Origin of the sequence: Brotocaccenecus cirricatena (assembly GCF_020687045.1) — a bacterium.
Classification (GTDB): Bacteria; Bacillota; Clostridia; order Oscillospirales; family Oscillospiraceae; genus Vescimonas; species Vescimonas cirricatena.
Genome location: NZ_JAJEPW010000010.1, coordinates 1 through 55,104, shown reverse-complemented (window position 1 = coordinate 55,104; position 55,104 = coordinate 1). Strand labels below are relative to the sequence as shown.

The 55,104-nt window shown below is 64.3% G+C and carries 60 protein-coding genes and 2 tRNA genes (1 of these 62 only partly in view); 43 read left to right on the top strand and 19 right to left on the bottom strand.

Translation table 11 applies throughout. The annotated features are described in order from the left end of the window. The 14 genes from mbhE to LKD37_RS05160 form a co-directional block, all read left to right on the top strand. Positions 1-604: the 3' portion of a hydrogen gas-evolving membrane-bound hydrogenase subunit E gene (gene mbhE / locus LKD37_RS05225; RefSeq protein WP_302928222.1), read on the top strand. It extends 296 nt beyond the left edge of the window; the window shows 604 of its 900 coding nt (coding positions 297-900); its start codon lies off the left edge, out of view; the stop codon is at positions 602-604. Further along, positions 604-999 (top strand): sodium:proton antiporter, encoded by a 396-nt coding sequence (locus LKD37_RS05220; RefSeq protein ID WP_302928220.1) that lies wholly within the window; start codon positions 604-606, stop codon positions 997-999. Before mbhE ends, LKD37_RS05220 begins: the two co-directional genes overlap by 1 nt. Continuing rightward, positions 996-2,480, top strand: a complete 1,485-nt coding sequence (locus tag LKD37_RS05215; RefSeq protein ID WP_302928219.1) for a complex I subunit 5 family protein — start codon at positions 996-998, stop codon at positions 2,478-2,480. Before LKD37_RS05220 ends, LKD37_RS05215 begins: the two co-directional genes overlap by 4 nt. 16 nt (positions 2,481-2,496) lie before the next feature. Further along, a complete protein-coding gene (locus LKD37_RS05210) occupies positions 2,497-3,924 on the top strand; it encodes a complex I subunit 5 family protein (RefSeq protein ID WP_302928218.1) in 1,428 nt (475 codons plus the stop codon). A 13-nt stretch (positions 3,925-3,937) separates the two neighbouring features. Beyond that, a complete protein-coding gene (locus tag LKD37_RS05205) occupies positions 3,938-5,398 on the top strand; it encodes a complex I subunit 5 family protein (protein WP_302928217.1) in 1,461 nt (486 codons plus the stop codon). Then, entirely contained in the window at positions 5,398-7,356 is a 1,959-nt protein-coding gene (locus LKD37_RS05200) for a complex I subunit 5 family protein (RefSeq protein ID WP_302928251.1), read from the top strand. The genes LKD37_RS05205 and LKD37_RS05200 overlap by 1 nt, the downstream gene beginning before the upstream one ends. Positions 7,357-7,501: 145 nt before the next feature. Continuing rightward, on the top strand, positions 7,502-8,563 hold the full coding sequence (locus tag LKD37_RS05195) for a D-alanine--D-alanine ligase family protein (protein WP_302928216.1): 1,062 nt from the start codon (positions 7,502-7,504) through the stop codon (positions 8,561-8,563). After that, on the top strand, positions 8,560-9,915 hold the full coding sequence (locus tag LKD37_RS05190) for a UDP-N-acetylmuramoyl-tripeptide--D-alanyl-D-alanine ligase (RefSeq protein ID WP_302928215.1): 1,356 nt from the start codon (positions 8,560-8,562) through the stop codon (positions 9,913-9,915). Before LKD37_RS05195 ends, LKD37_RS05190 begins: the two co-directional genes overlap by 4 nt. Before the next feature lie 12 nt (positions 9,916-9,927). Next, entirely contained in the window at positions 9,928-11,820 is a 1,893-nt protein-coding gene (locus tag LKD37_RS05185; protein WP_302928214.1) for an ABC-F family ATP-binding cassette domain-containing protein, read from the top strand. 14 nt (positions 11,821-11,834) lie between these two features. Continuing rightward, positions 11,835-12,323, top strand: a complete 489-nt coding sequence (locus LKD37_RS05180; protein WP_302928213.1) for a flavodoxin family protein — start codon at positions 11,835-11,837, stop codon at positions 12,321-12,323. Between the two features lie 9 nt (positions 12,324-12,332). Then, entirely contained in the window at positions 12,333-13,409 is a 1,077-nt protein-coding gene (gene prfA / locus LKD37_RS05175; RefSeq protein ID WP_302928212.1) for a peptide chain release factor 1, read from the top strand. Positions 13,410-13,412: 3 nt separating this feature from the next. Next, entirely contained in the window at positions 13,413-14,051 is a 639-nt protein-coding gene (locus LKD37_RS05170; protein WP_302928211.1) for a lactate utilization protein, read from the top strand. An 18-nt stretch (positions 14,052-14,069) separates the two neighbouring features. Continuing rightward, complete coding sequence (locus LKD37_RS05165) at positions 14,070-15,692, top strand: L-threonylcarbamoyladenylate synthase (protein WP_302928210.1); 1,623 nt, start codon at positions 14,070-14,072, stop codon at positions 15,690-15,692. A gap of 15 nt (positions 15,693-15,707) precedes the next feature. Next, positions 15,708-17,099 carry an aminopeptidase gene (locus LKD37_RS05160; protein ID WP_302928209.1) on the top strand — a complete coding sequence of 464 codons (1,392 nt, stop codon included), beginning with the start codon at positions 15,708-15,710 and terminating at the stop codon, positions 17,097-17,099. A 247-nt stretch (positions 17,100-17,346) separates the two neighbouring features. Here the strand turns inward: LKD37_RS05160 and LKD37_RS05155 are convergent, their stop codons facing one another. From LKD37_RS05155 to LKD37_RS05145, 3 genes are read right to left on the bottom strand one after another with little or no spacing between them, the layout of a single operon-like run. Next, positions 17,347-17,670, bottom strand: coding sequence for a hypothetical protein (locus tag LKD37_RS05155; protein ID WP_302928208.1), 324 nt, complete (start codon positions 17,668-17,670; stop codon positions 17,347-17,349). 2 nt (positions 17,671-17,672) lie between these two features. Next, positions 17,673-18,035 (bottom strand): hypothetical protein, encoded by a 363-nt coding sequence (locus LKD37_RS05150; protein ID WP_302928207.1) that lies wholly within the window; start codon positions 18,033-18,035, stop codon positions 17,673-17,675. A gap of 15 nt (positions 18,036-18,050) precedes the next feature. Further along, complete coding sequence (locus tag LKD37_RS05145) at positions 18,051-18,302, bottom strand: hypothetical protein (protein WP_302928206.1); 252 nt, start codon at positions 18,300-18,302, stop codon at positions 18,051-18,053. Between the two features lie 142 nt (positions 18,303-18,444). Between LKD37_RS05145 and LKD37_RS05140 the strand changes: the two genes are divergently transcribed. The 5 genes from LKD37_RS05140 to LKD37_RS05120 all read left to right on the top strand — a co-directional run bounded on the left by LKD37_RS05140 (position 18,445) and on the right by LKD37_RS05120 (position 19,985). Next, positions 18,445-18,530 (top strand) — tRNA-Leu (locus LKD37_RS05140). 19 nt (positions 18,531-18,549) lie between these two features. Continuing rightward, a tRNA-Met gene (locus LKD37_RS05135) sits at positions 18,550-18,625 on the top strand. 110 nt (positions 18,626-18,735) lie between these two features. Further along, on the top strand, positions 18,736-19,251 hold the full coding sequence (locus LKD37_RS05130; protein WP_302928205.1) for a hypothetical protein: 516 nt from the start codon (positions 18,736-18,738) through the stop codon (positions 19,249-19,251). A gap of 27 nt (positions 19,252-19,278) precedes the next feature. Further along, entirely contained in the window at positions 19,279-19,776 is a 498-nt protein-coding gene (locus LKD37_RS05125) for a hypothetical protein (protein WP_349048749.1), read from the top strand. 44 nt (positions 19,777-19,820) lie between these two features. Then, complete coding sequence (locus LKD37_RS05120; RefSeq protein WP_302928204.1) at positions 19,821-19,985, top strand: hypothetical protein; 165 nt, start codon at positions 19,821-19,823, stop codon at positions 19,983-19,985. Between the two features lie 189 nt (positions 19,986-20,174). Here LKD37_RS05120 and LKD37_RS05115 read toward each other — a convergent pair whose 3' ends face one another. Further along, positions 20,175-21,236: a G5 and 3D domain-containing protein gene (locus LKD37_RS05115; protein WP_302928203.1), complete on the bottom strand. Its 1,062-nt coding sequence runs from the start codon at positions 21,234-21,236 to the stop codon at positions 20,175-20,177. Between the two features lie 293 nt (positions 21,237-21,529). Between LKD37_RS05115 and rimM the strand changes: the two genes are divergently transcribed. From rimM to ftsZ, 19 genes are all read left to right on the top strand, one after another. Next, positions 21,530-22,036 (top strand): ribosome maturation factor RimM, encoded by a 507-nt coding sequence (rimM, locus tag LKD37_RS05110; protein ID WP_302928202.1) that lies wholly within the window; start codon positions 21,530-21,532, stop codon positions 22,034-22,036. Continuing rightward, on the top strand, positions 22,026-22,799 hold the full coding sequence (trmD, locus tag LKD37_RS05105) for a tRNA (guanosine(37)-N1)-methyltransferase TrmD (RefSeq protein ID WP_302928201.1): 774 nt from the start codon (positions 22,026-22,028) through the stop codon (positions 22,797-22,799). The genes rimM and trmD overlap by 11 nt, the downstream gene beginning before the upstream one ends. A gap of 68 nt (positions 22,800-22,867) precedes the next feature. Further along, on the top strand, positions 22,868-23,665 hold the full coding sequence (locus LKD37_RS05100; RefSeq protein ID WP_302928200.1) for an HAD-IIA family hydrolase: 798 nt from the start codon (positions 22,868-22,870) through the stop codon (positions 23,663-23,665). After that, positions 23,662-25,221, top strand: a complete 1,560-nt coding sequence (locus LKD37_RS05095; RefSeq protein WP_302928199.1) for an MFS transporter — start codon at positions 23,662-23,664, stop codon at positions 25,219-25,221. The genes LKD37_RS05100 and LKD37_RS05095 overlap by 4 nt, the downstream gene beginning before the upstream one ends. Before the next feature lie 6 nt (positions 25,222-25,227). Continuing rightward, complete coding sequence (locus LKD37_RS05090) at positions 25,228-26,055, top strand: glycerophosphodiester phosphodiesterase family protein (protein ID WP_302928198.1); 828 nt, start codon at positions 25,228-25,230, stop codon at positions 26,053-26,055. 4 nt (positions 26,056-26,059) lie between these two features. Next, entirely contained in the window at positions 26,060-26,611 is a 552-nt protein-coding gene (gene rsmD, locus LKD37_RS05085; RefSeq protein WP_302928197.1) for a 16S rRNA (guanine(966)-N(2))-methyltransferase RsmD, read from the top strand. 4 nt (positions 26,612-26,615) lie between these two features. After that, positions 26,616-27,089, top strand: coding sequence for a pantetheine-phosphate adenylyltransferase (gene coaD, locus LKD37_RS05080; protein WP_302928196.1), 474 nt, complete (start codon positions 26,616-26,618; stop codon positions 27,087-27,089). Next, complete coding sequence (locus LKD37_RS05075) at positions 27,090-27,680, top strand: hypothetical protein (protein WP_302928195.1); 591 nt, start codon at positions 27,090-27,092, stop codon at positions 27,678-27,680. It abuts the gene before it with no gap. 359 nt (positions 27,681-28,039) lie between these two features. Then, positions 28,040-28,456, top strand: coding sequence for a division/cell wall cluster transcriptional repressor MraZ (gene mraZ, locus LKD37_RS05070; protein ID WP_302928194.1), 417 nt, complete (start codon positions 28,040-28,042; stop codon positions 28,454-28,456). A gap of 3 nt (positions 28,457-28,459) precedes the next feature. Then, complete coding sequence (rsmH, locus tag LKD37_RS05065; RefSeq protein WP_302928193.1) at positions 28,460-29,425, top strand: 16S rRNA (cytosine(1402)-N(4))-methyltransferase RsmH; 966 nt, start codon at positions 28,460-28,462, stop codon at positions 29,423-29,425. A gap of 51 nt (positions 29,426-29,476) precedes the next feature. Beyond that, positions 29,477-30,049 carry a hypothetical protein gene (locus LKD37_RS05060; protein WP_302928192.1) on the top strand — a complete coding sequence of 191 codons (573 nt, stop codon included), beginning with the start codon at positions 29,477-29,479 and terminating at the stop codon, positions 30,047-30,049. Positions 30,050-30,135: 86 nt separating this feature from the next. Beyond that, positions 30,136-32,466 (top strand): penicillin-binding transpeptidase domain-containing protein, encoded by a 2,331-nt coding sequence (locus LKD37_RS05055; protein ID WP_302928191.1) that lies wholly within the window; start codon positions 30,136-30,138, stop codon positions 32,464-32,466. A 21-nt stretch (positions 32,467-32,487) separates the two neighbouring features. Continuing rightward, on the top strand, positions 32,488-33,915 hold the full coding sequence (locus LKD37_RS05050) for a UDP-N-acetylmuramoyl-L-alanyl-D-glutamate--2,6-diaminopimelate ligase (protein WP_302928190.1): 1,428 nt from the start codon (positions 32,488-32,490) through the stop codon (positions 33,913-33,915). A 33-nt stretch (positions 33,916-33,948) separates the two neighbouring features. Continuing rightward, entirely contained in the window at positions 33,949-34,941 is a 993-nt protein-coding gene (gene mraY, locus LKD37_RS05045; RefSeq protein ID WP_302928189.1) for a phospho-N-acetylmuramoyl-pentapeptide-transferase, read from the top strand. 30 nt (positions 34,942-34,971) lie between these two features. Beyond that, positions 34,972-36,198: an FtsW/RodA/SpoVE family cell cycle protein gene (locus tag LKD37_RS05040; RefSeq protein ID WP_302928188.1), complete on the top strand. Its 1,227-nt coding sequence runs from the start codon at positions 34,972-34,974 to the stop codon at positions 36,196-36,198. Positions 36,199-36,209: 11 nt separating this feature from the next. Continuing rightward, a complete protein-coding gene (gene murG, locus LKD37_RS05035) occupies positions 36,210-37,328 on the top strand; it encodes an undecaprenyldiphospho-muramoylpentapeptide beta-N-acetylglucosaminyltransferase (RefSeq protein WP_302928187.1) in 1,119 nt (372 codons plus the stop codon). Between the two features lie 58 nt (positions 37,329-37,386). Then, complete coding sequence (murA, locus tag LKD37_RS05030; RefSeq protein ID WP_302928186.1) at positions 37,387-38,724, top strand: UDP-N-acetylglucosamine 1-carboxyvinyltransferase; 1,338 nt, start codon at positions 37,387-37,389, stop codon at positions 38,722-38,724. Beyond that, entirely contained in the window at positions 38,657-39,415 is a 759-nt protein-coding gene (locus tag LKD37_RS05025) for a cell division protein FtsQ/DivIB (RefSeq protein WP_302928185.1), read from the top strand. Before murA ends, LKD37_RS05025 begins: the two co-directional genes overlap by 68 nt. Positions 39,416-39,541: 126 nt before the next feature. Next, complete coding sequence (ftsZ, locus tag LKD37_RS05020; protein WP_302928184.1) at positions 39,542-40,696, top strand: cell division protein FtsZ; 1,155 nt, start codon at positions 39,542-39,544, stop codon at positions 40,694-40,696. 48 nt (positions 40,697-40,744) lie between these two features. Here the strand turns inward: ftsZ and LKD37_RS05015 are convergent, their stop codons facing one another. Beyond that, on the bottom strand, positions 40,745-41,803 hold the full coding sequence (locus LKD37_RS05015; protein ID WP_302928183.1) for a DUF2804 domain-containing protein: 1,059 nt from the start codon (positions 41,801-41,803) through the stop codon (positions 40,745-40,747). Between the two features lie 261 nt (positions 41,804-42,064). On the opposite strand from LKD37_RS05015, the gene LKD37_RS05010 reads away from it, so the two are divergent. The 4 genes from LKD37_RS05010 to LKD37_RS04995 all read left to right on the top strand — a co-directional run bounded on the left by LKD37_RS05010 (position 42,065) and on the right by LKD37_RS04995 (position 45,300). Further along, positions 42,065-42,286: a DUF1653 domain-containing protein gene (locus LKD37_RS05010; protein WP_302928182.1), complete on the top strand. Its 222-nt coding sequence runs from the start codon at positions 42,065-42,067 to the stop codon at positions 42,284-42,286. A 3-nt stretch (positions 42,287-42,289) separates the two neighbouring features. Then, positions 42,290-42,835 (top strand): M48 family metallopeptidase, encoded by a 546-nt coding sequence (locus LKD37_RS05005; protein WP_302928181.1) that lies wholly within the window; start codon positions 42,290-42,292, stop codon positions 42,833-42,835. A 72-nt stretch (positions 42,836-42,907) separates the two neighbouring features. Next, positions 42,908-44,665, top strand: coding sequence for a M3 family oligoendopeptidase (locus tag LKD37_RS05000; protein ID WP_302928180.1), 1,758 nt, complete (start codon positions 42,908-42,910; stop codon positions 44,663-44,665). 53 nt (positions 44,666-44,718) lie between these two features. Next, positions 44,719-45,300, top strand: a complete 582-nt coding sequence (locus LKD37_RS04995; protein ID WP_431833230.1) for a choice-of-anchor I domain-containing protein — start codon at positions 44,719-44,721, stop codon at positions 45,298-45,300. Between the two features lie 79 nt (positions 45,301-45,379). On the opposite strand, the gene LKD37_RS04990 is transcribed toward LKD37_RS04995, so the two are convergent. The 14 genes from LKD37_RS04990 to LKD37_RS04925 all read right to left on the bottom strand — a co-directional run bounded on the left by LKD37_RS04990 (position 45,380) and on the right by LKD37_RS04925 (position 53,575). Beyond that, the gene (locus LKD37_RS04990) at positions 45,380-46,249 is read right to left on the bottom strand and encodes a polyprenyl synthetase family protein (protein ID WP_302928178.1); all 870 of its coding nucleotides are present in this window, start codon (positions 46,247-46,249) and stop codon (positions 45,380-45,382) included. A gap of 2 nt (positions 46,250-46,251) precedes the next feature. Beyond that, entirely contained in the window at positions 46,252-46,479 is a 228-nt protein-coding gene (gene xseB / locus LKD37_RS04985) for an exodeoxyribonuclease VII small subunit (protein WP_302928177.1), read from the bottom strand. Beyond that, entirely contained in the window at positions 46,460-47,686 is a 1,227-nt protein-coding gene (gene xseA / locus LKD37_RS04980; RefSeq protein WP_302928176.1) for an exodeoxyribonuclease VII large subunit, read from the bottom strand. The genes xseB and xseA overlap by 20 nt, the downstream gene beginning before the upstream one ends. Before the next feature lie 68 nt (positions 47,687-47,754). Beyond that, a complete protein-coding gene (gene nusB, locus LKD37_RS04975; RefSeq protein ID WP_302928175.1) occupies positions 47,755-48,204 on the bottom strand; it encodes a transcription antitermination factor NusB in 450 nt (149 codons plus the stop codon). 38 nt (positions 48,205-48,242) lie between these two features. Continuing rightward, positions 48,243-48,602, bottom strand: coding sequence for an Asp23/Gls24 family envelope stress response protein (locus LKD37_RS04970; protein ID WP_302928174.1), 360 nt, complete (start codon positions 48,600-48,602; stop codon positions 48,243-48,245). 83 nt (positions 48,603-48,685) lie between these two features. Further along, complete coding sequence (locus LKD37_RS04965; RefSeq protein WP_302928173.1) at positions 48,686-49,228, bottom strand: SpoIIIAH-like family protein; 543 nt, start codon at positions 49,226-49,228, stop codon at positions 48,686-48,688. A 14-nt stretch (positions 49,229-49,242) separates the two neighbouring features. Beyond that, positions 49,243-49,734, bottom strand: coding sequence for a SpoIIIAG-related protein (locus tag LKD37_RS04960; RefSeq protein WP_302928172.1), 492 nt, complete (start codon positions 49,732-49,734; stop codon positions 49,243-49,245). Positions 49,735-49,741: 7 nt separating this feature from the next. After that, on the bottom strand, positions 49,742-50,209 hold the full coding sequence (locus tag LKD37_RS04955) for a hypothetical protein (RefSeq protein WP_302928171.1): 468 nt from the start codon (positions 50,207-50,209) through the stop codon (positions 49,742-49,744). Beyond that, complete coding sequence (locus LKD37_RS04950) at positions 50,206-51,258, bottom strand: stage III sporulation protein AE (protein WP_302928170.1); 1,053 nt, start codon at positions 51,256-51,258, stop codon at positions 50,206-50,208. Before LKD37_RS04950 ends, LKD37_RS04955 begins: the two co-directional genes overlap by 4 nt. A gap of 8 nt (positions 51,259-51,266) precedes the next feature. Beyond that, positions 51,267-51,653, bottom strand: a complete 387-nt coding sequence (locus LKD37_RS04945; protein ID WP_302928169.1) for a SpoIIIAC/SpoIIIAD family protein — start codon at positions 51,651-51,653, stop codon at positions 51,267-51,269. A 2-nt stretch (positions 51,654-51,655) separates the two neighbouring features. Beyond that, positions 51,656-51,850, bottom strand: a complete 195-nt coding sequence (gene spoIIIAC, locus LKD37_RS04940) for a stage III sporulation protein AC (RefSeq protein ID WP_022177936.1) — start codon at positions 51,848-51,850, stop codon at positions 51,656-51,658. Between the two features lie 10 nt (positions 51,851-51,860). Beyond that, on the bottom strand, positions 51,861-52,346 hold the full coding sequence (spoIIIAB, locus tag LKD37_RS04935) for a stage III sporulation protein SpoIIIAB (protein ID WP_302928168.1): 486 nt from the start codon (positions 52,344-52,346) through the stop codon (positions 51,861-51,863). Then, positions 52,340-53,266 carry an AAA ATPase domain-containing protein gene (locus LKD37_RS04930; RefSeq protein WP_302928167.1) on the bottom strand — a complete coding sequence of 309 codons (927 nt, stop codon included), beginning with the start codon at positions 53,264-53,266 and terminating at the stop codon, positions 52,340-52,342. Before LKD37_RS04930 ends, spoIIIAB begins: the two co-directional genes overlap by 7 nt. A 108-nt stretch (positions 53,267-53,374) precedes the next feature. Then, complete coding sequence (locus tag LKD37_RS04925; RefSeq protein ID WP_302928249.1) at positions 53,375-53,575, bottom strand: DUF378 domain-containing protein; 201 nt, start codon at positions 53,573-53,575, stop codon at positions 53,375-53,377. Positions 53,576-53,780: 205 nt separating this feature from the next. Here LKD37_RS04925 and LKD37_RS04920 point away from each other — a divergent pair, with 205 nt between their 5' ends. After that, positions 53,781-55,064: a DUF1015 domain-containing protein gene (locus tag LKD37_RS04920; RefSeq protein ID WP_302928166.1), complete on the top strand. Its 1,284-nt coding sequence runs from the start codon at positions 53,781-53,783 to the stop codon at positions 55,062-55,064. Positions 55,065-55,104: the final 40 nt, after the last annotated feature.

The following is a 55,104-nucleotide window of genomic DNA, read 5'->3' as shown; positions in this document are numbered from 1 at the left end:
CTATGTGGAGCAGGGCACGGAGGAGACCGGCGCGGTGAACACCGTGGCGGGCATGATCCTGGACTACCGTGCCTTCGATACCCTGGGCGAATCCTTTGTGCTGTTCACCGCCATGTGCGCCGTGACCATCCTGCTCAACCGCTCCGGCAAAAAGCGCTGGCTCCGGCAGCCCGACGTGGTGGACTATGCCTCGGACCCCATTGTGGCCCCCATGTGCAGGTTCCTGATCCCGGTGATCCTGGTGTTCGGCATTTACATCCTGCTCAACGGCCACCTGTCCCCCGGCGGCGGCTTCTCCGGCGGCTCCATTCTGGCGGCCGGACTGATGCTGTTTGCCATGGTGTGGGGCGACGGTGCGGCCTCCGCCGTGCTGCGGCCCCGGCGGCTCCAGACGGTGGTGCTGTGCTCCCTGGGCTTTTACTGCCTGGCCAAGAGCTACTCCTTCTATACCGGCGCCAACCACCTGCACTCCATCATCTCCCCCGGCACCCCCGGGCGCATCCTGTCCGCCGGACTGATCCTGCCCCTGAATGTGGCCGTGGGCTTCGTGGTGTGCTGCACCATGTATAGCTTCTATATGTATTTCAGAAGGGGGGAGCTGTGATGCTGAAGGCCCTCGCTTCCAACTATGAGCTGGTGGTGGCCATTCTGGTGTTCGTCATCGGCTTCTGCATGCTGCTGTTCGACCGGAATCTGCTGAAAAAGGTCATCGGCCTGGACATTATGGATTCCGGCGTGTTCCTGCTGCTGGCGGACCGGGGCTATATCACCGGCCGCACCGTTCCCATCATCGTGGACGGCGTCACCTCTATGGAGCACTACGTCAACCCCATCCCCGCGGGCCTGGTGCTGACGGGCATCGTGGTGTCCGTCAGTGTGTCGGCTGTGATGCTGTCCCTGACCGTCCGCATTTACCAGACCTACCGCACCCTGGACATGGACAAGCTGTATATGATGATGTCCCACAAAAAGCGGCAGAAGGAGGACGGCGAGCAATGAGCTTTGTGCAGAATTTTCCCTTCTTCTCCATCATTCTGTCCCTGGTGTGCGCCGTGGTGTCCTTTGCCGCCAACGCCCGGTGGGCCCGGCGGCTGAGCATCTTCCTGCTGTCTGCCAGCGTGGTGCTCCAGGGCTCCCTCCTGGTCTACTGCACCGTTCACCACGTTCGCTACTCCTATATGATGGGTCACTACCCCGCCCCCTGGGGCAACGAGCTGACGGCAGGGATCCTGGAGTCCTTCCTGGCCATGCTGTTTGCCGGGGTCATGCTGCTGAGCGTGCTGGGCGGTATGCGCCGCATCCTGCAGGACGTTCCAGCCGACAAGCAGAAGCTCTATTGGGTCATGGTGGACCTGGCCCATGTGGCGCTGGTGGCCCTGTGCTACACCAACGACATTTTCACCGGCTATGTGTTCATCGAGGTGCTGACCATCGCCTCCTGCGCCCTGCTGTCGGTGCGCCGGGGCGGGCGCGCCCTGATCGCCTCCGCCCGGTACATGATCTTCGCCCTGATGGGCTCCGGCCTGTTCCTGATCGGCGTCATCTTCACCTATTCCGTCACCGGCCACCTGCTGTTCCCCCAGCTGCACACCGCCATCGCGGACCTATGGGCCTCCGGCGGGCACCGGTTCTCCGTGACCATGTCCCTGGGCCTGATAACGGCGGGACTGGCCATCAAAAGCGGCCTGTTCCCCTTCCACCTGTGGATGCCGGATACCTACGGCCAGGCCACCCCGGCCTCCTCTGGCATCCTGTCCGGCGTGGTGTCCAAGGGGTATATCGTGTTTCTCATCAAGGTCATCTACCAGGTCATCGGCATTGACGTGTTCGCCGCCTCCGGCATCCAGACGGTGCTGCTGCTGTTCGGCATCGGCGGCATGATCGCCGGGTCCGTCTCCGCCATTTTCGCCCGGCGGCTCACCACCATGATTGCCTTCTCCTCCGCCGCCCAGATCGGCTACATCTACATGGGCCTGGGCATGGGAACGGAGGCCGCCCTGGGGGCGGTGCTGTTCCAGATCGTGTCCCATGCCCTGACCAAGCCCATGCTGTTTCTGTCCGGTGCGAACCTGATGGCCGTCTCCGGCGGGCATCAGGACTTCAACAGCCTCCGGGGTGCCGCCCACCGGGACCCCGCTGCCGGCTGCGTATTCACCGTGGGAGCCCTGTCCATGGTGGGCATTCCCATCTTCGCGGGCTTCATCCCCAAGCTGTACTTTGCCGCCGCGGCCTTCCATATGGGCTGGCGGACCTGGGCGGTGCTGCTGGCGCTGGCCCTGTCCACCCTGCTGAACGTGCTGTATTTCCTGTACACCACGCTGCTGCTCTGGGTGCCGGAGGCCGGAGAAAAGCGGGACCGCCGCCTGAAATGGGCCGCCGTGCCGGGCCTGGTGTTTGCGGCCCTGAACATCGCTGTTGGCCTGCGGTCCTACGGGCTCATGGACCTGTTCCGCCAGGGCATGGACCTGTTCTGTCAGTGAAAGGGAGGAGACGAATATGTTATATCTGATTCTCCTGCTGCCGCTGGCTATGGCGGCCCTGAGCCTGATCCGGAACGACCGGGTCCGCACGGTGATCCTATCCGTGGGCCAGGCCCTGCTGCTCGCGCTGCTGATTGCTGCCTGCACCCTGGGCGACACGGCCACACCGGTGTGGCACATGACCGCCGACCTGACGTTTTCCCTGCGGCTGGACGGCCTGGGCCGGTTCTTCTGTCTGCTGACCGCCGTGTGCTGGCTGCTGACCATCCCCTACGCCTCCGTCTACATGACCCACGAGGGGCACCATCCCCGTTTCTACGCATTTCTGATGCTGACGGAGGCGGCGGTGCTGGGCGCGGCCCTGGCGGCGGATCTGGTAACTCTGTACCTGTTTTATGAGCTCACCACCCTGCTGTCCTTCCCCCTGGTGCTGCACACCCAGCGGCCCAAGGCCCTGCTGGGCGCGGTAAAATACCTGTACTACTCCGTCTGCGGCGGCTTCATCGCCCTGTTCGGCGTGGTGCTGCTGGCCCAGCAATCCTCCCTGGCCTTTCTCCGTGGCGGCTATTTCCAGACGCTCTCTCCTACCCTGCTGGCTGCGTCGTTTCTGATGCTGCTGGGCTTCGGGGCCAAGGCGGGTCTGTACCCCCTGCACAACTGGCTGCCCTCGGCCCATCCCGTGGCCCCGGCTCCGGCCCATGCTCTGCTCTCCGGCATCATCGCCAAGGTGGGGGCCATCGCCGCCATCCGGGTCATTTACTTCACCGTGGGCGCGGAGGCCCTGCGGGGCACCTGGGTCCAGACCGTGTGCATCGTTCTGACCCTGGTGACCATTTTCATGGGCTCGTTTATGGGCTGCACGGAAAACGGCCTGAAAAAGCGTCTGGCCTATTCCAGCATTTCCCAGATCTCCTACGTGCTGCTGGGCGTATTCCTTATGACTCCGGTGGGTCTGCTGGGGGGGCTTTTGCAGCTGCTGTTCCACGCCCTGGCCAAGATCGGCGTGTTCCAGTCCGCCGGCTCCATCATTTTCCTGACGGGCACGGAAACCATCGACGGCTTCCCGGGTCTGGGCCGCCGGATCCCCGTCACCATGGGCTGCTTCGCCGCCCTGGCTCTGTCCCTGGTGGGCATCCCCCCCTTCGGCGGCTTCTTCAGCAAATGGTATCTGGCTCTGGGAGCCCTGGACGGCATGTCCGCCCCCCTGTGCTATATCATTCCGGCGGTGCTGCTGATCTCGGCGCTTTTGACGGCAGCCTATCTGTTTCCGCCGCTGTGCCGCGCCTTCTTTCCGGGGCAGGATTTCCCGGCCCAGAGCCGGGTCCGGGAGCCGCTGCTGCTGGTGCTGTCCCTGGCACTGTTCGCCGCAGCCAGCCTGATCCTGGGCCTGCTGTCCGGCATCACTGTCCCCGTGATGGAGCACATCACCGGGTCCATTCTGTAAGGAGGTGCGCCATATGAACGGAATCCTTCTCCTGCTGCCGGTGTTTCTGCCGCTGGTGCTGGGTCTGCTGTCCTATTTCCTGCCCATCCGCAGCGAGAGCTGCCGCCGCCTGGTATACAGCCTCCTGATCCTGGGCACCACGGCCTTGGCCTGGGCGGCCATCCTCCTGTGCGATGACGGCACCTTCACCCTGCTGCACTTTTCCCACCGGCTGACCATCGCCTTCCGCATGGACGGCGCGGCCCGGCTGTTTGCCGGACTGTCGGCCACCCTCTGGCCCTTCACCATGCTCTATGGCTTTGACTACATGCGCCACGAGAAGCATCTGCATATGTTCTGGGCTTTCTTCACGGCCTCCTTCGGCGTGACCCTGGGCATCGCCTTCTCCGCCAATATGATGACCATGTACCTGTTCTATGAGCTGCTGACCCTGGCCACCCTGCCGCTGGTGATGCAGCCCATGACCAGGGCCGCCAAAAAGGCCGGCATCAAGTACCTAGTCTACTCCATCTCCGGCGCGGCCCTGGCGTTTATCGGCCTGGTGTTCCTGGCCATCCACGATGCGGTGGACTTCACCCTGGGCGGCCATCTGGCAGGCTATGACGGAGATCTGTCCATGCTGCTGGCGGTGTTTGCCCTGTCCTTTGTGGGCTTCGGCGTCAAGGCCGCCATCTGGCCGCTGCACGGCTGGCTCCCCTCGGCGGCGGTGGCCCCCACCCCCGTCACGGCCCTGCTCCACGCGGTGGCGGTGGTAAAGGCCGGTGCCTTCGCCTGCATCCGCCTGATCTATTACAGCTTCGGCCCGGACATTCTGTCCGGTACCTGGGCCCAGCAGCTGGCGCTGCTGCTGCCCATCATCACCATTGTATACGGCTCCTGTATGTCCCTGAAGCAGCGGCACTTCAAGCTGCGGCTGGCCTATTCCACGGTGTCGAACCTGTCGTACATCCTGTTCGCCGCCGCCCTGATGACCACCCAGGCCCTGGCCGCCTCGTTCCTGCACCTGATCGTCCACTCGGTGGTGAAGATCATGGCCTTCTTCACCGCCGGTGCGGTGCTGCACTACGCCCACCGGGAGTATGTGCCCCAGCTGGAGGGCCTGGGCCGGTATATGCCGGTGACCTTCGCCTGCTTCACGGCGGCGGCCTGCGCCCTGACGGGGATCCCCCCCTTCAACGGCTTTGTCAGCAAGTGGTACATCGCCCAGGCGGCGGTGGACACCGGCGCGGCGCTGCCGCTGGTGGGCTTCGCAGCTCTGCTGGTGTCGGCCCTGCTGACGGCGGTGTATATGTTCCAGGTGGTGCTGAAAGCCTGGTTCCCCCGGACGGAGGCCCCGGCCATTCCGGAGGGCTCCGCTCATGAGGCGGGCTGGATGATGACCGTCCCCACCGCCATCCTGGCGGCAGCCTGCCTGCTGATGGGCCTGTTCCCCCAGTGGCTGCTGGACGTGATCGGAAAGGCGGTGGGCCTGTGATGCTGCTTCTTCTGATCCTGCTGCCCCTGGCGGGGGCCCTTCCCCTGCTGCTGACCCGCAGCGAAAGCGAATCCGGGCTGGGTCGCTGGTCCTGCGCCGTCACGGGGCTGACGCTTCTTGTGATGGTGCTGGCTGTATGCACCCGGTTCGGCGAATCCCTGGATATCCCCCTGTGCGGCATCCGCTTCACCCTGGACGGCTTCCGGTGCATCTATGGGCTGGTGGTGAGCTTCATGTGGTTCGTGTCAGCCCTGCTGACGCCCCAGTATTTCCGGGGCCATCACCATCTGCGGCGCTACCACTTCTTCTTCCTGCTGTGCCTGAGCTTCACCATGGGCGTGTTCCTGTCGGCGGACCTGTACACCACCTTCCTGTTCTTCGAGCTGATGAGCCTCAGCTCCTATGCCTGGGTGGTGCAGGAGGAGTCCCCCGACGCCCTGGACGCGGGAAAGACCTATCTGACCATTGCGGTGCTGGGCGGCCTTGTGACCCTGATGGGCCTGTTCCTGCTGTACCGCCTTACCGGCACCCTGGTCATTGCCGACCTGCCCGGCCTCTGCGCCGGGGTGGCGGACCGCTCCCAGCTGTGGGCGGCGGCGCTGTGCATCCTCTTCGGCTTTGCGGCCAAGGCGGGCGTGTTCCCGCTGCACATCTGGCTGCCCAAGGCCCACCCGGTGGCCCCAGCCCCGGCCAGCGCCCTGCTGTCCGGCGTCCTCACCAAGGCGGGCATCTTCGGTGCCCTGATCATCACGGCGGACCTTCTCCCCGGCGAGCACCGGTGGGGCGTCCTGCTGCTGGCGCTGGGGGCGGTGACCATGGTGCTGGGCGCGGCCATCGCCGTGTTCTCCAACAACCTCAAGTATATTCTGGCCTGCTCCTCCCTGTCCCAAATCGGCTTTATCCTGGTGGGCACGGCGGCGCTGGCCCTGCTGGGGCAGCACAACGCCCTGGCCGCCCACGGCACGGTGCTGTATATGATGAACCACTCCCTGGTGAAGCTGACCCTGTTTCTGCTGGCCGGCGTGGTGTACTGCAACACCCACGCCCTGGACCTGAACCAGATCCGGGGCTTCGGCCGGGGCAAGCCCCTGCTGCATATCCTGTTTCTGTGCGGGGCCTGCTCCCTGGCGGGTATCCCGGGCTTCCTGGGGTATATCAGTAAGACCCTGGTCCACGAATCCCTGGTGGAGCTGGCCGCCGAAAGCGGCAGTCTGGGCGTTACGGCGGTGGAGTGGCTGTTTCTGTTCTCCGGCGGCCTGACGGCGGCGTATCTGACCAAAATCTACGCGGCGCTGTTCTGGCAGAAGCCCGCCGCCTCCACCGGCAGGACCTGGGGCACCCCCGCCACCACGGCGGCGCTGATCCTGGCGGCGCTGCCTCTGCCGGTGCTGGGACTGCTGCCCCATGTACTGGCGGAGCCGGTGGCCGCCCTGGCCCTGCCCTTCGTGGGCGGACACCCCTTCGGCCACGCCGTTCACTACCTGGCCTGGGAAAATCTCAAGGGCGTGGCCATCTCCCTGACCATCGGCATGGCGGTGTACTTCCTGTTCATCCGCCTGGTGCTTATGGACCGCCGGGAGGGCCAGGTGGTGTACCTGGAGCGCTGGCCCCGCTGGCTGAGCCTGGAGGACCGGGTATACCGCCCGGCTATCCGGGGCCTGTACCGGGTGCTGAACGTGGTGATGCGGGCGGTATGCGACGCGCTGGACTTCCTGGTGCTGGTGGCCCGGCGGACCTTCCTGCGGGACTCCCGTCCCCGCCGCCGGAAATCCCCCCGCAGCGCCGTGCTCCACGCCATGACCCACGGCGGACAGCGCACGGAGCAGGAGGCCGCCGACCGGCTGGGCACCATCCTGGACACCATCCGCCGGATGGAGGGCAGCCTGTCCTATGCCCTGCTGATGGCCTGCCTGGGATTGTGCGTCGTCCTGGTGTGCATCCTGCTGTACGTTTTCTGATTGCAAAAGAGCTGCCGCAGCCTCGCGGCAGCTCTTTTGTTTGCGCAGGAAACAGTTGTATTTGCCCGGTTGGTGTGATATACTGCTATATTGATATGATAGCATTCCGGGGGCGTGTACCCCCGTGAGAAATGAGGGATTGTATATGAAAATCGTAGTGTTGGCCGGCGGCCTCAGCACCGAGCGGCAGGTATCTCTGACCAGCGGCACCGGCGTGTGCCGCGCCCTGCGGGAGCGGGGCCACCAGGCCATCCTGGTGGATATGTTCCTGGGGCTGGAGGATTACAACGGCAGCCTGGCGGATATCTTCGACGCGCCGGACGGCCTGTGCGGCGACAACCGGGTCCACTCCACCGAGCCGGACCTGGAGGCCGTGCGCCGCAGTCGCCGGGATCAGGGCCCTTCCATGCTGGGCAAGGACGTTCTGACGGTGTGCGCCATGGCAGACCTGGTGTTCCTGGCCCTGCACGGCGCCTGCGGCGAGGACGGACGGATTCAGGCCACCCTGGACCTGCTGGGCGTGCCCTATACCGGCAGCGGCTATCTGGGCAGCGGCATGGCCATGGACAAATCCGTCACCAAGCGCATCATGGACGCCGCCGGTGTACCCACCGCCCCCTGGCACGACGTGCGCTATACCCGGGAGGACATTCCCCGTCTGGCCCGGGAGCTGCCGGTGCCCTGCGCCGTGAAGATCATCAACGGCGGCAGCTCCATCGGCGTGGAGCTGCCGGACACCCGGGAGGAGCTGGCCCAGACCCTGGAGCGGATGCTGGCCTACGGAAACCACGTCATCGTGGAGAAGAAGATCAAGGGCCGGGAGATCCAGGTGGCCGTTCTGGGCGACACCTATCTCCCCGCCGTGGAGATCATCCCCCGGGGGGCCTATTTCGACTATTTCTGCAAGTATCAGAAGGACGGCGCCCAGGAGATCTGCCCCGCCCCCATCACCCAGGAGCAGTGGCGCACCGTGGGCGAGCTGGCCCTGCGCCTGCACCGGGCCCTGGACCTGGGCGTCTATTCCCGGGCGGACTTCATTCTGGATGAGGAGGGGAACTTCTGGTGCCTGGAGATCAACACCCTGCCCGGCATGACCCCCACCAGCCTGGTGCCCCAGGAGGCGGCCCAGGTGGGCCTGAGCTACGGCGACCTGTGCCAGCGCATTGTAGACGAGTCCCTGGCCCTGCGCAAGGGAGGCCGGGCATGAGGCCCCTGCCGGCGGCGGACATCTGCCGTGCCGTAGGCGGGACCTTCCTTCAGACCGGCGGCGGCACCGTCACCGGCATCACCAGCGACAGCCGCCAGATCGCCTCCGGCGACCTGTTCATCCCCCTGGTGGGAGCCCGGTTCGACGGGCATGACTACATCGACACGGCCCTGTCCTCCGGAGCGGTCGGCTGCCTGTGCAGCCGGCAGCCGGAGACCCTGCTGCCCGGCAAGTTTTATATTCAGGTCCAGGATACCACGCTGGCTCTGGGCGCTCTGGCAGCCTGGTACCGGGGGCTGTATGACATCCCCGTGGTACAGGTCACCGGCTCCGCCGGAAAGACCACCACCAAGGAGATGATCGCCTCGGTGCTATCCCGGCATTTCCGGGCCCTGAAAACCCAGGCCAATCTCAACAACCACATCGGCACGCCCCAGACCCTGCTGCGGCTGGAGCCCTGCCATCAGGCGGCGGTTATCGAAACGGGCATGGACCACTTCGGCCAGATCCGCTATATGGGCAGCTTAGTGCAGCCCACCATCGCCGTGATCACCAACGTCGGCGACGCCCACATTGAAAACCTGGGCGGCACCCGTCAGGGGACCCTGCGGGCCAAGTGCGAGATTTTCGACCACCTGCGCCCCGGCGGCCTGGCAGTGCTGTGCGGCGACGATGCATTGCTCAACGGCCTGGACCTGCCCTTTGAGACCCTCCGCTGCGGCAGGAGCGAACACTGCAATGTCCGGGTCACGGACATCGTCCGCCGGGGCATCGACGGCCTGGACTGCACCGTCACCACCCCCCGCCGCAGCTACCGGCTGTCCATCCCCTCCCCCGGGGACTACATGATCTACTCCGCCTCCATGGCCGTGGCCATCGGCGAATATCTGGGCCTGTCGGAGCAGGAGATCGTCGAGGGCGTGGCCGGGTATGTGTCCACCGGCTCCCGTATGCGGCGCATCCGCCTGCCGGAGGACCGGCTCATCATCGACGACTGCTACAACGCCAATCCCCAGGCCATGGAAGCGGCGCTGGAAATCCTGGCGGACACCGCCTGCCGCCGCCGGGTGGCGGTGCTGGGCGACATGGGGGAGCTGGGCCCCATCAGCCGGGACGCCCACCTGCAGGTGGGCCGCACCACCGCCCGGCTGGGGCTGGACGCGGTGATCGCCATCGGCCCCAAGGCCGCCGCCATCGCCCAGACTGCCGGTCCCCGGGCGCAGCATTTCGCCGCCATTGAGGAGGCCCTTCCGGCCCTGCGCCGGGAATTCACCCCCGGCACCGCCGTGCTGGTGAAGGCGTCCCACGCCATGGAATTCGGCAAAATTGTCAGTGAATTGGAAAAAATGTAACGAATCGGCCATATGATAGATATCAGCGTAACCGACCTGGTCAAGTCCTTTGACCTGGAAAAGAAAATACTGGACGGTGTGTCCTTCCAGATCGACACCGGTGAGCGAGTGGGCCTGCTGGGCAAAAACGGCGCGGGGAAATCCACGCTGTTCAACATCCTCACCGGGGAGCTGGACTATGACTCCGGCCAGGTGCTCATTGCACCGGGCCGCCGGGTGGGCCTGATCTCCCAGATCCCGGTGTATCCCGCGGGATACACCGTGGAGGACGTTCTGCGCTCCGCCTTTCAGCGCACCACCGCCCTGAAGGAGGAGATGGACCGCCTGACCCGGCAGATGGAGCAGGGGGACAGCGATCCCCAGACCCTGCGGCGCTACGGCGAGCTCACCGCCCGGTTCGAGGGCCTGGGCGGCTATGACACCGACACCGCCGTCAACAAGGTCTCCAACGGCCTGTCCATCGACGGCGATATGCGGCGGAGACTGTTCGACCAGCTGTCCGGCGGGGAGAAAACCCGGGTGAACCTGGGCCGTCTGATCCTGGAGGACACGGACATCCTCCTGCTGGACGAGCCCACCAACCATCTGGACCTGCAGGCCACCGAGTGGCTGGAGGACTATATCCGCTCCTTCCGGGGCACCGTGGTCACCATCTCCCACGACCGCTATTTCCTGGACCGCACCGTCACCCGCATCATTGAAATTCTGGACGGCAAGGCGGAGTTTTACAGCGGGAACTACAGCTTTTATGCCATTGAAAAGGAGCGCCGCTATCAGGAGCGCATGAAGCAGTATCTGAAGGAGCAGGCCAAGATCCAACAGCTGGAGAAGGCGGCGGAGCAGATGCACCTGTGGGCCTTTATGGGCAACGACGCCCTGCACAAGCGGGCCTTTTCCATGGAAAAGCGCATTGAGCGCATGCGCACCGTGTCCAAGCCCACCCGGGCCAAGAAGATGGACGCCCGCTTCGCCAGCCGGGAGTTCCGGGGCGACGAAGTACTGCAGCTGAAGGGCGTGTCCAAGTCCTTCGGTGACCGCACCCTGTTTTCCGACGTGTACCTGCGGGTGGAGGGCGGCGAGCGCATCGCCTTTCTGGGAGAAAACGGCGCAGGGAAAACCACCCTGCTGAACATGATCACCGGGGCCGAGCCCGTGGACAGCGGCATCATCCGCATGGGGCCCGCCATCCGGGCGGCCTATCTGCCTCAGATCATCCACTTTGAGCACCCGGAGCGCTCCTTGCTTGACACCATGCTCTATGAAAAGAAGGGCATGACGCCCCAGACCGCCCGCAACCGCCTGGCGGCCTATCAGTTCCAGGGGGAGGACGTGTTCAAAAGCGTGTCGGTCCTCTCCGGCGGCGAGCTCAGCCGCCTGCGGCTGTGCATGCTCATGGACGAGGAGATCAACTTCCTGATCCTGGACGAGCCCACCAACCACCTGGATATCGCCTCCCGGGAGTGGATCGAGGAGGCGGTGGAGGCCTTCGACGGCACCCTGCTGTTCGTGTCCCACGACCGGTATTTCATCAACCGCTTCGCCACACGGGTCTGGGAGCTGGCGGAGGGTACCATCAACGACTATCCCATGGGCTTTGCCCAGTACCGGGCTGCCAAGGCGGAGGAGAAAAAGCCCGCCCCCGCCCCGGTCCAGAAGAAAAAGCAGGACACCCGGCCCCCTCGGGCCGGACGGGAAAAGCAGGCCGCCCGCCGCCAGCTGACCATCTGCGAAACCGGCATCTCCAAGCTGGAGGAGCGCTGCCGCCAGCTGGACGCCGAAATGGAACAGAACGCCTGCGACGTGGAAAAGCTCCAGGAGCTGTATCGGGAAAAGCAGAATGTGGAGGCTCAGCTGGAGCAAGAGATGGCCCGCTGGGAGGAGCTGTCTCTGCAATTGGAGGAATAATCAGGAGGACCATTATGCGTGATATTTTGTGTATGTACTACTCCCGCACCGGCGCCACCCGCCAGGCCATGACGGAGATCGCCCAGGCCCTGGATGCGGAGCTGGTGGAGCTTACCGACGGTGTGGACCGCCAGGGCGCCCGGGGCTATCTCCGCTCCGGCATGGACGCCATGCGCCGGGCCACCCTGCCGCTGGCCCCCTATGAAACGGAGCGCCCCCTGTCCGAATACCGGCTGGTGATCCTGGGCACCCCCGTGTGGGCGGGCCGCTGCGCCTCCCCGGTCCGGGCGCTGCTGAAGCGCCGGGGTCTGGAGCTGGAAAGGGTAGCCTATGTGCTGACCCGGAAAAGCTCCCGGAAGTATGAGGAGATTTATGAGCAGATGGACCAGTACACCGCCCGGCCCCACCTGCTGGAGGTATCCCTGCGGCCGGGAGCCGTGGGATATGAGTTCTGGCGGGACAAGCTGGTGGGCGAGGTGCGCCGCTATCTGGACGCCCAGTAAGGAGTCCGTATGCTGGAGAAATTACAAGCCATCGCCCGGCGGCTGGACCAGGTGGAGCGCCAGCTGTCCGACCCGGCGATATACGCCGACCGGGAGATGCTCACCCGCCTGAGCCGGGAGCAGAAGGAGCTGACCCCCATTGCAGCCGCCTTCCGGGCCTGGCAGCAGGCGGAAGACGACTGTGCCCAGGCCCAGGAGCTGCTGACGGACCCCGAGATGCGGGAGCTGGCCCAGGAGGAGCTGCGCCGGGCACGCCAGGAGCGGGACCGCCTGTCGGAGGAGCTCAAGCGCCTGCTGCTGCCCCGGGACCCCAACGACGACCGGAACGTCATCCTGGAGGTCCGGGCCGGCATCGGCGGCGAGGAGGGGGCCCTGTTTGCGGCGGACCTGCTGCGGATGTACGCCCTGTATGCCGAGCGCCGGGGCTGGAACATGGAACTGGTGTATGAAAACACCACGGAGCTGGGCGGCGTCAAGGAGGCCAGCGCCACCATCGAGGGACAGGGGGCCTGGTCCCGCCTGAAATTCGAGGCCGGGACCCACCGGGTCCAGCGGGTGCCGGAAACCGAGTCCTCCGGCCGCATCCAGACCTCCGCCGCCACCGTGGCCGTGATGCCTGAGGCGGAGGAGGTGGAGTTCACCATCGACCCCAAGGACCTGCAGATCGACACCTTCCGCTCCTCCGGCGCAGGCGGGCAGCACGTCAACAAGACCGAGTCTGCCATCCGCATCACCCACCTGCCCACCGGCACGGTGGTGGAGTGCCAGGACGAGCGCAGCCAGTATAAAAACAAGGACCGGGCCATGAAAATCCTGCGCTCCAAGCTCTACGAGGCCCAACAGGAGAAGCAGAACGCCGCCATTGCCGCCCAGCGGAAAAGCCAGGTGGGCACCGGCGACCGGTCCGGCAAGATCCGCACCTATAACTTCCCCCAGAACCGGGTCACCGACCACCGGCTTACCGGGGACGTGAAAAATTTCAACATTGCCGCCGTTATCAACGGCGACCTGGACCCCCTTGTGGATGCGCTGACCCTGGCCGACCAGGCCAGGCGCCTGCAGGAGGGCGCAGAGAAAGGAGAATGAACCATGGAAGCTCCCATCAAAACCCGTTATGACAAGGCCGGTCCCCAGGTGGCCGAGGCCCTGCGCCGCCGCCGGTTTGAGGCCCACTATGTCTCCACCGCCCAGGAGGCCCTGGAGCTGGCCTTGACCCTGATCCCCAAGGACCGCACCGTGTCCTGGGGCGGCACCGCCACCGCCGCCCAGATCGGCCTGATGGACCGCCTGCACCAGGGGGACTATCAGCTCATCGACCGGGACACCGGCAAGACCCCCGAAGAAAAGCAGGCCCTGATGCGCCAGGCCCTGACCTGCGGCACCTTCATCATGAGCAGCAACGCCATCTCCGCCGACGGCCAGCTGGTGAACATTGACGGCAACGCCAACCGGGTGGCCGCCCTGTGCTTTGGGCCAGAAAGCGTCCTGGTCATCGCCGGGATGAACAAGGTCATGGGCGATCTGGACAGCGCCATTGCCCGGGCCCGCCAGGTGGCGGCCCCCGCCAACGCCCAGCGCTTCGATATCAAGACCCCCTGCGCCGTCACCGGCAGCTGCGGCGACTGCACCAGTTCCGACTGCATCTGCTGCCAGATGGTCATCACCCGGGCCTGTCGTCCCGCCGGCCGCATCAAGGTCATTCTGGTGGGCGAGGATCTGGGCTTTTAAGGCAAAAGAGGGATCCACTTGAACACCATTGTTTTTCACCCGGAATCGGACCCGGCCGCCATACAGGAGGCCGCGGCCATTCTGCGCCGGGGGGGCCTGGTAGGCATCCCAACGGAAACCGTATACGGCCTGGGGGCCGACGCCCTGAACGAGGACGCCGTGGTCCGGACCTTCCTGGCCAAGGGGCGGCCCCAGGACAATCCCCTGATCATCCATGTGCCGGACGCCTCCTGGCTGGAGCAATACTGCCGGGACGTGCCGCCGGAGGCCTATCGCCTGGCGGAGCGGTTCTGGCCTGGCCCCCTGACCATGATCCTGCCCCGGCGGGATATCGTTCCCCTGCAAACCACCGGCGGCCTGGAGACGGTGGGCGTCCGCTGCCCGGACCACCCGGTGACCCTGGCCATCATCCGGGCCGCCGGGGTGCCCATTGCCGCCCCCAGCGGCAACACCTCCGGCCGTCCCAGTCCCACCACCGCCGCCCACATGATCGAGGACATGGACGGCAAAATCGACGGCATCGTGGACGGCGGCCCCTGCACCGTGGGGGTGGAGTCCACCATCATCGACCTGACGGTGACGCCGCCCCGGCTGCTGCGGCCCGGCGGTCTGCCTCTGGAGGCCCTGGAGGAGGTGCTGGGGGAGGTATCCGTGGACAAGGCCGTCACCGGCCTGCTGGCCGCCGGAGAGCATCCCAGGGCCCCGGGGATGAAATACCGGCACTATGCCCCCCACGCGCCGGTCACTGTGGCTACCGGCACGCCGGACCGCAGCGCCCGCCGCATCCTGGGCCTGCTGTCGGACCAGGCGGGGGTCATCTGCTTCGACGAGTATGCCCCGCTGTATGCCGGGCACATCATCCATCGTCTGGGTCCGGCGGCGGACAAATCCGCCCAGGCCCGGCACGTTTTCGACGCCCTGCGCACCTTCGACGGCACGGACGTCACGGAAATTTTCGCCCAGTGCCCCGATGACGGGGGCCTGGGTCTGGCGGTGGCCAACCGCCTGAAAAAGGCGGCAGGCTTCCACCTGGTGGACGCCGACCGGCCCATTCTCATCGGCCTCACCGGCGGCACCGGCGCGGGAAAAACCAGCGCTCTGGCGGCCCTGGAGGACCTGGGCGGCACGGTGCTGGACTGCGACGCCGTGTATCACGAGATGCTCCGCACAGACCCCGCCCTGCGGGGGGCCATCGAAGGGGCCTTCGGCCCGGTGTTCGGCCCCGACGGGACCCTGGACCGGCAGAAGCTGGGGAACATCGTGTTCTCCGACCCCGCCGCCCTGGGGCGGCTCAACGCCATCGTGTACGAATACCTGCCGCCGGAGCTGATGCGCCGGGCGGCGGGACAGTCCCTGGTGGGGCTGGACGCCATCAACCTGGTGGAAAGCGGCCTGGACCGGCTGTGCGCCTGCACCGTGGCGGTGCTGGCTCCGGCGGAGGACCGGGTCCGCCGCATCATGGCCCGGGACGGCATCAGCCGGGACTATGCCCGGCTGCGGATCTCCGCCCAGCCGTCCGACGGCTTTTACCGGGAGCACTGCTCCCATATCCTGGAAAACACCTGCGCCGGTCCGGCGCAGTTCCGGGATCAGGCACGGATTTTCTTCCGGAAAATACTCCGGGAAATCGAACATATTTGAGGAGGAATCAGAACCATGACAGACGAAATGAAGGCCAAGCGCGAAAAGCTGTTCTCCAGCCCCAAAAACGGCTATGACCTGGTGGACCAGGCAGCCCTGGAGGCCATGGAGGCCTATTGCGAGACCTACAAGCAGTACCTGGACAACGGTAAGACCGAGCGGGAGTGCACCGACTACACCATCCAGCTGGCCCAGGCCCAGGGCTATGTCCCCTATCAGCGGGGCATGAGCCTGAAGCCCGGCGACAAGGTGTACCGCGTGAACCGGGGCAAGAGCGTGATGCTGGCCAAGATCGGCCGCCAGGACCTGTCCCACGGCGCGCAGATCGTGGCCTGCCACATTGACTCCCCCCGTCTGGACTTCAAGCCCCATCCCCTGTATGAGGACAGCGACTTTGCCTATGGCAAGACTCACTATTACGGCGGCATCCGCAAGTATCAGTGGGTGGCCATCCCCCTGGAGCTGCGGGGCGTGGTGGTCCTGCGGGACGGCACCGTGGTGAAGGTGGTCCTGGGCCAGGGCAGCGAGCCCAAGTTCGTCATCACCGACCTGCTGCCCCACCTGGGCGCGGAGCAGGGCAAGAAGCCCCTTAACGAGGCCATTCCCGGCGAAAATCTGAACATTCTCATGGGCAGCCGCCCCCTGGGCCAGGAGGGCGACAGCGACCGCGTGAAGCTGCGGGTCATGGACCTGCTCCACGAGAAGTACGGCATCTGCGAGGATGACTTCACCTCCGCCGAGCTGGAGGTGGTCCCCGCCTTCAACGCCACGGATCTGGGCCTGGACCGCAGCCTCATCGGCGCATACGGCCACGACGACCGGGTGTGCGGCTACGCCGCCCTGAAGGGCCTGTTCGACATCGACGTGCCCGAAAAGACTGCCGTGTGCATGCTGGCCGACAAGGAAGAGGTTGGCTCCATGGGCGTCACCGGTATGCAGTCCGCCTTCTTCGACACCTTCATGGAGGACCTGTGCCAGAGCCAGGGCGTCAGCCTGCGGGTGTGCTATGAAAGCTCCTTCTGCCTGTCCTCCGACGTCACCGCCGCCTATGACCCCAATTTTGCCGAGGTGTATGAGAAGCGCAACGAGTCCCGGGTGAACTATGGTCTGGGCATCTGCAAGTATACCGGTGCCCGGGGTAAGGGCGGCTCCTCCGACGCCGACGCCGAAACCGTGGCCTATGTCCGCCGCGTGCTGGACAACGCCGGTGTGGTGTGGCAGATCGGCGAGATGGGCAAGATCGACGCCGGCGGCGGCGGCACCGTGGCCCAGTATATGGCCAACCGCAACATCACCACCATCGACGCCGGTGTGCCGGTTCTGAGCATGCACTCCCCCTTTGAAACCGTGGGCAAGCTGGATTGCTACATGAACTATCTGGGCTGCATGGCCGTCTATAACGCGTAAAACGCCCCATAAAAAACTGCGCTGCCTTACGGCAGCGCAGTTTTTTAGTGCTAAAAAAGCCTCGCAGAGTTTGCTTCCCGCAGGCGGTAAAGCAAATGGGATCATTTTCGGCCAGGGCGTGTACCTGACCGAAAATACTTCTCAGGCTGCAAGTGTGGAATTGGTTCGCCATCAGCGAACCAATTATGCGCGCAGCAGGCTGCAAGCCTTTTCTCCCAAAAGGACTTTGCCCTTTTGGGACAGTCTCTTACAGAATCAGCAGCAGGCCGATGGCGATGAGGACCTCCTCGTCCGCCTTCTGATAGAACAGGAAAAACAGGATCAGGAGAAGCAGCAGATCCCCGGCGTCCATGTCCCCCAGGTGCAGCTTCGCCAGCAAGCGGTTCAGAAACTGCCGCTCCGGGGCCGGAGGCGGGGGAGGAGCCGGTTCCGGCCCGGGCGGAGGAGGCCCCGGCCTGGGCGGCGGGGGCGGCGGCTGTGTCCGGGGTTCGGGACGGGGCGGCGGGGCCGTCTCCTGCTGGGGCACCCGGTCATATACCCCGTTGTCGTTGCGGATATAGCGGTTATACATGGCTACCCCTCCCAATCCGCCAGCAGCTTTTTCCCCACATGGATCAGCCGCGCCAGCCGGGCCGCCCGCTCGATCTTCCCTTGCTTTTCTTCCTTCAGGAACGGGCGCAGGGCCTGGAGCAGCTGCAAAGCGGCGCTGTTCTCCGTCCCCAGCTCGCCGACCAGGGGCAGCAGCTTCCCCAGGAGCTTCGGGTCCAGTCCGCCCAGGGCCGCCCCCAGGTCAGGCCCCGGCGGCGGGGCAGGGGGCGGCGGGGCCGCCTTCTGCTCCCCCATGGCTCCGGACAGCTGCTGGGCCATCTGCATGACCTGGGCCATGCTGTTGGGATCGGACAGCAGCGCGTTCAGTTTTTCCTCCAGCTCCGACACTGCCGCCCCTCCTCCCTATTTTTGCAGGCTTTCGCCGATCCGCTGCACCAGGGCCGCCCCCTGGGGCGTGCTCATGATGCCCTGAAGCATCCCGCTGATGGCGGAGGCGTCCCCTGCCGCCGCCTGGCGGACGGCCTGCTGCAGGGTGCGGCCCCCGTCGCTGCCGGACAGCAGTCCCAGCAGCATCTGGCCGTCCCGGGACCCCATCACCGCCTGCAGGGCCGCCGGGTCCCGCTTCAGCCGCTCCATCATTTCCTTCTGATCCATAGAAAAACCTCCATCCGTTGCTGCATAGCCCAATATATGTGTCCCTTCCGGAAAACGTGCCTGTCCCGGCCATGACTAAAAATTTCAAAAAAGGGGTTGACAGGGAGGGAGGGGTGTGGTATTATACTTCTTGCCGATATCCGCCGGTGTGGTGGAATGGTAGACACAGGAGACTTAAAATCTCCCGGTAGCAATACCGTACCGGTTCGAGTCCGGTCACCGGCACCAACCGGACCCAATTCAATATCGCGGAGTAGAGCAGTTGGTAGCTCGTCGGGCTCATAACCCGGAGGTCGGAGGTTCAAGTCCTCCCTCCGCAACCACCAAAACAGCCGTTTTCTTGTCGAAAACGGCTGTTTTTTCGGGCCCATGGCAAAATTCCGCCGTTATGGGCGGATATGCGTTGTCATTTGCCTGCGGATAAGTTATAATCATGCCATGGGACGCGAAGCGGGACGCGCTACGGGAGGACGCCTCCTATCTGGTACAGACCAGCGCCATAGATTCCCTGTCCGCATTTCCGGGAGACGATACGCTGGCGGCGGCCATGCGGCTGTCCGCCTCGCGGCACCCGTTGGTGCGGGGGTATGCCTATATCTGCGTGGGAACGGCAGGGCGTTTGTTGGGCGATGAGGAACGCGCAGGCCTGCGAAACCGGCTGTCTGCCATACGGGAAACCGATACATTCGCGAAAATCTGCCTGCTTGAAAGCCTGATCCATCTGGGAGATGAAACGCCGGCGGCCGGGTTGATCCGTATGTTCGGCCGGTGCAATTACCGGAACCAATGTGCCATCCTGAACAGCCTGTCGGACGTGTATCCGGAAATCAGCCGTTCATCACAAGAGAGAATCCGGCGATTCTGCCAGGAGCTTGCAGACCGGGATATGTGTGCGGCTGTCCAGGAGGCGTATGACCGGCTGATTCGTATCAGCAGGCATCGCCTTTAAGCATCACTTTGATCAGGATGGGATAAATTGACAATGTATCATATATGGACGTTAGATAATTGGGAAAAGAACATAGATTTAACAAGAGAAGGCCATAGAAGCGGGCTGAGACTGCGGTTTGATAAAGGCACAGACGACGAGGTGCGGAGGGCCTGTAAGGAGTTCGCCGTATTTTTGAGGAAAGAATACTTCTTTCCGTTAAGAGTTACCGTTTACGTAAAAAATGCTGTTCGCCTCACTGCCATGGATGGAGAAAAAGTGACCGGTACCTTCTGGAGCATAGAGGATGATTATACAGTCGAGCCGTATATACGCATTGCCGCCGGCGACTATGACGACCTGTGCCGGAAATGGGGAAGGGACAACGCTCTGGCGGCGACACTAAGCACCATAGCGCATGAATTGACGCATTATTTTCAATGGATCAATTCCCTGCAGCTGACTCCGATCGGAGAGGAAAGACAGGCCGCCAGATATGCGGGGTATATTCTGGATGAATATGCGGAGACAAGGGAGCATCCATAAGGCGTGGCGTTTCCCCTGCGGAGCCCGTTGACTTTGCACATGACATGCACTATAATTCCAGCTGCAACGAGGAGAGCACGATGGATACAGATATGACTTTTCCCATGGATTCCCAGGCGAAGCCGCAGATCGCGGAGGAGCCCGCAAAAATTTCCCGCGAGCAAATGCTGGCGGAATTTGCTTCCGACTATAAGAGGATGGCAGAATGATCTGGATATCAGCAGAGGATGTCATTCTCATTCACAGCCGTGCCATACAAGGCAGCAGCAGGTGCGCATACTGCAGACGGCTGTTTTTCTGACTTTATTTTCTCCGACAAGCTGAACGGCTGTGCCCCTTCGGGCACAGCCGTTTTTGCGCAAACACGATATTGATGCTTTTCTCCAGCTTTCACGCCGTCAGTCCAGAACGTACACGGTGCAGTCCCGCCGGCCCCAGTCGCAGGCCTCAGAATAGGTCCTGAACCAGAGGTCGATCTTGTTGCCTTTGATGGCCGTGCCGCAGTCGGCGGCGGTGGCCATGCCATAGTGCCAGGAGCCCTTCACCGTCTGGACGTACATCCGGGTGCCGTAGGGGAACACGGACGTATCCACCGCGATGTTGCCCACCGCCGTGGGACGGCCGGAGGCCGTGCGGGTGCCAATGGAGTACGCAGTGGCGCTGCACACCAGGGTCCGGGAGAAGGTCATGGTGTCGCCGGAGGCGAACAGCAGATAGCCGGAGCCGTCCCCGTTGCTGTGTACGGATACCAGCCGGTCGGACCGCTCCACCGAGGACACCCGGGTGCCGTATTCCACGACCTCCTCCACGGCGCCGTCGGTAACGGTGTCCGTCAGTTCCGTGGACACCACGCGGCCCATGCGATAGGTATCGGTGTAGGTGTTGGTGATGGTGCCGGGCACGCCCTGCTGCATCACCCGCTCGGTGCCCTTGGCCAGGGAGTAGTTCACCACCCGGCGGCTGCTGTAGCCCACGGACAGCTGCACCGTCCGCTGGCGGGTCATCTCCGCCCGGAAATAGATGGATGGCTGATCCCCCGTCAGGTCGATGAACACCATCTCATCCTCGGCGGGCTCCATGTGCAGCCGGTGGAGCAGATGGTCCACCGTTTCGCTGCGGGTCTGCACGGTGCGGGTCTCCTCCTCGCCGGTCACGGTGACGTTGTGACCATGCTGCAGCAGCAGCTGGGCCTCCTTGGCGTTGTAGTCCACCCGGGTCTCCAGAATGCCGAAGCTCATGCTCCGGCTGGGACGGCCGGAGATGATCTCCGTTCCGCCGTCTGCGGTAAGCACCACATACACCCGCCGCGGCTGCACCGCGTCGGCCATACTGCTCACCGTCACCATGCCCAGCACGGTCACCGCCACCATGACCAGCAGCAGCACCCGGCGCATCCGCCAGTGCTCCCGCACGGCCACGGCGGAAATGGCCCGCCGGACTCTGTCTTTCATGTCTTTCATATGCCCTCCCAAGAGGTAGATTTCCGGCATGTGTACCGGTTTGTAACTTTTGTTACTTTTTCAAAATATGGTAGGAGTATAGCACTTATACCCACTTTTGTCAAGTTTTATGCCATTTCCCGGATTTCGTTCACCACAAAGCCGCCATTTTTGTTCCATATGACACGCCCGGGTCAGCTGTCAATTGGGAAATTCGGTTACAAAAAGTTACGAATAGAAACAAAATCGAACCGTTGAAAATGGCAGACAAATGTGGTATGCTGAAAGAACTTGTATCATAAAGGAGAACCGCCATGCGTCCTGCATTTATCCCCGTGGGGCAGATCGTCAACGCCCACGGCATCCGGGGGGAGGTCAAGGTGAACCCCCACGGCTTTGACCCGGAGTTTCTCACGGAATTTGACACCATTTATATAGACGGCCAGCCCGTCCGGGTCCGCAGCGCCCGGGTCCACAAGTCCACGGTGCTGATGGCCCTGCCCGGGGTGGATGACATGGACGCCGCCCTGGCCCTGAAGGGCAAAACCGTGTCCATCCGCCGCACCGACGCCCATCTGCCCCAGGGGCAGTATTTCGACCAGGAGCTGGTGGGCCTGCGGGTCATCGACTGCGCCACCGGCGGCGAGGTCGGTGTCATCGACCGGGTCCTGATCTACCCCGCCCACCGGATCTATCAGGTCAAGGGCCAGCGGGAGTATCTCATCCCCGCCGTTCCCGGCGTGTTCATCGAGAGCACGGACCCCGATGCCGGTGAAATGCGGGTGCACCTGATGAAAGGATTGGCCACCGATGAAAATTGACATCATGACCCTGTTCCCCGACGCCATCGACGCCATGATGGGCCAGTCCATCATGGGCCGGGCCCAGGAGCGGGGCTATATCCGGATCACCGCCCACCAGATCCGGGATTACACCACCAACAAGCAGATGCAGGTGGACGACTACCCCTATGGTGGGGGCCGGGGAGCCGTTATGCAGGCGGACCCCCTGTACCGCTGCTGGGACCACATCTGCCAGGAGGCGGGCCAGCGGGTCCACACCATCTACCTCTCCCCCTGCGGCCGGGTATTCAACCAGGAGGTAGCCAAGGAGCTGAAGGCCCGGTATGACCGCCTGATCCTGGTCTGCGGCCACTATGAGGGGGTGGATCAGCGCTTTCTGGACGAGTGCGTGGACGAGGAGATCTCCATGGGAGACTTCGTGCTCACCGGCGGCGAGATTCCCGCCATGGCCGTGGCAGACTGCCTGTGCCGCATGGTGCCGGGCGTTCTGCCGGAGGAAAGCTGCTACACCGACGAGAGCCACTGGAACGGCCTGCTGGAATATCCCCAGTATTCCCGCCCCGAGGTGTGGCACGGCCGGGCCGTGCCGCCGGTGCTGCTGTCCGGCCACCACGGCAACGTGGACGACTGGCGGAAAAAGGAGAGCTACAAGCGCACCATGGTCCGCCGCCCGGATATGTTCGCCCGGTTTGACGAGACCCAGCTGACCACCAAGCACGACCGCAAGGTCCTGCAGCAGGCCAAGGACGAGCTTCGCCAGGAGCAGGAGGACCAGGCATAACGTGCTTGAAAGCCCCACCGCTTTGTGGTATCCTTGTGCTGTATTTTTTGTATAAAGGAGACGATTCCGTGACCAAGCTGCGGGACAAGCGGCTGTTTCTGCTGGATATGGACGGCACCCTCTACATCGGCGACCGCCTGTTTGACGGCGTGCCGGAGTTTCTGCGCCATGTGCGCTCCATGGGCGGCCGTTACCTGTTTCTCACCAACAACTCCTCCCGGGGCGTGGAGGGGTACATCGAAAAGCTCCGCCGCCTGGGCATCGAGTCCGCCCCCGGCGACTATCTCACCTCCGTGGACGCTACCATCCGGTATCTGAAGGCGGCCCTGCCCGGGAAAACCTGCTATGTATTCGGGACGGACTCCTTCCTGTCCCAGCTGGACCGGGCCGGGATCCCCGTCACCCGGGACCGGGAGCAGGCGGAGGTGCTGCTGTGCGGCTTCGACACGGAGCTGACCTTTCAGAAGCTGGAGGACGCCTGCATTCTCCTGAACCGGGGCGTTCCCTTTGTGGCCACCAACCCCGACTGGGTGTGCCCAACCTGGTACGGCTCCGTGCCCGACTGCGGCAGCGTCTGCCGCATGCTCACCACCGCCACCGGCCGGGAGCCGGTGGTCATCGGCAAGCCCAAGCCGGAGATGGCCCTGCTGGCCATGGAGCGCACAGGCTTTTCCCCAGAGCAGACGGTGCTGCTGGGGGACCGGCTGTACACCGACGTGGCCTGCGGCGTCAACGCCGGCATCGACACCGTGTTCGTCCTGTCCGGCGAGGGCACCATGGCGGACATCGACACCTATCAGATCCATCCCACCTGGGTGTATCCCGATATCGGTACTCTGTACCGTGAACTGGAGGAAACCGTATGAAACTCAACTATAAGCGGACTATTTTCGTGGGCTTTGCCTTCTTCCTGATCTGCTCGTTCTGGCAGGCCTATGACAACACCATTCCCCTGATCCTGACCAACAAGTTCGGCATGAGCCAGGCCTGGTCCGGCGTCATCATGGCCCTGGACAATGTGCTGGCCCTGTTCATGCTGCCCCTGTTCGGCGCCATTTCCGACAAGCACCGGGGCAAGCGGGGCCGCCGGACCCCCTTCATCGTGGTGGGTACGCTGGTGGCCGCCGTGATGCTCATCGCCCTGTCCTTCGTGGACAATGCCCAGCTGCGGCATCTGTCCGATGTCTCCGCCATCGACGATCCCGCCGCCCTGGAGCAGATCTATGACCGCCAGGCCGGCGAGACCCTGCTGACCCCCGGCGGCGACAAGTTCGTCCTGAGCCAGAAGTTCACCCAGGAGGAATTCTGCCAGATCCGCAGCCAGGTGGAGCAGAACGGCAGCACCGTCACCAACCCCGACTATACCAACTATGTGGTCCCCGCCCGCCAGGCCTGCGCCTGGGACGCCACCGCCAAAAGTCCGGTAACTCTGGTGTTCTTCATCGTACTGCTGCTGATCGTGCTGGTGTCCATGGCCGTGTTCCGGTCCCCGGCGGTGGCCCTGATGCCGGACGTGACCCTGAAGCCCCTGCGCTCCAAGGCCAACGCCGTCATCAACCTGATGGGCTCCGCCGGCGGCATTCTGGTGCTGGCCCTGGGCATGGTGTTCGCCACCTCCGCCGTCCGCAACTCCCTGATGAGCTACACCGGCTATTTCGCCGTCATCGCCGCCATCATGCTGGTGGCGCTGGTAATCTTCATGCTCACCGTCCGGGAGAAGGAGTGGGCCTATGAGATGCAGCAGCAGGCCGTGGCCCTGGGCATTGAGGAGGAAACTCAGGAGCAGGAGGAGGCCGAAGGCGGCCGCAAGCTGTCCGTGGACGAGGTAAGGTCCCTGATTCTCCTTCTTCTGTCCATCGTCCTGTGGTTCTTCGGCTACAACGCCGTCACCTCCAAGTATTCCGTATATGCCAGCAACATCCTGCACAAGGACTATAACCTGACCCTGATCATCGCCCAGGCGGCGGCCATCGTCTCCTATCTGCCGGTAGGCTTCATCGCCTCCAAGGCAGGCCGGAAAAAGACCATTCTGGCCGGTGTGGTCATGCTGACCACCGCCTTCACCGTGGCCGCCTTCCTCAACGCCGAAAGCCCCACCATGCTCATGAACGCCATGTTCGCCCTGGCCGGTATCGCCTGGGCCACCATCAACGTCAACTCCTTCCCCATGGTGGTGGAAATGTGCTCCGGCGGCGACGTGGGCAAATACACCGGGTTTTACTACACCGCCTCCATGGCCGCCCAGGTGGCCACGCCCATGCTGTCCGGCCTGCTGATGGACCGCTTCGGCATGCACGTGCTGTTCCCCTACGCCGCCGTGTTCACGGCTCTGGCCTTCGTCACCATGCTGTTCGTCCGCCACGGCGACAGCAAGCCCCAGGCCAAGCGGGGCCTGGAGGCCCTGGACGAAATGGAGGACTGACGCCGGATGGTTGCTGTTATCATTCTGCTGGTGCTGCTGATCCTGGGGGAGCTGTTCACCCTGATGCTCCAGTGCCGCCGGGGCCACAGCGCCTGGGGCCTGCTGCGGCTGTTCCGCTACGCCCACCGGGGCTATCACGATAAGCCCCGGATCCCCGAAAACTCCATGGCCGCCTTCCGCCGGGCCATTGAGAACGGCTACGGCGCGGAGCTGGACGTCCACCTGATGAGAGACGGCCGCCTGGCCGTGATCCACGACGCCAGCCTGAAGCGCACCGCCGGGGCCGACGTGCTGGTGGAGGACCTGACGGCGGAGGAGCTGAAAACCTACCGTCTGGAAGGCACCGATGAGCGCATCCCCCTGCTGGAGGAGGTGCTGGAGCTGTTCCAGGACCGCACGCCCCTGATCATCGAGCTGAAGGCCGAGCGGGGCAACCACGCCGCCCTGGCCGAGGCCACCTGCCGCATGCTGGACCGCTACCGGGTCCACTACTGCATCGAGTCCTTTGACCCCCGCTGCCTGATCTGGCTGAAGAAAAACCGCCCGGAGATCGTCCGGGGCCAGCTGTCCGAGCAGTTCCTGCGCCACGGGGAGACCGCCGGTCACGGCAAGGCCACCATGTGGCTGCTGGGAAATCTGTTCTCCAATATTGCCGCCAAGCCCGACTTCATCGCCTACCGGTTCTCCGACCGGGACAACCTGTGTCTGCGCTGGTGCCGGAAATTCTACCATGTCCAGGAGATCAACTGGACCATCCGAACGAAAGAGGAGATGGAAGCCGCCGAGGCCCAGGGGAACCTGGTGATCTTCGAGTGCTTCGATCCGAAGGGATAACGATATGAGAGTCATCACCGGAACCGCCCGGGGCCGCCGCCTGAAGGAGCCCCAGGGCATGGACATCCGTCCCACCACCGACAAGGTCAAGGAGAGCATGTTCTCCATCCTGCAATTCGACATCGAGGGCCGCCGGGTACTGGACCTGTTCGGCGGCACCGGCCAGCTGGGCATCGAAGCCCTGAGCCGGGGCGCGTCGGAGGTGGTTTTTGTGGACAAAAGCGCCGCCGCCCTGAAGCTGATCCGGGAGAACCTGGAGCTGTGCGGACTTTCGGACCGGGCCCGGGTCCGGAACGGCGACTCCCTGGCCTATCTGCGCAGCGGCGAGAAGTTCGACCTGGTGTTCCTGGATCCCCCCTATGACACCGGTCTGCTGGAGCAGGCTCTGCAGGATATCGCAGGGTTTGACATTTGTCGCGAGCATGGTATAATAATGGCGGAAAGTCCGGCAGACGCCGTTTTGCCCCCCTTGGCGGCCCCTTACCGCCTTTATCGGGAGTACCGCTACGGCCGGATCAAGCTGACTGTCTACCACCGCCAGGGAAACGAGGAATAACCCCATGAAAATTGCGATCTACCCCGGCAGCTTCGACCCCATCACCCTGGGGCATATGGATATCATCCGTCGGGCGGCCCAGTGCTTTGACCAGGTGTATGTCTGCGTGCTGGTCAACTGCGACAAAAAGCCCATGTTCTCCGCCGACGAGCGGGTGGACATGATCCGCCGCTCCGTGGCGGACCTGCCCAATGTGACGGCGGAGCACTACAGCGGCCTGCTGGCCGCCTATGCCCGGGAAAAGGGGGCCTGCGTCCTGGTGAAGGGCCTGCGCAACGCCACGGATTTCGACCAGGAGTATCAGATGGCCAGCATCAACCGGGGCATCTGCCCGGGGCTGGAAACGGTTTTCCTTCCGGCCAGTCCCGCCTATCAGCATTTCAGCAGCACCATGGTCCGGGAAATGATCCGCTACGGACAGCCTATGGAACAATATGTGCCGGCCCCGGTGGCCGAGCAGTGGAAAGGACGGTCATAAATGGAAGACAAAAATGTGCAGAAGCTTCTGGACATGCTGTTCGGCATGATCGACGAGGCCAAGGGCGCCACCTTCAGCTCCGAAAAATGCGTCATCAACCGCGATGAGGCGCTGGACCTGCTGGACGAGATCCGCAACAAGCTGCCCGGCGAGCTCACCAAGGCTCAGGAGCTGATGAAGTCCAAGGAGCAGTATGTGGACAAGGCCAATCACGAGGTCCGCCGCATGCTGGACCAGGCCCAGGATGAGGCCAAGCGCCTTCGGGAGCAGGCCCAGGCCGAGGCCAAGCGCATGCTGGAAAAGGCCCAGGAGGACGCCAAGACCATCGTCTCCGAAAGCGAGACCATCCAGCGGGCCCAGCGCCGCAGCAGCGAGATCATCCGCCAGGCCGAGGACCGCAGCCGCCAGCTGTACCAGGTGGCCAACACCTACACCGAGGACGCCCTGCGCCGGACGGAGGAAGCTATTCAGGCCGCCCTGGACGAGGTGCGGGAGTCCCGCGTCCGCTATCGCAGCGCCTCCGCCGAACAGATGCAGGCCTGCCAGGAGAAGCTCAAGGCCGACCCCGTCAAGCCCTCCTCCGAGGAGTGAAAAATTTCCCTGTTCATTTTTGTGCTTTTCGCTGAAATTTACTGGTTATTCTGCCAAAAGCCCGCATGCTGGTGTCTTGTCAGCCTCCGGGATGCGGGTTTTTGGCGGCAAAATAGAACAGCCGTTTGAAAAAGTGCAGGAACTCCCTGGAAAAACCCATAATTCCGAGATTTTGAGCGAAAAAGCGGGTTAAAATACCCCTTGAAAAATTTTATATAGCGTTATATAATAAAGACACATATCTGATGGTGTCTTTTTTTTGATTTCGATGTGGGACAAAATGGTGGCAAAACCCATGATTGTGTGGCGATGTCCCACGGTTTTCCCACAAAACAGCGCCGAGGGGAGGGGGAGCAGGCATGAACGGTCAATATGCGCACAACATTGACGCCAAGGGCCGTCTGTTTATCCCCACCAAGCTCCGGGACGAGCTGGGCGGCACCCTCCACGTCACCATTGGCCAGGATCACTGCCTGTCCGTCTATTCCGACGAGGGCTGGGCCCGGTTCAACGAAAGTCTGAAAGGCAAGAGCTTCACCGAGATCAAGCGCCTGCGGATGATGTACGCCTATATGACCGACTGTGTCCCCGATGCCCAGGGCCGCATTCTCCTGCCCGCCAAGCTGCGGCAGTATGCCAACCTGGAAAAAGAGGTGGTCATCATCGGCATCTTCGACCGGGCCGAGATCTGGAACGCCGCTCTTTGGCAAAAAATGGAGGACGAGGCCTTCAGCTCCGGTGAGCTGGAGAAGGCAATGGAAGAAATGGGGATGTGAGCCATGGCATTTGACAGAAACGAAGCCGCCGATGTGGCCTTCGGCCACCGCCCCGTTCTGCTGGACGAGTGCATGGAGGGCCTGGCCATCCGCCCCGGCGGCATATACCTGGACGGCACCCTGGGCCGGGCGGGCCACTCCTGGGAGATCGTCCGCCGCCTGAACGCCGGCGGCCGCCTGATCGGCCTGGACCGGGACGAAACCGCCCTGGAGGCCGCCCGTCAGCGGCTGGCCCCCTACGCCGATCGTGTCACCCTGGTCCACAGCAACTTCAGCCGGGTGGCGGAGGTGCTGGATGAGCTGGGGATTCCGGCGGTGGACGGCATGCTCTTTGACCTGGGGGTGTCCTCCCCGCAGCTGGACGACGCCCAGCGGGGCTTCTCCTATATGCACGACGCCCCCCTGGACATGCGCATGGACCGCACCGCCGGCCTTACCGCCCGCACCGTGGTCAACGAATGGTCCTATGAGGAGCTGCGGCGGATCCTGTATGAATACGGCGAGGAGCGCTACGCCCCCGCCATTGCCCGGCGCATTGTCGCCGCCCGGGAGGAAGCTCCCATCGAAACCACCGGCCAGCTGGTGGACCTGATCAAAAGCGCCATGCCGCCCCAGGCCCTGCGGGAAAAGCAGCACCCGGCCAAGCGGAGCTTCCAGGCCCTGCGCATCGCCGTCAACGGCGAGCTGGAGGAGCTCACCGCCATGCTGCGGGGCGCGGCCAGCCGTCTGGCCCCCGGCGGACGCCTGGCGGTGATCACCTTCCACTCGCTGGAGGACCGCATCGTCAAAAAAACCATGCAGGAGCTGGCCACCGGCTGCACCTGTCCCCCCAATTTCCCGGTCTGCGTCTGCGGCAAAAAGCCCACGGTGCGCCTGGTGAACCGCAAGCCCATCGTCTGCGGCCCCGCAGAGCTGACCTATAACCCCCGCGCCCGCAGCGCCAAGCTGCGTGTGGCGGAAAAGCTGTAAATTTTCCTGTTTTCGGAAACGATTTCAACATACGAAAGGAGCTGCCCGACCATGGCGGAGAATACGAGAAGGATGAACAACGAGCCGGTTTTCGGCAGCCTTGCCTATGATCTGAATACCCTGAACTGGGGCGAGTTCGACGGCAATGCCGTCCGCCAACCCCAGGAACAGCCCCAGGAGCCTCTGCGCCGTCCGGAGCGCCGGGAGCGTCCCCGGCAGGAGCCCCGCCGCCGTCCGGCAGCCCGTCCCCGGGAGCATGCCTCTCCGGTTATGCTGGCCGGTGTGGCCGTGCTGCTGATGATGGCCGTGGTGCTGATGATGGGCTATATCCGCCTGATGCAGGCCAGCCACGACGTCACCGTCAAGCAGGCCCAGCTGCAGCAGGCCCAGGAGGACAACGTGGCCCTGGGCGTGGCATACGAAAAGGCCTTTGACCAGTCCGCCGTCAAGGCGGCGGCCCAGGCCGCGGGCATGACCAAGCCCACCACCGACCAGATTGAGTACATCGAGCTGGGCGGGGCGGACATGGCCGAGATCTGTCGTCCCGAGTCCACGGGGCCCCTGGCCCAGGCCTGGAACTGGGTAAAGAACGGCGTGGACGCAGTGGTGGAATATTTCCGCTGAGCGCCGCCATATAGTTAAGACGCGCAAGGAGTGAGAAGGAATACTTCTTGCTCCTTGCCTTGGTATTCCGGCGAAAGGAGCAGCCCATGTTCAGACCCAGAAAGAGAAAACCCAGCGAAAAAAAGCAGCGTTCACCGGAATTTTATGCCCGGCAGGCCACCCGCACCGTCCGCAGCCGCACCTTCTGGCTGATGCTGGTCATGGGCATCCTGCTGTTCGTGATCCTGTTTTTCCAGCTGTACCACCTCCAGATCACCCGGCACCAGGAGATGCAGACCCGGGCCCTGGACCAGCAGACCCGCCAGACGGTGGTCTCCGCCTTCCGGGGCACCATCTACGACCGCAACGGCAGCCAGCTGGCGGTGTCCGTGTCCACGGAGACGGTGTTCCTGTCCCCCAAGGACCTGAAGGAGCAGCTGGACGCCGAGGAGGAGCGCCTGGCGGAGATCCGTCAGAAGAATGCCTCCCTGGCGGAGGGGGAAACGCCCCTGTCCGAGGAATCCCAAGTCCACTGGACCTATGATTCCCTGGCTGCCAGTCTCTCCGGGATTCTGGGCGTGTCCCAGGACACCATCCGCTCCTGCATGGACCGCACGGACTCCCAGTATGAGGTCCTGGCCAAGAAGGTGGACGAGGACGTGGCGGACCAGATCCGCCAGCTCATCAACGACACCGATGTCCACGGCGTTTACATGGTGGCCGACGCCAAACGGGTGTACCCCTACGGCTCCCTGGCCTCCCACGTTCTGGGCTTTGTGGGCACCGACAACACCGGCCTGTATGGCCTGGAATCCCGCTACGACAAGTACCTTCAGGGCCAGACCGGCCTGGTGGTCACCGCCAAGGACGAGCGGGGCAATCCCCTGCCCTATGAGTATGAGCAGTATTTCGCCGCCGAAAACGGCCAGGACCTGGTCCTGACCCTGGACGCCAACGTCCAGTATTATCTGGAGAAATATGTGGGCGAGATGGCTGACAAATACGGCGCGGAGCACGGCGCCACCGGCATCGTCATGGACGTGAAAACCGGCGGCATCCTGGGCATGGTGTCCTATCCCACCTACGATGTCAACGACGCCTTCACCGTTCAGAACGACCTGTTCAAGAAGAACCTCACTGACACCTCCGACCAGCTGCTCAAGCAGTGGCGCAACAAGGCCCTGAACGATACCTACGAGCCCGGCTCCACCTTCAAGATCCTCACCATGTCCGCCGCCATGGAGGAGGGGCTCATCAATATGAACACCACCTACACCTGCACCGGCGGCATCCACGTGTCCGACGCCACCATCCACTGCACCGGCACCCACGGCACCCAGACCCTGAAGGAGGCAGCGGCCCACTCCTGCAACCCCGCCTTCATCACCTTCGGCCTGCAATTGGGCAACGAGAAGTTCTATGAATACATGAACGACTTCGGCCTGATGAACGGCACCGGCGTGGACCTGGACGGCGAGGCCACCGGCGTTTTCGCCAGCCCCGAGAACTTCACCCAGCTGGACCTGGCCTGCTACGCCTTCGGCCAGAACTTCAACGTCACGCCTCTGGCCCTGATCGCGGCCCAGGCCGCCTGCGTCAACGGCGGCTATCTGCACACCCCCTATCTGGTGGAGCAGATCGTGGACAGCGACGGCAACATCACCTATCAGCACGACAACACCCCCGTGCGCCAGGTGGTCAGCGAGGAAACCAGCGCCCACGTCCGGGAATGCCTGGAATACGTGGTGTCCGACGGCACCGGCCGCAACGGCCAGGTGAAGGGCTACCGCGTGGGCGGCAAAACCGGCACCGCCGACAAGGGCCAGACCGGCGACCTGGTGGTCTCCTTTGTCAGTTTCGCCCCGGCGGACGATCCCCAGGTCATCATCCTGGTGACCATGGACACCCCCAGCCGCAGCGCCGGCACCTCCGTGTCCGGCGGCAGCATGGTGGCCCCCGTCAACAGCAAGATCATGGCGGATATCCTGCCCTATCTGGGCATTGAGCCCACCTACAGCGCCGAGGAGCTGCTGGGCGCGGATACCACCGTTCCCTATGTCATCGGCAGCTCCGTGGAGGACGCCAAGAGCCGCATGGAATCCCGGGGCTTCACCTGCAAGGTGGTGGGCGCCGGCGACACCATCACGGACCAGACCCCCGCCGGAGGCGCGGTGATCCCCGGCAAGTCCACCGTCATCCTCTACGCCGGGGCCGAAAAGCCCAACACCATGTACACCGTTCCCCAGCTGGTGGGCAAGACGGCGGCGGAGGCCAACGTGGCCGCCACCAACGCCGGGCTCCTGGTGCGGTTCAGCGGTGCCACGCAGACCACCTCCGGCAACATCCGGGTCCTCAGCCAGAGCCTGGAGGCCGGGCAGCAGGTGCCTGCCGGCACGGTGATCACCGTGCAGCTGGGCGACGCCAACATGACAGACTGACGCGGAAAGGAGCGCCCTTTTGTGAATCTGTGGGACCTGCTGACCGGCGTACCCATCCGGTACGCCTCGGCGGACCTGCCCCGGGACGTCACCGGCGCAGGCTATGATTCACACACGATACGGCCCGGCCAGGTGTTCGTGGCCATCCACGGAGCCAACGCCGACGGCCACGATTACACGGCCCAGGCCCGGCAGCGGGGCGCGGCATGCGCCGTGTCCGCCCACCCGGTGGAGGGGCTGCCCTATGTCCTTGTTCCGGACCCCCGCAGGGCCTTAGCCCTTATGGCAGGAAATTTCTTCCGCCACCCGGACCGGGAGCTGTCCCTGATCGGCGTCACCGGCACCAACGGCAAAACCTCCGTGGCCTGGCTGACGGCGGGGCTGTTTCAGGCCCTGGGCATCCCTACGGGCCTGATGGGCACCAACGGCTGCCGCATAGGCGGCGCGGTCCTGCCCAGCCGCCGCACCACCCCGGAGTCCTGGGAGGTGCAGAGCCTGCTGCGGCAGATGGCCGATTCCGGCTGCACCCACGCCGTGATGGAGGTCTCCTCCCACGCATTGGCACTTGACCGGGTCCACGGCTTGGCGTATACTATAGCCGCTTTCACCAATCTCAGCCGGGACCACCTGGACTTTCACGGCGCCATGGAGGACTACGCCGCCGCCAAGGCGGCCCTGTTCCGCCAGTGCCGCGCCGCCGCGGTAAACCGCGACGATCCCTGGACGGAGCGCATTCTCCGGGACTGCGCCTGTCCCGTATATGACTACGGGCTTCACGGAGGCCGCCTGCTGGCAGAGGACATGGACCTCTCCCCTACCGGCGTCCGGTTCACCGCCCGGGAGGGCGAAGTCTCCTGTCCCGTGTCCGTGTCCATCCCCGGACTTTTCACCGTGTACAACGCCCTGGCAGCGCTGTCCATGGCCCGCCTGTCCGGCATTTCCCTGCCGGACGCCGCCGGTGCTCTGGCCAAGGTGCCCGCCGTTCCCGGCCGCATGGAGCCGGTATCGGCCCCGGGGCTGGGCTGCCGCATCTTCATCGACTTTGCCCACACGCCGGAGGCCCTGGCCAAGGCCCTGGAGGCCCTCCGGCCTATGACCCCGGGCCGCATCATCGCGGTGTTCGGCTGCGGCGGCTGCCGGGATAAGGGCAAGCGCCCCCTGATGGGGGCCGCCGCCGGGCAATACGCCGACCTGACGGTGCTCACCTCCGACAATCCCCGCACCGAGGACCCTCTGGCCATCATCCGGGACATTCTCCCGGGGCTCAGCGGCCCCCATCTGGTGATCCCGGACCGCCGGGAGGCCATTTTCCGGGCTCTGGACCTGGCCCGCCCCGGCGACACGGTGATCCTCTGCGGCAAGGGCCACGAAACCACCCAGGAGACAGGCGGCCACCGGCTGCCTATGGATGAAAGACAGATCATTGCAGAATATATAAACGGAAGCTGACCCGCGTCCCCTGCGGGACGGGAAGGAGAGAACATGATGGAAATCATTCTGGCAGGCGTTGTGAGCCTGGTCATCACCCTGGCAGCAGGCAAGCTGCTGATCCCCGCACTGATCCGGCTGAAGGCCGGGCAGAGCATCAAAGAGGTGGGCCCCACCTGGCACAAGGGCAAGCAGGGCACCCCCACCATGGGCGGCCTGATGTTCATCATCGGCATCGGCATTGCCATTCTGATCCTGGGCTGGAAGGGCATGCTGGAGGGGAACTTCACCCACCTGTATGTCTATGTGTTCGCCCTGGTGTTCGGCGTCATCGGCTATATCGACGACTATCAGAAGGTGAAGCACCACCAGAACACCGGCCTCACCGCTCCCCAGAAGTTCCTGCTGCAGCTGGCGGCCGCCGTGGCCTTCCTGTGCCTGATGCGCTACGAGGGTATGCTGAGTCCCAACCTGTATATCCCCTTCTTCAACACCCATCTGGTGCTGCCGTGGGTGGTGTATATGATCTTCGCCGCCTTCGTCATCATCGGCACCGTCAACGCCGTGAACATCACCGACGGCGTGGACGGCCTGTCCTCCAGCGTCACGGTGCCTGTGGCCGTGTTCTTCGCGGTGCTGGGCGGCCTGTGGCAGGGCTTCGGCCAGCTGGGCGTGTTCGCCGGGGCTCTGGTGGGCGGTCTGCTGGGCTTCCTGTTCTATAACCACTATCCTGCCAAGGTGTTCATGGGCGACACCGGCTCCCTGTTTCTGGGCGGCGCGGTGGCGGCCCTGGCCTTTGCCTATGACATGCCCCTGATCCTGCTGCTGGTGGGCTTCGTCTACCTGTGCGAGACCCTGTCCGATATCATCCAGGTGACCTATTTCAAGCTGACCCACGGCAAGCGTATCTTCAAAATGGCCCCCCTCCACCACCACTTCGAAATGTGCGGCTGGAAGGAGACCAAGGTGGTGGCGGTGTTCGCCGCCGTCAGCACCATTTTCTGCGTCCTGGCCTATCTGGGCGTCATGGACCGCTTCGGCGCATAACCTGAAACCTGCTGGAAAGGAGGGAACCGTATGGCCCGCACCAAGAGTAAAAAACGCCTGGTAGGCACCTGGAGCACCCAGCAGCGCCGGGAGGCCATGGAGCAATCCAGGGAAGCGGCCCGGGGCCCTGTGGACCTGCCGTTTCTGCTGCTGACCCTGCTGCTGACGGCTATGGGCATGGTCATGGTGCTGTCCGCCAGCTTCCCCTCCGCCTACTATGAAAACAACGGCAACGGCGCGTACTACTTCGTCCGCCAGGGCATTTTCGCCGTGCTGGGCCTGGCCGCCATGTTCGGCCTCAGCAAAATGAACTATCAGCGCCTGCGGGGCGTGGGCCGTCTGCTGCTGTGGGGCTCCATCCTGCTGCTGGTGCTGGTCATCGTCCCCGGCAACCCCATCGCCATCACGGAAAACAACGCCACTCGCTGGCTGGGCATCCGGGGCACCTTCCTGCGGTTCCAGCCCTCGGAGCTGGCCAAAATGGCCGTGGTCATCTATTTCTCCGCCACCATTTCCAAAAAACGCGAAAAAATGCAGACCTGGAGCCAGGGCATCTGGCCCTATGTGCTGATTCTGGGCGTCATCGCCCTTCTGATGATGCGGGAGCCCCACCTGTCCGGCACCATCCTCATCGTCTGCACGGGCATCGTGCTGATGATCGTGGGCGGCATCAAGGGCTGGCTGATCCCCCTGGGCATCGGCGGCGTAGGCCTGGTGGGCACCCTGTATGTGATCCTGGTGCAAAAGGGCATCCTGCACTACGGGGAAAACCGCATCAACACCTGGCGGGACCCCTTCAACGCCGAGTGGTATCGGGGCGACGGCTGGCAGATCGCCCAGTGCCTCATTGCCATCGGCTCCGGCGGCCTGCTGGGCGTGGGCCTGGGCAAGGGCCGCCAGAAGTTCCTGTACCTGCCCGAGGAGCACAACGACTGCATCTTCGCCGTGATCTGCGAGGAGCTGGGTCTGGTGGGAGCCTGCGTCATCATGCTGGTGTTCGCCCTGCTGATCCTCCGGGGCTTCTGGATTGCCCTCCACGCCCGGGACCGGTTCGGTGCCCTGCTGGTGGTGGGCTTCATGACCCTCACCGGGCTCCAGACCTTTCTGAACATCGCCGTGGTCACGGGCCTGGTGCCCGCCACCGGCATTTCCCTGCCCTTCTTCAGCTATGGCGGCACGGCTCTGCTGTGCCAGCTGGCGGAAATGGGCATTGTACTCAGCGTCTCGCGGCAGATGCCTGCCCCGGAAAACGGATAGGAGGCCCTCTCATGAAAGTGATTTTTACCTGCGGCGGCACGGCGGGCCATGTGAACCCCGCCCTGGCCCTGGCAGGCTATATGCAGAAGCAGGATCCCCAGGTGCAGGTGCTGTTTGTGGGCACCCCCGACGGCATGGAGCGGGACCTGGTGGAAAAGGCCGGTTATGCCTTCCGGGGCATCCCCATGGGAGGCTTCCAGCGCTCCCTGGGCCACGGCGGCCTGGCCCACAACCTGCACTCCCTGTCCATGCTGACCAAATCCCACAGCCGGGTCCGGGCCATCCTCCGGGACTTCCGCCCCGATCTGGTGGTGGGCACCGGCGGCTATGCCAGCTATCCGGTGGTCAAGTGCGCCGCCGGTATGGGCATTCCCACGGCAGTCCACGAGTCCAACATGGTCCCCGGCCTCACCACCAAAATGCTGGAGGGCAGCGCCGACCGCATCATGGTGGGCTTTGAGGAGTGCCGCCAGCACTATCGCCATCCCGACAAGATCGTCGTCACCGGCACCCCGGTGCGGGGCGACTTCTTTGACCTGACCCGTTCCCAGGCCCGGGAAAAGCTGGGCCTCACCGACGGCCGTCCCCTGATCGTGTCCTTCTGGGGCAGCCTGGGGGCCAGCCACATGAACGCCCACATGGAGGATTTCTTCCGCCTGGAGGCGGCGGAGGGTATGCCCTTCCACCATATCCACGGCGTGGGCAAAAGCGGCTATCCCGCCATGACCCAGCGTCTGCGGCAGGACGGCCTGGAGAACCTGGCCGTCCTGGACGTCCGGGAGTACATCTACGACATGGCCCCGGTCATGCGGGCGGCGGACCTGGTGATCTGCCGGGCCGGCGCCTCCACCATCAGCGAGATCACGGCTCTGGCCACTCCGGCCATCCTGGTCCCCTCTCCTTATGTCACCAACAACCACCAGGAGAAGAACGCCCGCATCCTGGAGCAGCACGGCGGAGCCGTGGTGCTGCTGGAGGCGGACGCCTCCGGCGAGGCTCTGTACCGGGCCGCCTCCGGTATTCTCCGTGACCCCCAGCGCCAGGCGGATATGAGCCGCGGCATGGCGGAGCTGGGCATCCGGGACGCCACAAAGCGTCTCTATGACACCGTCATGAGCATCCGCAAGTAACCCCCTGCCCCACCCCCTGCATAGGATAGCGGGAAAAAGCTATGAAAGGCGGGGGCATATGAGCCTGATGATAGAAGGGGGACGCCGCCTGTCCGGCGATCTGACGGTACAGGGGGCAAAAAACAGTGTGCTGCCCATTCTGGCAGCGTGTATTCTCAGCGGGGACGTCTGTGTTCTGCGGCGCTGTCCCCATCTGGAGGACGTGGACACATCCATCGACATCCTGCGGCACCTGGGCTGCGCCGTTCGCTGGAACGGCCCGGACCTGGAGGTGGATTCCTCCACCCTGACCCGCTGGGACATTCCGGACCGGCTCATGCGCCGCATGCGCTCGTCCGTGGTGTTTCTGGGGGCCATTCTGGCCCGCTGCGGCCAGGCGGAGCTGTCGTACCCCGGCGGCTGCGCCATCGGGGCCCGGCCCATCGACCTGCACCTATCCGCCCTGCGGACCCTGGGGGCCTGCATCCGGGAGGAGGGCGGCAGCCTGGACTGCACCGCCCCGTGCCTCACCGGGGCCGAGATCGTCCTGAGCATCCCCAGCGTGGGAGCCACGGAAAACGCCATGCTGGCCGCCATCGGTGCCAAGGGCGTCACCACCATCTCCAACGCCGCCCGGGAGCCGGAGATCGTGGACCTGCAGACCTTCCTGCGGAAGCTGGGGGCCAGCGTTCACGGCGCAGGCACCTCCACCGTGGTAGTGGAGGGCGCGGAGCAGCCCCTTCACAGCTGCTGCCACCGGATTTTAGGGGACCGCATCGCGGCGGCTACATACCTGGCGGCAGCCGCCGCCACCGGCGGAGACGTGTTCCTCCGGGACATCGACTACCGCCACCTGTCCACCGTCACCGGCGTCCTGCGTCAGGCCGGGTGTACCCTGTCCTGTCAGGAGGACGGCATCCGCCTGGTGTCCGACGGACGCCTGCGGGCCGTCAGCCCCATTCGCACCGCACCGTATCCGGGCTTCCCTACCGACGCCCAGGCGGTGGTCATGTCCGCGCTGCTGCGCAGCAGCGGAACCACCGTATTCGTGGAAAACATTTTCGAGAGCCGCTATCACCATGTGCCGGAGCTGGTGCGCATGGGGGCCGACATCCGGCTGGAGGGCCGGGTGGCGGTGGTCTGCGGCGTCGACCGGCTCCAGGCCGCCCGGGTCCGGGCCATGGACCTTCGGGGCGGAGCCGCTCTTGTGATCGCCGGGCTTCAGGCCCACGGCGTCACCACGGTGGAGCACCTCCACCACATCCGCCGGGGCTACAGCGACCTGCCCGGGGACCTGGCCCTTCTGGGGGCCCACATACACACAGAGAACACAGAGGGAGGCGCTTCCGATGACCCAACCCCGCAGACACAGACGCAGCCGCCGGAAACGGCAGGGCAACTTTGCGTTTCTTTATAGATTGCTCACCTTCGTGATGATATGCGGCGCCATTGTGGCGGCCCTGTCCCTGTTTTTCAAGGCGGACCAGATTTTCGTCACCGGCACCTCCCGCTATTCCCAGCAGCAGGTGCTCCAGGCCAGCGGCATCCGCCAGGGCGGGAACCTGTTCCTGCTGAACAAGCACCAGGCCGCCGCCGCCATCACCGACCAGCTGCCCTATGTGGAGTCCGTCCGCATCCGCCGCCAGCTGCCCAACGCCCTGCGCATCGAGATCACCGAGTGCACCCATCCCCTGGCCCTGGAGCAGGATGGGGCCCTGTGGCTGCTCAACGGCAACGGTAAGCTCATTGACAAGCTCCAGCCCGGCCAGGGGGAGTCCTGCCCCCTGGTCACGGGCCTGACCTTAACCTCCCCCCAGCTGGGCCAGCTGGCCGTCCCGGAAAACCAGGACAAGTGGGACCTGCTGCAGCAGCTTTGGCGGCTGCTGCGCGGCAAGGACATGGCCGGGGATGTCCAGTCCATCGACCTGACGGACACCGGCCGCATCACCCTGCGCTATCTGGACCGGTTTGATGTGGTCCTGAAATCCGACGACGATCTGGACTATCGCCTGAACTATCTGGCGGCGGTGATCCAGCGGCTGGACGGCAGCGATCAGGGCACCATTCAGTGGGACAAGGACGGCAAGGCCCGGTTCATTCCCGGCTAAACCGCAACTTTTCCCGGGAAATCATCCCCCGCCCCTTGACGGTTCACCAAAACCGTTATACAATAGAAAAAGCGCGTTATATTGCATACAGCTATCTTTCGATATATACTGGCAGGAGGAACCATCATGGCATTTGAAATGGAAACCGGCCCCGAGAATGTGGTCAATATCAAGGTCGTCGGCGTCGGCGGCGGCGGCAACAACGTGGTCAACCGCATGGTACGCTCCGGCACCAAGGGCGTGGACTTTGTGGCCGTCAACACGGACAAGCAGGTGCTGAACGCCTCCAGCGCCACCTATAAAATCCAGATCGGCGAGAAGCTGACCCACGGCAAGGGGGCCGGCTCCAATCCTGAGGTGGGCCAGAAGGCCGCCGAGGAAAGCCGCAACCAGCTGACCAAGTCCCTGGAGGGCACCGACATGGTGTTCATCACCGCCGGTATGGGCGGCGGCACCGGCACCGGCGCTGCCCCCGTGGTGGCGGAGATCGCCCGCGAGCTGGGCGTTCTCACCGTGGGCGTGGTCACCAAGCCCTTCTCCTTCGAGGGCCGCCGCCGGATGATGCAGGCGGAAAAGGGCATCGAGGAGCTGCGCAAGCGGGTGGACTCCCTGGTCATCATCCCCAACGAGCGTCTGAAATACGCCACCGACCAGAAGATCACCTTCGCCAATGCCTTCGAAATCGCCGATGATGTGCTGCGCCAGGCGGTGCAGTCCATCTCCGACCTGATCCGCGACACCGGCTTCATCAACCTGGACTTTGCCGACGTCACCACCGTGATGAAGGACGCGGGCCTGGCCCACATGGGCGTGGGCCGCGCCGCCGGCAAGGGCAAGGCCGAGGAGGCCGCCAAGATGGCCATCTCCAGTCCCCTGCTGGAAACCTCCATCAACGGTGCTCACGGCGTGCTCATCAACGTCACCGGCTCCATGGACATCGGCCTGGAGGAGGTGGAGCAGGCCGCCAGCCTGGTGCAGGATGCTGTCCATCCCGACGCCGTCACCATCTTCGGCGCCACCTTCGACGAAAGCCTGGAGGACGAGATCCGGGTCACCGTCATCGCTACCGGCTTCGCGGAGAACAAGCCCGAGGAGGCCCAGCCCGCTGCCGCCCAGCAGACTGCCGCCCCGGCGGCCCAGCCCGCTGCCCCCCAGCAGCCCGCCGTCTCCCAGCAGGCCCAGCAGCTCAACGAGTCCGTGGACCAGGAGGCCAGAGCCGCCCGGGAAAGCATCGACCGGGCCTATGAGGATATCTTCCGGATTTTCTCCAAGGACAAATAATCCATAATAACCACAGCGCCCACTCCGTTCCGGAGCGGGCGCTGCTTTTTACCACTTGTTCTCCACTTTTTCCGCAAATCCGATCATATCCCGGACCCGGATCACGGTTCCGTCGTCCAGGGTGGCCGTTCCGGTGAAGTGGCCGAACACCTGGTGCTGGTCGGATTTGATGAGCTTCACGTCCGTGCAGGCGGCCCGGTCCAGAATGGGGACAAATTTCATCTCGAACCGCCCGTCGTCGGAGGTAAAGCGCCAGGGGGACAGGAAGTCGTCCCTTCCCTCCCGCTGGGGGATATGGAACCGCACCTGGCTGAGCTTGTGGGCCTTGCCGCCGTAAAACAGCATGTTCTCGCTGGCGGCGGAGGTATCGCCGAAGCCATAGCCGATGTTCCACCCGAAGGGCACGCCGTCCACCTGACCGGAGGCGCTGCCCCAATACCAGATGTTGTGATAGGTCCACACCCCCCGGCCCCAGTCCAGCACGCCGAAGGAGTCCGCCGGGTCAAAGACGTAGGTTTTCTCCCCCAGCTGCACCTGGCCCCGGGCCCGCATACAGTTGATCTTCTGGTTGAAGTAGAAGCACCCGGGCCTGTCAAAGGGCGTGCAGATGACCATGGACTCCTCCGGCTCCTCCGTCAGGACAATGGACCCGTCTATGGTCTGGCCGTCCAGAAATTTCTCCATGTGAAAGGTCAGCTCCCGGCCCTCCGGCACATGCCGGAACACCAGGGCATAGCCCCTTCCGGAGATAGCGGTGGTGCCCCTGTCCGACGACTCCGGCAGGCCGGTTTTCCCCATGGGAAAGGCCCGCATGGGGCTTTTGGTGCGTTCCCAGCCCTCATTGAAGTGCAGGAACGAAATGGAGTCCAGGCCCATGTACCCGTTGTCGTCGATGGTCAGGGCCACGGCGAAGTGGTCGTTGGCCACCAGGTAATAGTCCCACTCCTTGATCCGGGACGCCGGGGCCTTGATATCCGCCCGGCGATAGATGGGCAGGAGCCGCTTGGCATAGCCCGGCTCCCGCAGATTGCCGCTGCCGTCCAGCAGGGGCCCCGACGTGGTGATCTCATGCTGCATCATAGTGCCCTCCCGTTGCATTTTCTCCATTTTATCACACGCCGCCGCATTTTTCCACAGGGAATCAGCTTGTCAAAAAAGTAATTTTGACAAGCTGAGTGCGGTTTTTCAGAACTTAAAAAGTTCTGAAAAACCTGTGATTGCAAACGAAAGACACCCCTGATGGGTTTCTTTCGTAACTATCTTCCTTTCCGATGGCGGAAGATTTCCGGGTTTTTTGACAGTCTCAGGGACTTCCTTTTTCGCCGGATTTCCTGTATACTGGACCCATCACACAAGGAGGCGACCCATATGACGCAGGAAACCATCCGCCCCGGCCGGTGGCGGCATTTCAAGGGCAATGAATATCAGGTGCTGGGCCTGGCCCGGCACTCGGAGACGCTGGAGGACATGGTGGTATACCGCGCCCTGTACGGTGACGGCGGCCTGTGGGTGCGGCCCGCGTCCATGTGGCTGGAAGCCGTGGACCGGGACGGGTACCGCGGCCCCCGCTTCGTGCGGATCGGGGACTGAGCCATGGACTATGCCGTGGTGCACTCCGGCCGCCGGACCATCGCCATCCAGATCCAGCGGGACGGCCGGGTGGTGGTCCGTGCCCCCTATGCCGCCACGGCGGAGGATATCCGCCGGGTGGTGGACAGCCACCGGGACTGGGTGGAGAAAACCGTCCGCCGCCAGCAGGAGCAGCTGGCAGCCTCCCCTCCGGAGCCCACCGCCCAGGAAATGCAGGAGCTGGCCCGGCAGGGTCGGGAATATCTGCCCCGCCGGGTAGCCTATTGGGCCGCCCGGATGGACGTGATGCCCACCGGCCTGCATATCACCGCCGCACGGACCCGCTGGGGCAGCTGCTCCGGAAAAAACAGCCTCTGCTTTTCCCTGTTTCTCATGCGCTATCCCCCGGAGGCCATCGACGCCGTGGTGGTCCATGAGCTGGCCCATATCCGCCACAAAAACCACGGCCCGGACTTCTACCGCTTCGTGGAGAAAACCCTGCCGGACTACCGGCAGCGCATCGCCCTTCTGAAGCAGCCTCCGGCAATTAAAGTCCCTGAACCAAAATGAGATTTCCCTATTGTGCCCCCCGTCAAAACGTGGTATGATGGGAAAAGAATTCAACAACAGGAGGAAGGAACCATGAACGATACCTGGGATCTGAGTATTCTCTATAAGGGGTTTGACGACCCCGCCTTTACCGGCGACATGGCGGCTCTGGACGCGGCCATCCGGAGTATGAACGACCTGGCGGCCCAGGCCGCCGCCCTGCCCCACGCTGACCTGGTGCACCGCTATGTGGACGGCCAGCTGCAGCTGACTACCCTGATCAGCAAGCTGTTCATCTTCTGCAGCCTGCGCACCAGCGCCAACACCGCCGATAACCAGGCCAACAGCCTGTCCGACCAGATCAGCGCCAAGATCAGCGGCTGCGCCGCCGCCGACTCCTCCCTGCGCCACACCCTGGCCGCCTTCGACGATCTGGACGCCATCATCGACGCCGACCCCGCCCTGGCGGAGTATCGCTATCTGCTGCGGAACATCCGCCGGGACAGCAAGTACCTCCTGTCCGACAAGGAGGAGGAGCTGTTCGCCCGGATGAACATCTCCGGCGCTTCCGCCTGGGAAAGCCTGCGGGATAACCTCACCAGCAGCGTGAAGGTGGAGTACAACGGCGGCGTCACCAACCTGTCCGCCATCCGGAACCTGGCCTACGACCCCGATCCCGCCGTGCGCAAGAGCGCCTATGAGGCGGAGCTGGCCTGCTATGACAAGATCAAGGACTCCGTGGCCTTCGCCCTCAACAGCATCAAGCTGCAGGTCATCAACGAGTGCCAGGTCCGGGGCTACGCCTCCCCCCTGGACAAGGCCCTGTACCAGAGCCGCATGAAGCGGGAGACCCTGGAGGCCCTGCTGGGCGCCATGGACGAGTATATGCCCAAGTTCTGGCAGTATCTGCGGGCCAAGGCCAAGGCCCTGGGCTATGAAAACGGTCTGCCCTGGTACGAGCTGTTCGCCCCCATGGGCAAGAGCGACAAGAAGTACACCACCCAGGACGCCAAGGACTATCTGCTGAACATCTTCGGCGGCTTCGACAGCCAGCTGCACGACATGGTGGAGCGGGCCTTTGACGAGGCGTGGATTGACTTCTATCCCCGCAATGGCAAGGTGGGCGGCGCCTTCGACTGCGGCGTGCCCAGCGCCAGACAGAGCCGCGTCCTCACCAATTTCGACGGCGCCTTCGGCGACATCGTCACCCTGGCCCACGAGCTGGGCCACGCCTTCCACGATCAGCAGGTGTTCACCCACCCCCTGATCTGCCAGGAATACTCCATGCCCGTGGCGGAGACCGCCTCCACCTTCAACGAGGTCCTCACCGTCACCGCCGCCATCCAGGCCGCCGAGAGCAAGGACGAGAAGCTGGCCCTGATCGAAAGCCAGCTGTCCGACGCCTGCCAGATCATCTGCGACATCTACTCCCGGTTCCTGTTCGAGTCCTCGGTGTTTGAGGCCCGTCCCCAGGAGTTCCTGGACGCCGACCGCCTGTGCCAGCTGATGCTGGAGGCCCAGAAGAAGGCCTATGGCGATGGTCTGGACCAGACCTGCCTGCACCCCTATATGTGGCTGTGCAAGGGCCACTACTACAGCGGCAGCCTGAGCTTCTACAACTTCCCCTATGCCTTCGGCGGCCTGTTCGCCCGGGGCCTGTACGCCAAGTACCAGCAGGAGGGCGAAAAGTTCGTGCCTCTGTACAAGGAGATGCTCCATGCCACCTCCGTCAACGACGTGGAGGACACCGCCAAGATTGCCGGCATCGACCTGACCGACAAGGCCTTCTGGCGTCAGGGCCTGCAGTCCCTGGCCGACGAGATCGACCTGTTCTGCGACCTGGTCAAGTAAAAAACAAAAGCATCACGCAAAACCTCCGGCGGGGCCGGAGGTTTTGTGCTGCATTGGGGAATTCACGCGCCCCGCTTCACACACATTTCACGCAATCCTGCTGGCTGACTTTACATTCCTTCCCTACAAAGGGACCGGAGCCGGAGAACGTCACCGTGGGAACGGTAAACGGCCGCACCTATGCCTTTGTCGGCCTGGAGCGCATCGGCGGCGTGATGATCTGCGACATCACCGATCCCTCCTCCGTCGCATTCCGGAACTATGTGAACAGCCGCAATTATTCGGCGGATATCTATGACGACGTATCCCCCGAGGGCGTGATCTTCGTGGCGGCGGAGCAGAACAGCTCCGGAGCGCCGCTTGTCATCGCCTCCAACGAGGTTTCCGGCACGGTCAGCGTAACCGCCCCGGATATGGACGCCCCGGCGGAGGACGATCCCGACCAGCCGCAGCCTCCCAAGGACGAGCCGTCTCAGCCCTCCGGGGATGCGCCGAAGCAGGACGAACCCGCTTCGCCGAAAAACGGCGATGAAGCCAGTCCCGTGCTGTGGACTGCGGTGATCCTCCCCACCGGCGCAGCCATGCTGGGAATGGCCGTCTGCGGCAGAAAGCAAAAGCGCATCCGGGCGAAATAAGCCGCGATTAAACAGGCCCAAATAAAAACCCAGGAGCACGGTGAAAGCCGTGCTCCTGGGTTTTTCTATATGTCTTTCCTCACTTGTTCCGGTCCACCAGCTGGTCCGCCAGGGCGAACAGGAAATCATGGTCCGGCCACTGGGCCACAGCGTCCTTGGCCCTCCGGGTGCAGGCTTCCACCGCCCGGGCGCAGCCCTCCAAGCCGTCTACGTCCACATAGGTGATCTTGCCCTCCTCCTTGTCGGAGCCGATGGGCTTGCCGAACACCTGCTCATCGCCTACCACGTCCAGCATATCGTCCCGGATCTGGAAGGCCAGGCCCAGCTGATCGGCAAATTCCACCGCCTGGGCCCGCATATCCGCAGGCATATCCGCCGCCACGCAGCCAAGCTCCGCCGCACCGGAGATCATCACCCCGGTTTTCAGCCGGTACATGGCCTTCAGCTGCTCCTCCGTCTGGATGCCGTACAGGGTGTCCAGCACCTGACCGGCCACCATGCCGTCGGCGCCACAGGCCCTGGCCAGCACCCGCACCGCCTCCACCCGGCTGCCGTCGGACATACAGGGAGCCTCCGCAATCAGCCGGAAGGCCTCCGGCTGCAAAGCGTCGCCTGCCAGCACCGCCAGGGTCTCGCCGAACTTCTTATGGGTGGTGGGCTGGCCCCGGCGCAGGTCGTCGTCGTCCATGCAGGGCAGATCGTCGTGGATCAGGGAATAGTTGTGTACCAGCTCCAGGGCGCAGGCATAGGGCAGAGCCAGATGCCAGTCGATGCCCCCCAGCCGGGCAAACTCCAGGGTCAGCACCGGACGGATGCGCTTGCCGCCGCCCAGAATGCTGTACCGCATGGCCTCCTGCAGGCGGCCATAGGGCTTGTCCTGGCTGAAAAGCCCCTCCAGATACTGCTCAATGGCCTGCTGATAGGCCGCATATTGCTGCTTGAATTCCATGGTCATTCCTCGCTTGCAAATTCATTTTCGATGGGCGCGCCGTCGGGACCCTTCATCAGCCGCACCACCTGCTGCTCGGCCTTGTCCAGCTCCGTGCGGCAGGCCGCCGCCAGCCTGGTCCCCTCCTCGAACAGGGACAGGGACTGGCTCAGCTGGGCGTCGCCCTTTTCCAGCAGCGCCACGATCTCCTCCAGCCGGGCCATGTTCTCCTCAAAGGTTTTCTTTGCCATGGGTCTCCTCCCCTTCTACTTCCTCCACCCGGCAGCCCAGGGACCCCTGAGCCAGGCGAAGCTCGATTCTGTCGCCGGGCCGCACCTGCGCGCTGCTGCGCAGAATGCCGCCCTCCTCCGTCCGGGCCATGGCATAGCCCCGGCCCAGCACCTTCAGGGGGCTCAGGGCGTCCAGCTTGGCCACGGTCCCGGCAAACCGCCGGGCCTCCCGGTCCCAGTGGGTCCGGGCCGCCGATGTCATCTTGTCCTGCATATAATCCAGCTGGAGCCGCCGGTCCTGAACAAAGGCCAGGGGGTCCGTCAGCACCCGCTTTTCCGCCAGGGCCTTCAGCCGCCTCTCCTCCCGCTCCAGGCGGTGCAGCACGCTCTGGGCCATGCCGTTCTCCGTCCCCCGCAGATACCGCAGCAGCTCCGACATATCCGGCACGGCGATCTCCGCGGCGTTGCTGGGGGTGGACGCCCGCCGGTCGGCCACATAGTCGGAGATGGTCACGTCCGGCTCGTGGCCCACGGCGGAGATCACCGGGATCTCCGAGGCATAGATGGCCCGGGCAACCCGCTCGTCGTTGAAGGCCCACAGGTCCTCCATGGAGCCGCCGCCCCGGCCGGTGATCAGCACGTCCCCCAGCTTCCAGCGGTTGGCGTACCGGATGGCCCCCACGATCTCCGGCGGGGCCTCCGCCCCCTGGACCCGCACCGGCAGCAGCAGCACCTTGGCGATGGGATAGCGCCGCCGCAGGATGCGGATCATGTCATGGACCGCCGCCCCGGCGCCGCTGGTAACAATGGCGATCCGCTGGGGATACGGCGGCAGGGGCTTTTTATGGGCGGGGTCAAACAGCCCCTCCTGCTGGAGCTTCTGCTTCAGCTGCTCAAAGGCCACATACAGGTCCCCCACCCCGTCCGGGGACAGCTGGGTGCAGTACAGCTGATATGCACCGTCCCGGGGGAACACGCTGATCCGGCCGAATACCACCGCCTGCATGCCGTTTTCCGGCCGGAACCGCAGCTTCATGGCGCTGCTTTTGAACATCACGCACCGCAGGGCGCTCTGTCCGTCCTTCAGGGTGAAGTAGTGGTGGCCGGAGGGATAGATCTTATAGTTGGACAGCTCGCCCCGGATGTAAAGTCCCGACAGCTGGGGCGTGCCGTCGATCAGGTCCTTGATCAGTCCGTTGACCTCGGACACGGCGTAAATATGGTCCACCGGCGGCTCTCCTCCTTTCGCACGGCATCAAAAACAAGGCAGGGCTGCCGCGCCCTGCCTGGTGTGGGTCATTCCTTTACTTCCGCCCGCAGAAAGCTGCCCAAGATGCCGTTGATGAACTTCACCACCTCCGGGGACTCATAGCCCTTGGCGATGTTCACCGCCTCGCTGATGGCCACCCCGTGGGGGATATCGGGCATATAGAGGATCTCGAACATGGCCACCCGCATGATGGCGGAGGCCACCAGGGAGATGCGCTCAAAGCGCCAGCCCTTGGCGTACTGCTCGATGTAGGCATCCAGCTCCGCCGCGTGCTCGGCCACGCCGGACACCAGGCGGCGGATGTATTTCTCCTGCTTGTCGTTGGGGGTGTCGGCATACAGGCCGCACTCCTCCGCCCGGGCGGCAAAATTCTCCCGGGAAAGCTGCTGATCCAGGAATTCCTGGATGGGCAGGTCCGTAAAGCTCAGCTCATACGCCAGATGGGTGGCGATCTCCCGTGCCGTATTCCGCGTCATAGTCGTAAATTCCTTTTTTCTCTCTGGATTTGGCCGGCTCAGTCGAAGCTGATGCCGCCCACGTGAACGTTCACCGCGTTGACCTGGAAGCCGGTCATGCCCTCCAGGGCGGCGAACACGCTGCTCTGAACCTTCTGTGCCACCTCGGACACGGCGCAGCCGTACCGCAGCAGGATGAACAGATTCACCACGATGCCCTCGCCGTCCATCTCCACCCGGATGCCCTTGGCGGTCATCTTCTTGCCGGTGACATAGTCGGTGACGTTGGCGTTCATCAGGCCGCCCACGCCCTCCACCTCCAGGCAGGCGGAGGTGGCGATGGAGGCCACCACGTCCTCAGAGATCTGGATGGTACCCATGCTCTCCTGATGGGTCATGTATTCTTTATTATCAGCCATAGCTTGCAAAACTCCTCATTTGTATTCTCAATAGAGTCCCAATATAAGAGTAGTATACCATTTCTCCCCGGGAAATACAACTGTTAATTTGCCTCCATGATCTTGATCTGTTCGGCGGTATAGTCCGTCTCGCTGATGACGATGTCCTTGATGCGGGCGGCATCAGTGGCAGTCAGGCCGCCCTCCGGCGGAGCCACCACCACGCTGACGCTTTCGGCTCCCATGAACACCACGCAGTCGGCATAGCCCTTGGCCGTCACCAGGCTCTCGATCTGGGACTCCGCCACGGTATAGGCCGCCAGCACCTGCAGGGTCTGGGATGCCTCGTTGAGGACGCTCTGTTCGGCGTTTTCATCACTCTCCGCCTCCCGGAGCATGCTGATGGCGTTGTCCCGGGCCTGCTTGCGGCTGAGCCGGGCCGTGGCGAAATAGTCGTCCTCCGCCGGGGCGGCGGTTGGCTCCTGCCCCTTCTCCCCGTCCTGGGAGCTGACCAGAGTGGTCTGACCCAGGGTCTTTCCGGCGTTTTTCTGGATATTGTCAGTGTAGCGCCAGTTCATGTACACCGCCGCGCACACCAGCAGCAGCACGGCCGCCGCCACCGCCGGCTTCTTCCATCTTTTCTTCATATCCGTCCCTCCTGTCATGAATCCCATTGCACCACCGTGATGCGGTCGGCGGGAAGGCCCGTCAGCGCCGCCACCGCCTCCGTCACCGCCAGCCGGACGCCGCCGCTGCCTGCCCCCTGGCACACCACCACGGCCCCCAGATACACCGGATACGTCTCCCGGGTCACCACCACGTCCTGATACCCGCTGCCCCGGTTCAGCGTCACCGGCTCCCGCTGGCGGCGCAGCTCGCCGTCCCGGTCCGTGTCGTCCGCGTCCTCCGCCAGCTCCAGCTCCGGCCCGTTTTTCAGCGTCAGCATCACCTGCACCCGGCCCACGCCGTCCATCCGGCCCAGCAGCTCCGCCATCCGCCGCTCCGTGTCCTCCAGGGAAAAGCTCCCGCCGCCCTCCTGGGTCTGGGCGGCGGTTTTCTTCCCCGGCAGCAGCATCAGCAGAATCCCCGCCAGCACCACCAGGCCCACATATTTGTACTTCTTCCATAAATTTCCAATGTTCCACTTTTTCATACGCTCCTTACCCCAGCCAGTGCTGCTCTGACGGCGGAATGCCCAGGTCCTCCTCCAGGATGGCGGACAAGGCCCGGTTTTCCGCCATGTCCAGCGTCACGCTGCCGGGATACGGGACGCCGTCGCGCCAGGTGACCTCCACCCGGGGATGGCAGCTCAGCCCCAGCTGCGCCGCTTTTTCCGATATATATGCAGCCGTCCGCTGCCGTATGCCAAGCTCCAGCTGGGCCTGGCCCTCCCGGCGGTAGGTTTCGGCTTGCTGTTCCATGTCCCGGCTCAGGTCCTCATACCGCACCGCCAGGTCTGACAGGTCCAGCCCCGCCGCCGGACCCAGCACCGCCAGCAGCAGGATCAGCCCCCCGGTGGCCTTGGCGGCGGCCCGCACCGCCCCCTTGGGCAAAAGCGCATACAGAAGGCTCAGCCCCATGGCCGCCGCCAGGATCCCCAGCAGCCACTGCCGGATCCCGTCCATCATCCGGTAACCACCCCCAGTGCCGACGAAATGGAGATCAGCAGCAGCAGGCCGCAGGCCCCGGTCATGCCGAAGATCAGGCCAAAGGCCCCGCCTAAGGCGTCGATAAGCCCTGTCAGCTGCTCCGCCCCTAAAATGCCCGCCAAAAACGCCGCCGCCTTATACACCAGATATTGCACCCCCAGCCGCACCAGCGGCAGCAGGCACACCGCCAGCACCGCCAGCAGTCCCGCCGCGCCCACGGTATTTTTCACCGCCCCGGCCCCGGCCAGAACGCTGTCCGCCGCGTCGGCCAGGATGCTGCCCACCACCGGCAGCACCCCCACGGCGCTGCGGGCCAGCCGGGCCGTTACCGTATCGGCGGAGCCCGCCGCCGCGCCGGACACCGTCAGATACAGGGTAAACAGTGCCAGCGCCCCGGTCAGCAGCCAGACGGTGCCCTTGCGGATGGCGGTGCTGATCCCCGCCAGCCGCCGCCCCGGCAGCATGGCGTCCGCCGCCGCCGCGGCCACATAGAAATACACCAGCGGCAGCAGCAGCCCCCGGATCAGCGACAGCAGCAGGTCCACAAAGAAAATGGTAGCCACCTGCCGGACGCTGGCGGAGACGATGCCCCCGCTGGCGGCCACGGCGGCGGACAAGGTGGGCAGCAGCGCCTTGGAAAAGGTGTTCAGCTCCTCCACCGTCTCCTGGCCCAGGCCCATCATGGTTTTCACGCTGCCCGCCGCCGCCAGGGTAATGGCCAGCGCCCCGGCCATGGGCACAAAGTGCACCTTGCCCCCGGCGGCGTCCATGCACTCCTCCGTCAGGGCGCACAGCACCGCCGCCGCCAGCAGCACCACCCCGCCGCCGATGCTCTGCCGGACCGCCTCCTCCACATAGCCCAAGGCCCGGTCCCACAGACGGGACAGCCCCTCCGACAGGGACGCCGGGTCCTCCAATTCCTCCGTGATCTCCTCCGCCGCAGCCGGCAGGGCGTCCCGCACCTCCCGGGGAAGCTCCGCCCCCCAGGCCGGCGCCACCAGCCACCATGCCAGCAGCAAAATCACCATACTCTTCCTCATACCAGCGTCCTCAACAGCTCCCATGCCGCCCGGACCAGCGGCAGGGACACCAGCACCGCCCCGAAGGCCCCGGCCGTATCCAGCACCGCCGCCATGGCCCCCTGGCCCGCGTCCCGGCATATCTCGCCTCCCAGCCGGGACACCAGGGCGATGCCCAGGGTCTTTACCAGGGGCGTGAACAGCCCCTCCGGCAGTCCTCCGGCGGCAGCCAGCTCCTCCAGCATGTCCAGCACCTCCGCCAGCCCCCGCAGCAGCAGGACCCCCACCACCGCGCACACCGCCAGTCCCAGCACCGCCGCCGTTTCCGGGCTGTGCTGCCGCAGCACCGCCCCCAGTATCGCCGCCGCCAGGCACACGGCGGCTATCTGCACCACCGTCTCCATGGCTACAGTCCGAACAGGGACTTCACCAGCTGGAACAGGTCGCTGATCTGCCGCACCAGCATCATCATGACCACCACCAGCCCCGCCAGGGTGGTCATCATGGCCTGCTCCTCCCGGCCGCTGCGCACCAGCAGCTGGTTCAGCACCGCCACCAGAATGCCCACGGCGGCTATTTTGAAAATCAGATCCACATCCATGTGTCGTCCTCTATATCAGTAAGATGATGAACAGCCCCGCCCCGGACAGGGCTGCCGCCCACAAAAGCCGCTCCCGCTGACGGCTGTCCCGGCGGCGGCGGTCCGCCAGCTCCTCCAGCCGGTGGACCGCCGCCGTCAGGGCGGAGACGATCCGCTCCTCGTCGCCGGTCAGCTCCGTGTCCCGGAGGATCCCGGCGGCCTCCGGCGGCGTCAGCTCCCGGAAGCCGTCCTCCCAGGCGTCCTGAAGGGGCTGTCCCCTTTCCAGGCCCGAAAGCACCCGGGCAAAGCACCCGCCGCACAGGGACCGCCGGGCCTGCCGCTCCAGCAGCCGGGGCATGGGCCGCCGCAGGCTGCGGATCTCCGCCGCCATCTCCCCCAGGGCCGCCGCCAGCTCCGCCGCCCGGTCCGTCTCCCGCCGCCGGGCCTGTATCTCGCCCCGGCACCACAGGGCCGTCCCCAGCAACACCAGCCCCCCGCCCAGGAGCTTCCCTACCACAATTCCTCCACGATGTACTGCCGCTGCTCCCCCTCCCGGCGGATGGTAACGGCCTTTTCAAATACCCTGGCCTTCAGCAGCTGGGAAAACAGAGGCTTGCGCCCCAGCTCCCGGCGGCCGTCGGCGTGGATGGTGGCCAGAAACCGCACCCCGCAGTGGGCCGCCGCCGCCATGGCGGCGATGTCCTCCCGGACGGTGATCTCGTCCACGGCGATGACCTGGGGATTGGCCGCCCGCAGCAGAATGGGGATCCCCACCGCCTTGGGGCAGGCGTCCAGCACGTCCGTGTGCCGCCCCACCGCCATCTGGGGCACCCCCTGATACATGACGGCGATCTCCCCCCGCTCGTCCACCACGGAGACCCGGTGCTCCGGCAGTCCTCCCACGCCGTCGGACAGGCCCCGGATCAGATCCCGCAGCAGGGTGGTTTTCCCCAGCCCCGGGGGAGACAGCAGCACGGTGCTGCAAAACTGCCCCTCCCGGAACAGCTGAGACAGCACCTCGTCCCCCAGGCCCGGCTGCTCCCGGCCGATGCGCACCGTCACCGACGAGATGTCCCGCAGGTTGGTGTTGACCCCCTCCCGCAGCACCGCCGTGCCGCACACGCCCACCCGGAAGCCGCCCCGGGCGGTGAGATAGCCCCGGCTCAGGGTCTCCCCGGCGGCATACCGGGAATAATCCGTCACCGCGTCGCACAGCTGCTCCAGGTCCGTCTGGGTCACGGTGGGGCTCTGTCCCCCCTGTCCCGGCGTTATCTCCCCCTCCGGCAGCAGCACCGTCATGGGGCCTCCCGCCCGCAGGCGCAGCTCCTCCGCCCGGGCCATCTGCCGGGGCGGCAGCTGCCGGGCCTGCTGCTGCCACCGCAGCGGCAGCAGCGCCGCCGCCTGCTCATAGCGCCGGATGGCATAGCTCTCGTCCATGTTCCACGCTCCTTCTTGTGTGATGGTCCAATGTATGCAGGCTCGTCCCGGGATATACCGGCAAAAGGACCCCCGGCATTGCGCCAGAGGTCCTTCGCAGATTTTCGCTTATTCCTCGCCGTCCCGCTCCCGGAACAGCAGCGTGATGCACCACAGGCCCGCCAGCCCCACCAGGGCATAGATGACCCGGCTCACGGCCGCCAGCTGGCCGCCGAACAGCCACGCCACGCAGTCGAAGGCGAAAAAGCCCACGCTTCCCCAGTTCAGCGCGCCCACGATCACCAGGATCAGCGCAATGCGGTCTATGATCTTCAAAGAGACTCCCTCCCTTTTTCCCGGAATATATGCCTTATCATGCCCGCCCCGGGCCGGGATATACAAAAAATTTTTGCCAGGCTGAAGATTTTTCTAATTTCTGCCGTTTCGGATTGCAATCCGGGGCGGGAATATGTATAATAGGGCATATGAGCGAAACCTACCGAACCTTTCGGAACAAAAGAGGAGGAGTTTTTTCATGAACAAGAAATTCGAGAAGCTGGGTTTCTACCCGGCTGACATCCTGCTGCCCAAGGATCAGGACATGCGCAAGTGGGCCGTGGTGGCCTGCGACCAGTTCACGTCCGAGCCGGAATACTGGCAGGCCGTGGAGCAGACCGTGGGCGACGCCCCGTCCACCCTGCGTCTGATTCTGCCGGAGGCCAACCTGAAGGCCCCCAATGTGGACGAGTACATCGCCGACATCAACGCCTCCATGGATAAGTACCTGGCTGACGGCGTGTTCCAGGTGCTGCCCGAGTCCCTGGTGTATATCGAGCGCCAGCAGTCCGATGGCCGCATCCGTCACGGCCTCATCGGCATGGTGGACCTGGACGCCTACGACTTCACCCCCGGCTCCGGCGCCCTGATCCGCGCCACCGAGGGCACCGTGCTGGACCGCATCCCGCCCCGGGCCCGGGTGCGCCGCAACGCCCCCATCGAGCTGCCCCATGTGATGCTGCTGATCGACGACCCCGAAAAGACCGTCATCGAGCCCCTGACCGCCGCCTCCGGCGAGATGGACAAGCTGTATGACTTCGACCTGATGCAGAACGGCGGCCACATCCGCGGCTATAAGCTCACTGATCGCCAGGTCAACGCCGTGGCCGACGCCCTGGAGGGCCTCACCACCGACGAGGCCATGCAGAAGAAGTACGGTGTCTCCGGCGTGGCTCCCCTGCTGTTCGCCGTGGGCGACGGCAACCACTCCCTGGCCACCGCCAGGGCCTGCTACGAGGAGCAGAAGAAGGGTAAGACCCCCCAGGAGTACCTGGCCCTGCCCTCCCGCTTCGCCCTGGTGGAGGTGGTGAACAACCACGACGACGCCCTGCAGTTTGAGCCCATCCACCGGGTGCTGTTCGGCGTGGACCACGAGAAGTTCATGAACGCCTTCCGTGCCGCCTATCCCAACGCCTACGAGGGCCAGGGCAATGGCCACACCATCGAGTTCGTCTGGAACGGCGAAAGCCACTTCATCACCGTCCCCGATCCCAAGGTCCAGCTGGCCGTGGGCACCCTCCAGGGCGTCATCGACCAGTACCTCAAGGACAACGGCGGCGAGGTGGACTATATCCACGGCGACGACGTGACCCGTGAGCTGGGCTCCAAGCCCGGCAACATGGGCTTCCTGCTGCCCGCCATGGGCAAGGAGCAGCTGTTCAAGACCGTCATGGCCGACGGCGTGCTGCCCCGCAAGACCTTCTCCATGGGCCATGCCCAGGATAAGCGCTACTACATCGAGGCCCGCAAGATCGTCAAGTAACCTTCCCCTATAAGCAAAACAGCGGCCCGGACGCATGCGT

Bases quoted from the DNA above. Each gene is read 5' to 3' on its own strand.
- LKD37_RS05115 (WP_302928203.1), bottom strand. From the start codon at position 21,236: ATGAAAGACATGAAAGACAGAGTCCGGCGGGCCATTTCCGCCGTGGCC.
- LKD37_RS05130 (WP_302928205.1), top strand. From the start codon at position 18,736: ATGCCATGGGACGCGAAGCGGGACGCGCTACGGGAGGACGCCTCCTAT.
- LKD37_RS05015 (WP_302928183.1), bottom strand. From the start codon at position 41,803: ATGGAGAAAATGCAACGGGAGGGCACTATGATGCAGCATGAGATCACC.
- LKD37_RS05180 (WP_302928213.1), top strand. From the start codon at position 11,835: ATGCGTGATATTTTGTGTATGTACTACTCCCGCACCGGCGCCACCCGC.
- LKD37_RS05095 (WP_302928199.1), top strand. From the start codon at position 23,662: ATGAAACTCAACTATAAGCGGACTATTTTCGTGGGCTTTGCCTTCTTC.
- mraY (WP_302928189.1), top strand. From the start codon at position 33,949: ATGATGGAAATCATTCTGGCAGGCGTTGTGAGCCTGGTCATCACCCTG.
- ftsZ (WP_302928184.1), top strand. From the start codon at position 39,542: ATGGCATTTGAAATGGAAACCGGCCCCGAGAATGTGGTCAATATCAAG.
- LKD37_RS05215 (WP_302928219.1), top strand. From the start codon at position 996: ATGAGCTTTGTGCAGAATTTTCCCTTCTTCTCCATCATTCTGTCCCTG.
- LKD37_RS05145 (WP_302928206.1), bottom strand. From the start codon at position 18,302: ATGGATCAGAAGGAAATGATGGAGCGGCTGAAGCGGGACCCGGCGGCC.
- prfA (WP_302928212.1), top strand. From the start codon at position 12,333: ATGCTGGAGAAATTACAAGCCATCGCCCGGCGGCTGGACCAGGTGGAG.
- rimM (WP_302928202.1), top strand. From the start codon at position 21,530: ATGCGTCCTGCATTTATCCCCGTGGGGCAGATCGTCAACGCCCACGGC.
- LKD37_RS04930 (WP_302928167.1), bottom strand. From the start codon at position 53,266: ATGGACGAGAGCTATGCCATCCGGCGCTATGAGCAGGCGGCGGCGCTG.
- rsmD (WP_302928197.1), top strand. From the start codon at position 26,060: ATGAGAGTCATCACCGGAACCGCCCGGGGCCGCCGCCTGAAGGAGCCC.
- LKD37_RS05160 (WP_302928209.1), top strand. From the start codon at position 15,708: ATGACAGACGAAATGAAGGCCAAGCGCGAAAAGCTGTTCTCCAGCCCC.
- LKD37_RS05060 (WP_302928192.1), top strand. From the start codon at position 29,477: ATGGCGGAGAATACGAGAAGGATGAACAACGAGCCGGTTTTCGGCAGC.
- LKD37_RS05055 (WP_302928191.1), top strand. From the start codon at position 30,136: ATGTTCAGACCCAGAAAGAGAAAACCCAGCGAAAAAAAGCAGCGTTCA.
- LKD37_RS05220 (WP_302928220.1), top strand. From the start codon at position 604: ATGCTGAAGGCCCTCGCTTCCAACTATGAGCTGGTGGTGGCCATTCTG.
- LKD37_RS04920 (WP_302928166.1), top strand. From the start codon at position 53,781: ATGAACAAGAAATTCGAGAAGCTGGGTTTCTACCCGGCTGACATCCTG.
- LKD37_RS04990 (WP_302928178.1), bottom strand. From the start codon at position 46,249: ATGGAATTCAAGCAGCAATATGCGGCCTATCAGCAGGCCATTGAGCAG.
- coaD (WP_302928196.1), top strand. From the start codon at position 26,616: ATGAAAATTGCGATCTACCCCGGCAGCTTCGACCCCATCACCCTGGGG.
- murA (WP_302928186.1), top strand. From the start codon at position 37,387: ATGAGCCTGATGATAGAAGGGGGACGCCGCCTGTCCGGCGATCTGACG.
- LKD37_RS05190 (WP_302928215.1), top strand. From the start codon at position 8,560: ATGAGGCCCCTGCCGGCGGCGGACATCTGCCGTGCCGTAGGCGGGACC.
- LKD37_RS05010 (WP_302928182.1), top strand. From the start codon at position 42,065: ATGACGCAGGAAACCATCCGCCCCGGCCGGTGGCGGCATTTCAAGGGC.
- LKD37_RS05170 (WP_302928211.1), top strand. From the start codon at position 13,413: ATGGAAGCTCCCATCAAAACCCGTTATGACAAGGCCGGTCCCCAGGTG.
- LKD37_RS04945 (WP_302928169.1), bottom strand. From the start codon at position 51,653: ATGGAGACGGTGGTGCAGATAGCCGCCGTGTGCCTGGCGGCGGCGATA.
- LKD37_RS05005 (WP_302928181.1), top strand. From the start codon at position 42,290: ATGGACTATGCCGTGGTGCACTCCGGCCGCCGGACCATCGCCATCCAG.
- LKD37_RS05155 (WP_302928208.1), bottom strand. From the start codon at position 17,670: ATGTATAACCGCTATATCCGCAACGACAACGGGGTATATGACCGGGTG.
- LKD37_RS05000 (WP_302928180.1), top strand. From the start codon at position 42,908: ATGAACGATACCTGGGATCTGAGTATTCTCTATAAGGGGTTTGACGAC.
- spoIIIAC (WP_022177936.1), bottom strand. From the start codon at position 51,850: ATGGATGTGGATCTGATTTTCAAAATAGCCGCCGTGGGCATTCTGGTG.
- LKD37_RS04960 (WP_302928172.1), bottom strand. From the start codon at position 49,734: ATGAAAAAGTGGAACATTGGAAATTTATGGAAGAAGTACAAATATGTG.
- mraZ (WP_302928194.1), top strand. From the start codon at position 28,040: ATGAACGGTCAATATGCGCACAACATTGACGCCAAGGGCCGTCTGTTT.
- LKD37_RS05200 (WP_302928251.1), top strand. From the start codon at position 5,398: ATGCTGCTTCTTCTGATCCTGCTGCCCCTGGCGGGGGCCCTTCCCCTG.
- LKD37_RS05090 (WP_302928198.1), top strand. From the start codon at position 25,228: ATGGTTGCTGTTATCATTCTGCTGGTGCTGCTGATCCTGGGGGAGCTG.
- LKD37_RS05195 (WP_302928216.1), top strand. From the start codon at position 7,502: ATGAAAATCGTAGTGTTGGCCGGCGGCCTCAGCACCGAGCGGCAGGTA.
- xseB (WP_302928177.1), bottom strand. From the start codon at position 46,479: ATGGCAAAGAAAACCTTTGAGGAGAACATGGCCCGGCTGGAGGAGATC.
- LKD37_RS05210 (WP_302928218.1), top strand. From the start codon at position 2,497: ATGTTATATCTGATTCTCCTGCTGCCGCTGGCTATGGCGGCCCTGAGC.
- rsmH (WP_302928193.1), top strand. From the start codon at position 28,460: ATGGCATTTGACAGAAACGAAGCCGCCGATGTGGCCTTCGGCCACCGC.
- LKD37_RS05040 (WP_302928188.1), top strand. From the start codon at position 34,972: ATGGCCCGCACCAAGAGTAAAAAACGCCTGGTAGGCACCTGGAGCACC.
- LKD37_RS04965 (WP_302928173.1), bottom strand. From the start codon at position 49,228: ATGAAGAAAAGATGGAAGAAGCCGGCGGTGGCGGCGGCCGTGCTGCTG.
- LKD37_RS05025 (WP_302928185.1), top strand. From the start codon at position 38,657: ATGACCCAACCCCGCAGACACAGACGCAGCCGCCGGAAACGGCAGGGC.
- nusB (WP_302928175.1), bottom strand. From the start codon at position 48,204: ATGACGCGGAATACGGCACGGGAGATCGCCACCCATCTGGCGTATGAG.
- LKD37_RS05205 (WP_302928217.1), top strand. From the start codon at position 3,938: ATGAACGGAATCCTTCTCCTGCTGCCGGTGTTTCTGCCGCTGGTGCTG.
- LKD37_RS04950 (WP_302928170.1), bottom strand. From the start codon at position 51,258: ATGGTGATTTTGCTGCTGGCATGGTGGCTGGTGGCGCCGGCCTGGGGG.
- murG (WP_302928187.1), top strand. From the start codon at position 36,210: ATGAAAGTGATTTTTACCTGCGGCGGCACGGCGGGCCATGTGAACCCC.
- LKD37_RS04955 (WP_302928171.1), bottom strand. From the start codon at position 50,209: ATGATGGACGGGATCCGGCAGTGGCTGCTGGGGATCCTGGCGGCGGCC.
- trmD (WP_302928201.1), top strand. From the start codon at position 22,026: ATGAAAATTGACATCATGACCCTGTTCCCCGACGCCATCGACGCCATG.
- LKD37_RS04970 (WP_302928174.1), bottom strand. From the start codon at position 48,602: ATGGCTGATAATAAAGAATACATGACCCATCAGGAGAGCATGGGTACC.
- LKD37_RS05185 (WP_302928214.1), top strand. From the start codon at position 9,928: ATGATAGATATCAGCGTAACCGACCTGGTCAAGTCCTTTGACCTGGAA.
- LKD37_RS05120 (WP_302928204.1), top strand. From the start codon at position 19,821: ATGCACTATAATTCCAGCTGCAACGAGGAGAGCACGATGGATACAGAT.
- LKD37_RS05075 (WP_302928195.1), top strand. From the start codon at position 27,090: ATGGAAGACAAAAATGTGCAGAAGCTTCTGGACATGCTGTTCGGCATG.